At 36.9% G+C, this 57,671-nt stretch carries 40 protein-coding genes (1 of these 40 running past the window's edge); 20 read left to right on the top strand and 20 right to left on the bottom strand.

The genetic code is table 11. The annotated features are described in order from the left end of the window. The 9 genes from ACODST_RS13240 to ACODST_RS13200 all read left to right on the top strand — a co-directional run. On the top strand, window positions 1-489 hold the end of the coding sequence (locus tag ACODST_RS13240; RefSeq protein WP_488932588.1) for a sialate O-acetylesterase. 1,482 nt of this gene lie to the left of the window's left edge; the window shows 489 of its 1,971 coding nt (coding positions 1,483-1,971); the start codon falls outside the window, past its left edge; the stop codon is at window positions 487-489. Between the two features lie 19 nt (window positions 490-508). Then, window positions 509-2,710: an alpha-galactosidase gene (locus ACODST_RS13235; protein ID WP_488932587.1), complete on the top strand. Its 2,202-nt coding sequence runs from the start codon at window positions 509-511 to the stop codon at window positions 2,708-2,710. A 67-nt stretch (window positions 2,711-2,777) separates the two neighbouring features. Next, window positions 2,778-3,794, top strand: a complete 1,017-nt coding sequence (locus ACODST_RS13230) for a winged helix-turn-helix domain-containing protein (RefSeq protein ID WP_488932586.1) — start codon at window positions 2,778-2,780, stop codon at window positions 3,792-3,794. A gap of 3 nt (window positions 3,795-3,797) precedes the next feature. Then, window positions 3,798-5,390 carry a solute:sodium symporter family transporter gene (locus tag ACODST_RS13225; protein WP_488932585.1) on the top strand — a complete coding sequence of 531 codons (1,593 nt, stop codon included), beginning with the start codon at window positions 3,798-3,800 and terminating at the stop codon, window positions 5,388-5,390. Window positions 5,391-5,796: 406 nt separating this feature from the next. Continuing rightward, a complete protein-coding gene (locus ACODST_RS13220) occupies window positions 5,797-8,823 on the top strand; it encodes a SusC/RagA family TonB-linked outer membrane protein (RefSeq protein WP_488932584.1) in 3,027 nt (1,008 codons plus the stop codon). 26 nt (window positions 8,824-8,849) lie between these two features. Further along, window positions 8,850-10,382 carry a RagB/SusD family nutrient uptake outer membrane protein gene (locus ACODST_RS13215; protein ID WP_488932583.1) on the top strand — a complete coding sequence of 511 codons (1,533 nt, stop codon included), beginning with the start codon at window positions 8,850-8,852 and terminating at the stop codon, window positions 10,380-10,382. Between the two features lie 192 nt (window positions 10,383-10,574). After that, a complete protein-coding gene (locus ACODST_RS13210; RefSeq protein WP_488932582.1) occupies window positions 10,575-13,520 on the top strand; it encodes a discoidin domain-containing protein in 2,946 nt (981 codons plus the stop codon). Between the two features lie 427 nt (window positions 13,521-13,947). Further along, entirely contained in the window at window positions 13,948-16,287 is a 2,340-nt protein-coding gene (locus ACODST_RS13205; RefSeq protein WP_488932581.1) for a glycoside hydrolase family 95 protein, read from the top strand. 289 nt (window positions 16,288-16,576) lie between these two features. Continuing rightward, window positions 16,577-18,844, top strand: a complete 2,268-nt coding sequence (locus ACODST_RS13200) for a GH92 family glycosyl hydrolase (protein WP_488932580.1) — start codon at window positions 16,577-16,579, stop codon at window positions 18,842-18,844. A 374-nt stretch (window positions 18,845-19,218) separates the two neighbouring features. Here ACODST_RS13200 and ACODST_RS13195 read toward each other — a convergent pair whose 3' ends face one another. From ACODST_RS13195 to ACODST_RS13185, 3 genes are all read right to left on the bottom strand, one after another. Beyond that, window positions 19,219-22,530 carry a DUF5107 domain-containing protein gene (locus ACODST_RS13195; RefSeq protein WP_488932579.1) on the bottom strand — a complete coding sequence of 1,104 codons (3,312 nt, stop codon included), beginning with the start codon at window positions 22,528-22,530 and terminating at the stop codon, window positions 19,219-19,221. A gap of 18 nt (window positions 22,531-22,548) precedes the next feature. After that, window positions 22,549-23,958, bottom strand: coding sequence for a sugar porter family MFS transporter (locus ACODST_RS13190; protein WP_488932578.1), 1,410 nt, complete (start codon window positions 23,956-23,958; stop codon window positions 22,549-22,551). A gap of 127 nt (window positions 23,959-24,085) precedes the next feature. Next, a complete protein-coding gene (locus tag ACODST_RS13185) occupies window positions 24,086-24,994 on the bottom strand; it encodes an AraC family transcriptional regulator (protein WP_488932577.1) in 909 nt (302 codons plus the stop codon). Window positions 24,995-25,129: 135 nt separating this feature from the next. On the opposite strand from ACODST_RS13185, the gene ACODST_RS13180 reads away from it, so the two are divergent. Further along, entirely contained in the window at window positions 25,130-26,155 is a 1,026-nt protein-coding gene (locus tag ACODST_RS13180; protein ID WP_488932576.1) for an aldose epimerase family protein, read from the top strand. A 30-nt stretch (window positions 26,156-26,185) separates the two neighbouring features. Beyond that, entirely contained in the window at window positions 26,186-28,117 is a 1,932-nt protein-coding gene (locus tag ACODST_RS13175) for a glycoside hydrolase family 97 protein (RefSeq protein ID WP_488932575.1), read from the top strand. A 109-nt stretch (window positions 28,118-28,226) separates the two neighbouring features. Here the strand turns inward: ACODST_RS13175 and ACODST_RS13170 are convergent, their stop codons facing one another. Then, complete coding sequence (locus tag ACODST_RS13170; RefSeq protein WP_488932574.1) at window positions 28,227-28,847, bottom strand: hypothetical protein; 621 nt, start codon at window positions 28,845-28,847, stop codon at window positions 28,227-28,229. Between the two features lie 221 nt (window positions 28,848-29,068). Here ACODST_RS13170 and ACODST_RS13165 point away from each other — a divergent pair, with 221 nt between their 5' ends. Beyond that, window positions 29,069-29,569, top strand: a complete 501-nt coding sequence (locus tag ACODST_RS13165) for a hypothetical protein (protein WP_488932573.1) — start codon at window positions 29,069-29,071, stop codon at window positions 29,567-29,569. A gap of 95 nt (window positions 29,570-29,664) precedes the next feature. Here the strand turns inward: ACODST_RS13165 and ACODST_RS13160 are convergent, their stop codons facing one another. From ACODST_RS13160 to ACODST_RS13135, 6 genes are all read right to left on the bottom strand, one after another. Then, entirely contained in the window at window positions 29,665-31,008 is a 1,344-nt protein-coding gene (locus tag ACODST_RS13160) for a DUF3526 domain-containing protein (RefSeq protein WP_488932572.1), read from the bottom strand. A gap of 1 nt (window position 31,009) precedes the next feature. Next, entirely contained in the window at window positions 31,010-32,461 is a 1,452-nt protein-coding gene (locus ACODST_RS13155; protein WP_488932571.1) for an ABC transporter permease, read from the bottom strand. A gap of 5 nt (window positions 32,462-32,466) precedes the next feature. Next, window positions 32,467-34,767 carry a TonB-dependent siderophore receptor gene (locus ACODST_RS13150; protein ID WP_488932570.1) on the bottom strand — a complete coding sequence of 767 codons (2,301 nt, stop codon included), beginning with the start codon at window positions 34,765-34,767 and terminating at the stop codon, window positions 32,467-32,469. Between the two features lie 18 nt (window positions 34,768-34,785). Beyond that, complete coding sequence (locus ACODST_RS13145; RefSeq protein WP_488932569.1) at window positions 34,786-35,481, bottom strand: ABC transporter ATP-binding protein; 696 nt, start codon at window positions 35,479-35,481, stop codon at window positions 34,786-34,788. A 226-nt stretch (window positions 35,482-35,707) separates the two neighbouring features. After that, on the bottom strand, window positions 35,708-36,058 hold the full coding sequence (locus ACODST_RS13140) for a hypothetical protein (protein WP_488932568.1): 351 nt from the start codon (window positions 36,056-36,058) through the stop codon (window positions 35,708-35,710). A 154-nt stretch (window positions 36,059-36,212) separates the two neighbouring features. Further along, the gene (locus tag ACODST_RS13135; protein WP_488932567.1) at window positions 36,213-36,647 is read right to left on the bottom strand and encodes a DUF1810 domain-containing protein; all 435 of its coding nucleotides are present in this window, start codon (window positions 36,645-36,647) and stop codon (window positions 36,213-36,215) included. 405 nt (window positions 36,648-37,052) lie between these two features. Between ACODST_RS13135 and ACODST_RS13130 the strand changes: the two genes are divergently transcribed. Then, the gene (locus ACODST_RS13130) at window positions 37,053-37,802 is read left to right on the top strand and encodes a 4-hydroxy-tetrahydrodipicolinate reductase (protein WP_488932566.1); all 750 of its coding nucleotides are present in this window, start codon (window positions 37,053-37,055) and stop codon (window positions 37,800-37,802) included. A 304-nt stretch (window positions 37,803-38,106) separates the two neighbouring features. Here the strand turns inward: ACODST_RS13130 and ACODST_RS13125 are convergent, their stop codons facing one another. From ACODST_RS13125 to ACODST_RS13110, 4 genes are all read right to left on the bottom strand, one after another. Next, the gene (locus tag ACODST_RS13125; protein WP_488932565.1) at window positions 38,107-39,570 is read right to left on the bottom strand and encodes a sulfatase family protein; all 1,464 of its coding nucleotides are present in this window, start codon (window positions 39,568-39,570) and stop codon (window positions 38,107-38,109) included. 185 nt (window positions 39,571-39,755) lie between these two features. Next, window positions 39,756-40,502, bottom strand: a complete 747-nt coding sequence (locus ACODST_RS13120) for a succinate dehydrogenase/fumarate reductase iron-sulfur subunit (protein WP_488932564.1) — start codon at window positions 40,500-40,502, stop codon at window positions 39,756-39,758. A 66-nt stretch (window positions 40,503-40,568) separates the two neighbouring features. Then, window positions 40,569-42,479: a fumarate reductase/succinate dehydrogenase flavoprotein subunit gene (locus ACODST_RS13115; protein ID WP_488932563.1), complete on the bottom strand. Its 1,911-nt coding sequence runs from the start codon at window positions 42,477-42,479 to the stop codon at window positions 40,569-40,571. Between the two features lie 258 nt (window positions 42,480-42,737). Further along, a complete protein-coding gene (locus ACODST_RS13110) occupies window positions 42,738-43,109 on the bottom strand; it encodes a winged helix-turn-helix transcriptional regulator (RefSeq protein WP_488932562.1) in 372 nt (123 codons plus the stop codon). Between the two features lie 107 nt (window positions 43,110-43,216). Between ACODST_RS13110 and ACODST_RS13105 the strand changes: the two genes are divergently transcribed. Further along, window positions 43,217-43,828: an FMN-dependent NADH-azoreductase gene (locus tag ACODST_RS13105; protein WP_488932561.1), complete on the top strand. Its 612-nt coding sequence runs from the start codon at window positions 43,217-43,219 to the stop codon at window positions 43,826-43,828. Window positions 43,829-43,930: 102 nt separating this feature from the next. Here the strand turns inward: ACODST_RS13105 and ACODST_RS13100 are convergent, their stop codons facing one another. Both ACODST_RS13100 and ACODST_RS13095 read right to left on the bottom strand, forming a co-directional pair. Next, window positions 43,931-44,656 carry a hypothetical protein gene (locus ACODST_RS13100; protein ID WP_488932560.1) on the bottom strand — a complete coding sequence of 242 codons (726 nt, stop codon included), beginning with the start codon at window positions 44,654-44,656 and terminating at the stop codon, window positions 43,931-43,933. 96 nt (window positions 44,657-44,752) lie between these two features. Beyond that, complete coding sequence (locus ACODST_RS13095) at window positions 44,753-46,033, bottom strand: acetyl-CoA C-acetyltransferase (RefSeq protein WP_488932559.1); 1,281 nt, start codon at window positions 46,031-46,033, stop codon at window positions 44,753-44,755. Window positions 46,034-46,252: 219 nt separating this feature from the next. Between ACODST_RS13095 and ACODST_RS13090 the strand changes: the two genes are divergently transcribed. Continuing rightward, the gene (locus ACODST_RS13090) at window positions 46,253-48,655 is read left to right on the top strand and encodes a TonB-dependent siderophore receptor (protein ID WP_488932558.1); all 2,403 of its coding nucleotides are present in this window, start codon (window positions 46,253-46,255) and stop codon (window positions 48,653-48,655) included. 308 nt (window positions 48,656-48,963) lie between these two features. Here the strand turns inward: ACODST_RS13090 and ACODST_RS13085 are convergent, their stop codons facing one another. Continuing rightward, window positions 48,964-49,986, bottom strand: coding sequence for an LLM class flavin-dependent oxidoreductase (locus ACODST_RS13085; protein WP_488932706.1), 1,023 nt, complete (start codon window positions 49,984-49,986; stop codon window positions 48,964-48,966). Between the two features lie 131 nt (window positions 49,987-50,117). Between ACODST_RS13085 and ACODST_RS13080 the strand changes: the two genes are divergently transcribed. The 3 genes from ACODST_RS13080 (at window position 50,118) to ACODST_RS13070 (ending at window position 52,851) form a co-directional block, all read left to right on the top strand. After that, the gene (locus tag ACODST_RS13080; protein ID WP_488932557.1) at window positions 50,118-50,510 is read left to right on the top strand and encodes a hypothetical protein; all 393 of its coding nucleotides are present in this window, start codon (window positions 50,118-50,120) and stop codon (window positions 50,508-50,510) included. A gap of 60 nt (window positions 50,511-50,570) precedes the next feature. Beyond that, entirely contained in the window at window positions 50,571-51,986 is a 1,416-nt protein-coding gene (locus ACODST_RS13075) for an aminotransferase-like domain-containing protein (protein WP_488932556.1), read from the top strand. A 79-nt stretch (window positions 51,987-52,065) separates the two neighbouring features. Further along, window positions 52,066-52,851, top strand: coding sequence for a PhzF family phenazine biosynthesis protein (locus ACODST_RS13070; protein ID WP_488932555.1), 786 nt, complete (start codon window positions 52,066-52,068; stop codon window positions 52,849-52,851). Here ACODST_RS13070 and ACODST_RS13065 read toward each other — a convergent pair. Together ACODST_RS13065 and ACODST_RS13060 are read right to left on the bottom strand one after the other, a co-directional pair. Beyond that, a complete protein-coding gene (locus ACODST_RS13065) occupies window positions 52,848-53,255 on the bottom strand; it encodes a DUF1634 domain-containing protein (protein ID WP_488932554.1) in 408 nt (135 codons plus the stop codon). The genes ACODST_RS13070 and ACODST_RS13065 overlap by 4 nt on opposite strands. Beyond that, window positions 53,242-54,078, bottom strand: a complete 837-nt coding sequence (locus tag ACODST_RS13060; protein ID WP_488932553.1) for a sulfite exporter TauE/SafE family protein — start codon at window positions 54,076-54,078, stop codon at window positions 53,242-53,244. Before ACODST_RS13060 ends, ACODST_RS13065 begins: the two co-directional genes overlap by 14 nt. 211 nt (window positions 54,079-54,289) lie before the next feature. Between ACODST_RS13060 and ACODST_RS13055 the strand changes: the two genes are divergently transcribed. After that, window positions 54,290-56,215 (top strand): tetratricopeptide repeat protein, encoded by a 1,926-nt coding sequence (locus tag ACODST_RS13055; RefSeq protein ID WP_488932552.1) that lies wholly within the window; start codon window positions 54,290-54,292, stop codon window positions 56,213-56,215. An 88-nt stretch (window positions 56,216-56,303) separates the two neighbouring features. Next, a complete protein-coding gene (locus ACODST_RS13050) occupies window positions 56,304-56,696 on the top strand; it encodes a hypothetical protein (protein ID WP_488932551.1) in 393 nt (130 codons plus the stop codon). A gap of 94 nt (window positions 56,697-56,790) precedes the next feature. Here ACODST_RS13050 and ACODST_RS13045 read toward each other — a convergent pair whose 3' ends face one another. Beyond that, on the bottom strand, window positions 56,791-57,225 hold the full coding sequence (locus ACODST_RS13045; RefSeq protein WP_488932550.1) for a DoxX family membrane protein: 435 nt from the start codon (window positions 57,223-57,225) through the stop codon (window positions 56,791-56,793). Between the last annotated feature and the right edge of the window lie 446 nt (window positions 57,226-57,671).

The following is a 57,671-nucleotide window of genomic DNA, read 5'->3' as shown; positions in this document are numbered from 1 at the left end:
GCAGAATTAAGAGAAGCACAATTTAGGACTTTAAAAGTTCCTAATACCGGAATGGCGGTTACAACAGATATTGGGGACGGAAGTGATATTCACCCAAAAAACAAACAAGACGTTGGCGGACGTTTGGCAGATATCGCTTTAGCCAAAGTGTATAATGTGAAAACAGAATATTCGGGACCGCTTTATAAATCCTCTAAAACAGAGCAGAATAACATTATTCTGGATTTTGATTTTAATGCAGGAATTAAAGCCAAAGAAGGTTCGCTAAAAGGATTTTCAATTGCAGGATCAGACCAGAAGTTTTATTGGGCAGAAGCAAAAATTGTGGACGGAAAAGTCGTGGTTTATGCTCAAAATGTCCCAAATCCGGTTTCCGTTCGTTACAATTGGGCCGATAATCCAAACGGAAATTTAACCAATGCATCCGGACTTCCGGCATCATCATTCAGAACCGATAATTGGAAAGGTATTACACAAGAAAAAAAATAAAAAAATAACAACTATTACAATGAAAAAAGACAGTATCAATTTAAGGCAGTTTTTTGCGATAGCATTTTTTGTTCTCACGAGTTATTGTTCAATAACCGCACAGGAAATAATTACTATAAAAACAAAAAGTAACGCACTGGTTTTACAGGTTACTCCCGGAAAAGAAGTAAACACCATTTATTTAGGAGAAAAATTAGCAAACGATTCAGATTATGCAAAAATACAAGCTCAGTTTCGTCAGGGAACGGATTATTCCGGTATTTATAATGCGGCTTACACAGCTTCGGGATCTAAAAATTTGTTAGAACCTGCCATAACAGTAACACATGCTGACGGAAATACCTCGCTTGATTTGTTATATGTAAGTCATCAAACAAACAAAATTAGTACAGGAGTTTTTCAAACGGATATTACGCTAAAAGATCCGGTATATCCAGTTGAGGTTCATTTGTTTATTCAGTCTTATTTTGAAAATGATGTAATTGAGCAGTGGACAACCATTCAGCATAATGAAAAAGGAAGTATTACTTTAAATAAATATGCTTCGGCTAATTTATATTTGAAAGGATACCAAAACTTTTACCTAAATCAATATCACGGTGACTGGGCAAAAGAAATGCAGCCTGAAGAAACGAAAATTACTCACGGCATCAAAACATTAGATTCTAAATTAGGTTCTCGTACCAATTTATTTCAACCTTCTGTTTTTATGGTTTCTTTGGATAAACCAGCAACAGAAGATGAAGGAAAAGTTTTATTTGCAGGTTTAGAATGGTCAGGTAATTTTAGAACCGATTTAGAATTAGATCCGTTGAATAATCTTCGTGTTATCTCGGGAATTAATAATGCCGCGGCAGCTTATAAACTGGCTAAAAGCGAAGTGTTTACTACGCCTAAATTCTGGTACACTTTATCATCAAAAGGAAAAGGAACTGCAAGTCGTAATTTACACGACTGGTCAAGAAGTCATAAAATCCTTGATGGAAAAGCAGATCGTTTGACTTTATTAAACAACTGGGAAGCGACATATTTTAATTTTGATGAAGAGAAATTAAAAGTGCTTATTGCTGATAGTAAAAAACTGGGAGTAGATATGTTCTTGTTAGACGACGGATGGTTCGGAAATACGTATCCGCGTAACAACGACGATGCTGCTTTAGGAGATTGGGATGTTAACAAAAAGAAATTGCCAAACGGTATCGGAACTTTAGTAAAAACAGCTAAAGACAATCAGGTGAAATTCGGAATCTGGATTGAACCGGAAATGGTAAGTCCGGCAAGTGATTTATACAAAAAACATCCTGAATGGGTGATCAAACAACCGGGAAGAGCAGAACATTATTTCCGTAACCAATTGGTTTTAGATTTGTCTAACCCAAAAGTTCAGGATTTTGTTTATGGTGTAGTAGATAATCTTTTTACAGAAAATCCGGAATTAGCTTATATCAAATGGGATTGTAATGCTGTGATTTATAACGCCTATTCAAGCAGTTTGAAAGATAAACAGAATAATTTCTACACCGATTATGTAAACGGATTATATAAAGTACTAGAACGCATTCGTGTAAAATATCCAAAAGTGCCAATGATGCTTTGTTCTGGCGGCGGCGGAAGAGTAGATTACGGAGCCTTGAAATACTTTACAGAATTCTGGCCAAGTGATAATACAGATCCGTTAGAAAGAGTCTACATGCAATGGGAATACTCGTATTTCTATCCGGCTCTTACCATCGCAGCACACGTTACAGATTGGGGGAAACAGCCAATAAAATACCGTACAGATGTTGCCATGATGGGAAGATTAGGTTTTGATATCGTTGTTAAAGATTTGAATGATAAAGATTTAGCCTTTACTCAAAAAGCGATTAAAAACTATAATGCATTGAGCAGTACAATCTGGCAGGGAGATCAGTATCGTTTGCAGAATCCTTGGGGGAATGATGCAGCATCGGTTATGTTTGTGAACAAAAATGGTAACGAAGCCGTAGTTTTCAGTTATTCTGTTAATTCAAGATATGAGGCTGGAACACATCTTCCAATAAAATTAAAAGGATTGCAATCGGGTCAAAACTATAAAGTAGAAGAAATCAATGTCTATCCGGATAAAAAACCGGCGGTGGAAACTACTGTATATTCAGGCGATTTTTTAATGCAGATTGGGATTAATCCTAATGTAAGTACGTCAAATACAAGCGTTGTCTTAAAAATTACTAAGGCTTAAACTAAATATCAAACATTAGTATATATTTGTAAATATATTTTTAAATAAAAACCTGTTAAAACGTTTTATGAAGCAGATTATTCAACAGATAAAAAATCTTGAATCGATAAACTCCTTATCAAAACACGAGCAATTGGTTCAGGGAATAATTAATGCCATTGATGAAAAGGTCGTAACCAAAGGAGATCTGCTTCCATCAGTCAATACTTTTATAAGCGAATTAGGGTTTGCCAGGGAAACCATTGCTAAAGCATACAAAGAACTGGTGCACAGGGGAATTATAGAATCAAAAAACCGACTGGGGTATTTTGTAGCTACCAATGATGTAAAACAGGAACTCAAAGTAGCCCTGCTGATTTTTGCATTTGACATTTTTCAGGAAACGTTTTATGAGAATTTCAGAAAAGGTCTTGGAAAAAACATTCAGCTGGATATCTTTTTTCACCATAATAATTTTGATACATTCGAAAATATCATTCAGAATATAAAAGGAAAATACGGCATGTTTGTTATTGCCCCGATTCCGGATAAAAAGACAGCGGCTGTTTTAAAACAACTGCCAACAAACAGGGTATTACTGGTAGACCGCTATTTAGAAACCGATGAAGATTATAATTATGTGGCACAGGAATTTGGCGATTCGTCTTACAATGCTTTTGTGCAGCTGAAAGATAAGATTAAAAAATACGATGAACTGGTATTTTTCTTTAAACCATCTTCAGCAGAGCCTAATGAAATCCTGAATTCGTTTAAAAGATTTATGAACGATTATGATATTAAAGGGGTTATAAAAGAAGAATATGTCGCTGGTTCATTAGAAAAAGGAAAAGTATATTTTACGATTCACAATCTGGAGCTTTGGGAAATGCTGAAAGATTCCAAAATCAAAGGATTGAAGATTGGTAAAGACATTGGTTTTATTTCGCATAACGACGATATCGTAAAAGAGATTATTTTTGATGGTGTTACCACATTTTCTACAGATTTCTCTGAAATGGGAAAAAGAGCTGCCGATTTTGTTTTAAACCGAAAGAAAACACAAGAGATTATTCCGACCATTCTTATCGATAGAAATTCGTTGTAATTTATGAATGTCTTATCTATTGTTAGTTTTCTGCTAATTACAGGATTAGTGGCCTTTATTTCGGTATTAAAAACACGAAAAAAAAAGGTACAGACTACCAGCGGACTTTTCTTTGCAGATCACAACAATAATTTCTTTATAGTTGGAGGAGCTTTATTACTGAGTAATATCAGTGCCAATCAGTTTATTGGTGAAAACGAATCTATTTACACCAACAATATGAGCGTTATGGCATGGGGCGTGAGTTCTGTGCTGGCAATGCTTTTAGTTGCAGAGTTTTTTCTTCCAATTTACTTTCGCACAGGCGCTATGACAATTCCTGATTATTTGGGAAAACGTTATGATGAGTCGACCAAAAGACTCGTGTCTGTCATATTTTTATGCAGTTATATTGTGAATCTGCTTCCTGCTGTATTATATGGTGGAGCAGTGGCGCTGACAGGAATGTTTAATTTTCTGTATCCATTACAATTAACTTATTGGCAGAATATATGGGTTATGGTTTGGCTCATTGGGCTTACTGGCTGTGCATATTCGGTTTTGGGCGGTTTGCGTGCTATATCTATTAGTGATACAGTTTTAAGTGTTGGTTTGCTGACAATTGGTATTGCATTTCCATACTTTGGTTTTAAATTTTTAGGAAACGGAGATTTTTTTAAAGGACTTCATATTTTACTTTCAGAACATAAAGAGCATTTAAACTCTATTGGAGGGCCACATGACGAAATTCCGTTAAGCACCATTTTTACAGGAATGTTTATCATGAACCTGTATTATTGGGGAATGGAACAGTTTATTGTACAGCAAGCGCTTTCAGCAAAAAGTTTATCACACAGCCAGAAAGGAATGGGATTAGCCTGTTTAGGAAAGCTATTATGCCCTTTTATAATTAATATTCCAGGATTAGTTGGAGTTCATCTTTACCAAAATCTGGAAAATACCGCTGAGGTTTTTCCTTTGGTTATAAAAGATACTTTACCCGGAGTTATGATCGGTCTTACAGCAGCAGTTGTTTTGGGAGCGGCAATAAGTACTTTTAATGCGGGACTAAACAGCAGCAGTACTTTATTTGTTTTGAACCTTTACAAACCTTGGTTGGAGAAAAAAAAGAAAGAAGTTACCGAGAAACATTTGGTTTATACTGGACGTAAATTTGAAATTATTGTTTCGGCTTTAGCCATGTTTTCAGCACCGTTTATAATGTTTAGCAAAGCTGGTTTTTATACCTATCTGCAACAGTTGAGTGGTATGTTCTGTTTGCCTATTTTTACTATTATCCTAATCGGATTTGTATTTAAAAAAGTACCGCCACAGGCAGCAAAATTAGGAATGATCTTTTTTATTCTGAGTTACATTATTTTTAATTATGTGCTTGATATTAAATTACATTATCTGCATATGCTGGCACTTCTTTTTGTGTTAACTTCAATATGCATGTTGTTGGTTTCTAAACTTTATCCAGCTTATAATTATACTGAAATCAAGTTAGAAACCGTCGAATTGTCTCCTTGGAAAAATCGTTATTGGTACTTCGGCGCTTTGATAATCGGAATGATTGGTCTTTTTATCCTATTCTCGAAATGGGGAATAGCTTAGTTTTAAGATTTTGAGATTCTGGAATTTAATGTAGAGACGCACTGCTGTGCGTCTTTTTTTGTTGGTATTCAGAATATTTCGTAGCTATTATACCTGTGATTTTATACTTATTTTCTTCATTTTAAATTAAAGAATATTTTTGTTTTGTCTGATAATTCTTCTGTTTATCAAATCCTTTATTTTCTTTTTCCTTTTTTACACCCCGTATTTATAGAGAACCCGAAATAAATAGCAAGAAAAAATAGTAAATTCTTAAAACTTAATTTGGAGGTTTTAAAAATATTTGTATGTTTGTATTGTTGTAGTATAGTATAGTATAAGTCAATTCGTTTTCTCGTATATAAACTGCTCAATAAAACTAATAAACCAACTCAAATATTTTATTAACTAAAAAACCAAAATCATTATGAGAATTGCAATAAGATACTTATGCTTCTTAGTAGTTATGATGTGTGCCGGAACACTTTATTCCCAAAATATCTCCGGTAAAGTTACAGATAACGATAATTTACCCCTTCCGGGAGCTACTATTCTTGTAAAGGGCACTCAAAACTCTACTGTTACTGATATTGATGGCAGCTACAAACTAGTAAATGTAAAATCAGGATCCACACTGGAATTTACGTTTATAGGATTTACAATGCAGGCTGTAATTGCTAATAAGTCTGAAATTAATGTTTCTTTGAAACCGGCTCCTCAGGAATTAAATGAAATTGTAATAGTAGGAGCTGCAATGAAAAAGGGAGATCTTACGGGTGCCGTAAGCAGTGTTTCCGGGGATAAGCTTAGAGAAGTTCCTACGCCAAATGTCGTGCAGGCGTTACAAGGACGTGCTTCAGGTGTATATGTACAGCAAAGTGCCGTTCCAGGTCAGGCAGGTTCCATAAGAATTAGAGGGAATAACTCTTTAAACTTTGGCGGTAACCCGATATTTGTCATTGACGGATTAGTTACCGATGGTAATTTTGAAAACATTAATCCTGATGATATTGCAAGTATGGAAGTTCTTAAGGATGCTTCTGCCACGGCGCTGTATGGTTCAAGAGCTGCTAATGGAGTAATTGTAATTACAACCAAAAAAGGATCAAGATCCGGAGAGGCAAAAATACAATATGATACCTGGACAGGTGTGTCTGAGTTTGCAAAGACACTTCCGTTGATGAATGGCCAGCAGTTATTTGATCTTAGAGTGGATGCTTATGCCAATCGTTATATGGATGAGAATCCCGGAGCCGACCGTGCTGCTTATATTAACCAAATTAAGTCAGATGGTTCTACAGTATTTGCCCCTTACGAATTAGAGTCTTACCGAACAGGTAAAAGTTACAATTGGTTAGATCAGGTTACGCGTTCAGGTTTCCAGACTAATCATAACTTAAGCTTTAGCGGTGGGGGAGAAAAAGGAACCTACTTCGTAAGTTTTAATTATGTGAATCAGGAAGGACTTCTTAAAAACTCCGACTTTAAAAGATACAACGGAAAAATTAACCTTACGCAGGATTTAAAAACCTGGCTTCAGTTTGGTACCAATACTACTTTTTCAAGAAGCGAGAGCAATTATCAGGAAGGCAGTGCCTTTGGTGTGGCATTAGGAGCGAATCCATTATTACCGATAGATCCCAAGGCTACTTATCTTCGTTACGGTGAAGTATTTGACCAGAATCTTTACAATCCGATAATGAGTCTTGATATCATCAATTCAAGTATGCGTAACAGACTTACAAGTAGTAATTATTTAAGTTTGAAACCGTTAAAAGGACTAGATATCAGAACTACTTTTTCTGTAGACGTAGTAGATCAGGCCAATTTTGATTATATACCGAGTTACACAGGCCAGTCGCTTAGAAATTCTATGAACGGAGAAGCGCATCACTATAGATATTCTCAGTTTAATTATCAGTGGGATAATACAGTAAGTTATAGTAAAATCTTCGCAGCTAAACATGATGTAAGTGTGATGGGAGGGTATTCTGTAATGAGTAATTCCGGAAATAGTACCGATGTGAGAGCCCGCGGATTTGTTAGCGATGATTTGACTTATATGGCATTGTCCGGTGCTTATCAAAAAGACAATGCACAATTGGGGTCGAATTTTACAGATTATTCTAACCTGTCTTATTTTGCAAGAGCCAACTATGTTTTTGATGGTAAGTATAATATAACAGGTACAATCAGAAGAGACGGTTCTTCTAAGTTTGGGCCTAATAACAAATGGGGGACCTTTCCTTCAGTAGCGGGAAGCTGGGATATTGCCAGAGAAAATTTCCTTTCAGGATTTGAAAAATTAGATCAGCTTAAGTTTCGTATTGGTTATGGTATAGTAGGAAATCAAAATGTAGATGCTTACAGATATTTCGCACTATATAATGCACAGGTTAGCAATAATTCCGGAACTTATGTGTCTGATAATTATATTGATAATTTTGATTTAAGATGGGAAAGACAAAAACAGTTCAATGTTGGATTTGATACTGGTTTTTTCAAAAACAGACTGACCGCAAGTGCTAATTATTTTCATATCAATAATGATAATCTCTTAATGCTTCGCAATATGCCGGTTTCTTCCGGATATAAATATAAGCTCGATAATATTGGAGCTACAACCAATAAGGGGATAGAATTAGAACTTAGCGGAGACATTATTAAAAACAATAATTTTAAGTGGAATGTTGCTGCCAACATATCATCTGCTAAAAATAAAGTTACCAAACTTTATGGAGATGCTACAGAAATCTACAATTTAGGTGGTTACAGTAACAATGAAATTCAGCGTACCGGAAACTTTTTCTTAGGCGAGTCGGTAAATACAGTATATGTTTTTCAGTATGACGGTATAGCGCAACAGGGAGAAAACCTAAGCGGAATCAACTATGGAAGCCGAACTGTTCAGGCCGGAGATATTAAAATTAAAGACCGTAATGGTGATGGTGTTATAAACGATAAAGACCGATATGTGGTTGGCGATTTAAATCCGGATTATTATGGTGGTTTTTCTACAGATCTGAATTACAAAGGTTTTGCTTTAAATGCCGTATTTGCTTATTCAATTGGTGGTAAAAGACCAAGTGGTACCTACGAAAGTTATATGAATTCAGGAGGAATGAGTGCAGCACATACAGACCTTTTGGATCGTTGGACTCCAACCAATACCAATACAGATGTTCCCAGAGCGTATTATGGAGGAGGAAGATATACTTTAGGTGAAACAGATAAGGCAATACAAGACGCTTCATTCCTTAGATTAAATGCGCTTACATTATCGTATACCCTTCAGGATAAAGTGGCAGAAAGTATTTTTCTTAAACACCTAAGGTTTTATGTAACGGGATCTAATCTATTCGTAATAACGAAATATAAAGGATATGACCCTGAGGGAGGAGATTCTTACCCTATATCCAGAATGATATCGATGGGATTAAACTTATCTCTTTAATCAAATTAATTTTTAAAATTATTTTTATGAAAGCAAAAATTATAGCCTTTGTGGCCCTGACAATACTATCTGCCTCCTGTTCATCTGATTTTTTGGATGAAGAGCCTAAAAGTTCCCTTACTGCTGCTCAGGCTTATGGTAGTTTAGGAAAAATTGAGCCTGTGCTTTTAGGAGCTATAACCAATTGGAGAAACATGCAGAAAGACCGTGCCGGGCTTTATACTTCTCTTGGTACAGATGAAGCACAACAAGGAGCTTTACAGGTAACCGGAGATGCAAACCAGGCAGGACTTGATTTGTATAATGGCTTCTTGAGTCAGGAGAATCAGGCAATTGGACAATTGTGGAATGACAGATGGCCGGTAATTGAAGTAGCAGCACAATCTATCAGAGCATTAGGAATCAATACGGAAGAGGATAGTGCAAAACGTGACCTTTTAATGGGTGAAGCTAGTTTTTTAAGAGCAACATTAATGTTTGAGCTTACACAATACTGGGGAGAAATTCCAATTAATGATAAAGCAAAATCAGCAGAATTTGGTTTAAAACGCCAGCCTTTGGATTTAGTATATTCGTATATAGTTGCCGACTTAGAAAGAGCAATTGAAAAACTTCCTGTATCGCAAAGTAATCCTGCATTTCCCGCAAAAGGAGTGGCTCAGGCACTTTTAGGAAAAGTATATTTATATGCTCCGGAAGCATCTGGATACCGTGATTATGCTAAAGCAAAACAATGGTTTGGAGAAGTTATTAATTCCGGAAAATACAGTTTACTGTCTAATTACGCAGATGTTTTTAATCCGGATCGTGCTAATTCTTCAGAGTCGTTATACGAATGGCAGTATAATAATAACTGGCCGGATAACAACCAGATCCAATGGCAGACCGGTTCAAGAGTCTTGGCAAACATGGATCAATACGCCTATTTTGGAGGTTATGATTTGATACTTCCTACTCAATATTGTTATAAAGACAAAACTGATGGAGGAATATGGGAAGCTGGTGATACACGTAAAGCGGCCAGTATCCGTTATGATTTTACTTATAAAGGCGTAACACCAACATTGCCGGCCGGTTTCGGTGGAGATGAGCTGGATCCGCACATTAAAAAATATGAAGATATTCGTGTAGACGGAAGACAATCCTTCTGGAATTCAGGTAAAAATAAAGCCTATATCCGTTATGCCGATGTATTACTTTGTTACGCAGAATGCCTAAATGAATTAGGAAGTACAACAGAAGCCGAAGGGTATGTGAACCAGGTTCGTACCAGAGCTTTTGGAGGAACATTACCTGCCGCAATGAAATGGAGCGGACTTTCTCAAGCTCAGTTTAGAGATCAGATTCTGGATGAACGTATGCGTGAATTAGCTTTTGAAGGCTGGAGAAGAATGGACCTTATTCGTACAGGAAAATTGGTTGAGTTGGTAAGTGTCCGTAACAAGTGGGCCAAACAAAACGGTACAATTGCCGCATTTCATAACCGTTATCCTATTCCAATTGGAGAGATTAAGTTAAATGATGAAATTGGTCCGGAAGATCAGAATCCGGGTTATTAATAAGGATAAATAGTAATAAGTAGTTTTATCTTTTTGTTATGTGATTTGGTTAATATCACAGTTTTTGATTTGTAATGCCATTTTGGTTTAGGTAATAACAGTACTTAGTGTGTTTTCTGTTAGAAAAACTTATTCCGAAATGGCATACATTTTTTTTAATTATTTACAATTTGTAAATCCTAAAATAGTAGTATGAAGTTCGTAAATTTTCAGATTTATTTATGTTTATTTGTTTTCAACGCCTTATCATTCCATTTTTATGCTCAGAATAAAGTAAGTCTTAACTCTTCTGATATTGTGTGGAAACTCAAACCACAGGCAGAAATTGGAAAAGACAGTCTTAAAATGTTTAATCCAAATTATACCGATGCAGACTGGGTAAAAGCAGTAGTTCCGGGTACTATTTTTAATTCTTATGTAGAAAACGGTCTGGAAAAAGATCCCAACTTTGGCGACAACATCTATCAGGTCGATAAATCCAAATACGATCGCAGTTTTTGGTATCGTTCCGAATTTAGCATTCCAGATAATTTTACCAAAGAAATTATCTGGCTTAATTTTGAAGGCATCAACCGTGAAGGACAAATTTATCTTAATGGAAAAAAGTTAGCCGTTTTAAGCGGAATGATGCAGCGCGGTAAATTTGATATTACCAAACTCGTAAACCGTAAAGGAAAAAATGTTTTAAATATTTTAGTAAGCATTCCTAAACAGCCTTTAAACAATTACGGAAGCCCAACCTATATTTCGAGTGCAGGCTGGGACTGGATGCCGTATGTGCCGGGATTAAATTCAGGAATTACAGACGATGTCTTTTTAACCAATACAGATAAAATCACTATTGAAGACCCGTGGATTCATACCAATCTGTCAACAAACGCAAGAGCAGATTTGGAAATAAAAGTGGACTTAAAAAATGCATCAGGACAAAATCAGGAAGGAGTTCTTATGGGTGTTATCATGCCTGGAAATATTACTTTTTCGAAAAAAATCAATTTAGAAGCTGACGGAATTACGAATGTGAAATTGACTAAAGAGCAGTTTCCGGAACTTTCTATTCAAAACCCGAAACTTTGGTGGCCAAACGGTTACGGAGATCCTAATTTATATACTTGCCAGTTTACTTTTAAAGTTGGAAATGTAGTTTCAGATGCTCAAAAAATAACTTTTGGTATAAAAAAATATACTTACGATACAGATGGTGGTGTTTTGCATATTTCCATTAACGGGAAACGTGTTTTCTTAAAAGGAGGAAACTGGGGAATGAGCGAATACATGCTTCGCTGCAGAGGTGAAGAATACGATCTTAAAGTCAAACTTCATAAAGAAATGAATTATAATATCATCAGAAACTGGTTAGGCTCTACTACCGATGACGAGTTTTATCAGGCCTGTGACAAATACGGTATCATGGTTTGGGATGATTTTTGGCTGAATGCCAATCCGAATCTGCCATTGGATATTCATGTTTTCAACAGCAATGTAATCGAGAAAATAAAACGAGTTAGAAATCATGCCAGCATTGCTATCTGGTGTGGTAATAACGAAGGTTTGCCACAACCTCCGTTAAATGGCTGGATTGCCGAAAATATTAAAACCTTTGATAACAATGACAGATATTATCAGCCTTGTTCGAATACAGGAAACCTAAGCGGAAGCGGTCTTTGGGGCAATAAAGATCCAAGATTTTATTTTACAAAATATCCGGAACCTTACGCAGGAACAGGCGACGGTCCAAGTTGGGGTTTAAGATCTGAAATTGGTACAGCCGTTTTTCCAAATATCGAAAGTTTTAAAAAGTTTATTCCGGAAAAAGACTGGTGGCCGAGAAATGACATGTGGGACAAACATTTCTTTGGACAAAAAGCCTTTAATGCAACGCCGGACAATTATGATAAAAGCATCACAGAACGTTACGGTAAACCAAATAATTTGGAAGAATACACCCGAAAAGCGCAATTGCTAAACATAGAAACCAACAAAGCCATGTACGAAGGTTGGCTGGATCATATGTGGGAAGATGCTTCGGGAATTATGATCTGGATGAGCCAGTCTTCGTATCCAAGCATGGTTTGGCAGACTTACGATTACTACTATGATTTGACAGGAGCCTATTGGGGCGTAAAATCGGCATGTGAACCGATGCACATTCAATGGAGTCCTGTAGACAATTCTGTAAAAGTAATCAACACAACAGGAACCGATTTTAAAAGCCTAAAAGCAGAAGCTTCGGTATATAATTTAGACGGTAAAGAAATAGCAAAATTCAAACAAAATACAATTGTAGATTCTTACTCGAATACTGCGACAGAAAGCTTTGTGATTCCGTTTTACTCGAATCAGAAAGATTTGGCTTTTCAAAAAAATGTTACAGCCTCGTCAACAGATGGTGGAAATACCAGAGATATAACAGACGGAGATTCCAACACACGTTGGGCCAGTAATTCAACAGATAACGAATGGATTTATGTAGATCTTGAAAAAGAATATATTGTGAACCGAGTGGTTTTAAACTGGGAAAATGCCTTTGGAAAAGAATACAAAATCCAACTTAGTTCTGATGCTAAAAACTGGACAGATGTAAGTGTAATCAAAGACGGAAAACAAGGATTGCAAACTATTTCATTCGATGAAACCAAAGGACGTTATGTTCGAATGTTAGGAATCAAACGCGGTTCAGGCTGGGGATATTCCTTATATGATTTTAAAATTTTCGGAGCAGAAACCAATGTCGATACTTCCGATTTAAGTCCGGTTCATTTCATCCGATTAAAATTAAAAGATGCCAATAACAAATTAATCAGCGAGAACTTCTATTGGAGAGGAACCAATATGAAAGATTTCACAGATTTGAATAAACTGCCAAAAACTCAAGTAAATGTTTCCAGTAAAGTAGTAAAACAAAACGGAAAATATGTGATAAAAGCAAAAGTTTCAAGTCCGTCTGGAATTGCTTTCGGAATTCACGTACAGCCAGTAAATGACAAGTCAGGAACTCAGATTTTACCGGCTATTATCAGCGACAGTTATTTTACTTTATTGAAAGGTGAAAGCAAAGAAGTGACAATAGAATTTGAAGAATCGGCCTTAAAAAATGCAGAAAATCCAGTAGTAAAAGCCGTTCCATACAACAACTAAATAGAGAAGATTATCCTAACAGGTTTTTAAAACCTGTTAGGTATGTTTTAAAAATTTTCAAGAGAAAAAACATCTTGGGAGGAAAAGTTCTTTTGACAGCAGAGAATATTTATAGATAGATGTTTTATCTGAAGAGCCCCAGCGGGACAATATATTTATAGCATTTCAGTAAGACAAATGAAAAAAGCTCCAGAGGAGCGACATATAACATAGATTGTGAAAAAACATGTCACTCCTCCGGAGTTTTATATTGCAGACGTTTATTCTTATGCTATAAATATTTAGCTTCTCTGAAGCTTACTAAGAAAGAGAAGTTCTTTTGGAGGATAATTTAAATTATTACGTTCTAAATAAAATCAATAAAAATTTATCACAGAGTAAAAAATCATTTAAATCCGTGTAATCTGTGGCAAAAAAAATAAAAACCATGAATATCAAAAAAATCAAAGCCCTGTTTTTTATACTGATACCACTTTTGGGTTATTCGCAAAATAACTCATTGGAATTATGGTATAAAAAACCAGCATCTCAATGGGAAGAAACCCTGCCCTTAGGAAATGGCCGTTTAGGAATTATGCCAGATGGCGGAATTGAAACCGAAAAGTTAGTTCTAAATGACATTACACTTTGGAGTGGTTCTTCGCAGGATGCTAATAATTACAAGGCCTATACTTTTCTGCCTCAAATAAGAGAATTGTTATTGGCAAACAAAAACAGTGATGCCGAAAAATTGATTAATGACAATTTTGTCTGTACAGGTCCAGGTTCAGGAAGCGGAGACGGAGCAAACGTACAATTTGGATGTTATCAGGTTTTAGGAAATATGACCTTGAATTTTGATTATAAAACCAAATCAAAAGCGACCAATTATACACGAAATCTGGATTTAAAAAACGCTTTGGCATCAACGCAGTTCACGATTGACGGCGTAACGTATAAAAGAGAATATTTTGCCGGATTTGGAGACGATGTTCTGTTTGTTAAGTTGACTTCAAGCCAAAAAGAAAAACTCAATTTCACCGTTCACTTAGACAGACCCGAACATTTTAAAACAGCTAATGAAAGTGATAATTCCTTAGTAATGACAGGTCAGTTAAACAACGGAATTGACGGAAAAGGAATGAAATATAAAGCCAAAGTAAAAGCCAAAACAACTGACGGAACAGCTTTATATACTAATAATACAATCGAAATTAAAAACGCTACAGAAGTAGTACTTTACATTTCGGCTGGAACCAATTTCAAAGATCAAAATTTCGAATCTGCTTTAGATAAAACTTTGGATGCTGCTTTGCAGAAAAAATATCAGGATCAGAAGAAAAAGCATATCGAAAACTATCAGAAATTATTCAATCGTGTAGCATTGAATTTTGGGAAATCAACTAAGAATTCATTGCCAACAAACGAACGTTTGGATGTTTTTATGAAAGATCCTGATTCGGATACCGCGCTTCCGGTTTTATTTTATCAATATGGTCGTTATTTAAGCATCAGCAGTACAAGAGTGGGATTGCTTCCTCCAAATTTACAAGGTTTATGGGCGCATCAGGTACAAACACCTTGGAATGGAGATTATCATTTAGATGTAAATGTTCAGATGAATCATTGGGCATTGGAAACCGCAAATTTATCTGAGCTAAATCTGCCTTTAAAAGATTTAGTAAAAGGAATGGTGCCTTACGGCGAAAAAACAGCCAAAGCTTATTACAATGCTGATGGCTGGGTGGCTCACGTAATTACCAATGTCTGGGGATTTACAGAACCGGGCGAAAGTGCGTCTTGGGGAATCGCAAAAGCGGGTTCGGGCTGGTTGTGCAATAATTTATGGAATCATTATTTGTATACCAATGATCAAAATTATCTGGCAGAAATTTATCCAATTATAAAAGGAGCAGCACAGTTTTATAACAGCATGCTGGTAAAAGATCTGGAAACAGGCTGGCTGGTAACTTCGCCATCGGTGTCGCCTGAGAATTCATTTTTCATGGAAAACGGTCAGGATGCTCATGTATGCATGGGACCAACAATAGACAATCAGATTGTTCGTGAATTGTTCAATAATGTGATTAATGCATCCGCAAAATTAGGATTGGATAATGACTTAAGAACCGAGCTGGAAAAACGATTAAAATTATTACCTCCATCAGGAATAATTTCGCCTGACGGAAGAATTCAGGAATGGCTAAAACCCTATAAAGAACCAGATTCACAGCATCGTCACGTTTCCCATTTATACGGATTGTATCCAGCACCATTGATTACGCCAGAAAGTACTCCCAATCTTGCCGAAGCAGCCAAGAAAACACTGGAAGTAAGAGGAGATGATGGGCCAAGCTGGTCAATTGCCTATAAAATGCTTTTTTGGTCACGCTTGAAAGAGGGTAACCGAGCTTATAAATTATTAAAAACAATATTAAGACCAACGCTTGCAACCAATATAAATTATGGAGCAGGAGGTGGAGTATATCCAAACTTACTTTCAGCTGGCCCGCCATTTCAGATTGACGGTAATTTTGGAGCTGCAGCGGGAATTGGAGAAATGCTGATTCAAAGCCATGCAGGATTTATTGAATTATTGCCTGCCATGCCTGACGTTTGGCTAAAAGAAGGTGAAGTAAAAGGACTTAAAGCCGAAGGGGACTTTACCGTAAACATGAAATGGGAAAATGGAAAAGTAATCCAATACGAAATATTATCTCCTTTGCCAACAAAAGTAAAAGTGAAAGTAAACGGAGAATTGAAAGAAATCACTTCTTCGAAATTATAAGTTCAAATAGTAATCCTGCAAGGTTTCCAAAACCTTGTAGGTTTAATTTTTTATCTCATTTCTAAATAAAACACCTACAAGGTTTTGGAAACCTTGCAGGAGTCAAACAACACTATGAATTGCCTCCAGCTTTAGCTGGAGGTTTAAAAAGTCTATTATGAAAGGCTTTAGCCAAAATCCCTATGTTTTGGCTAAAGCCTTTATAGAAATAATCTCAAGAACCTACAGCTAAAGCTGTAGGCAGTTCAAAAAATAATGAAATCATATTTCATAAAATCTTTATCTTAAAATGAAATTCAAAAAAATAATATACTGTTGTGCAATTGTGAGCTCGCTAAATTTAGGAGCACAAACGGCAGAAAAAACAACTTCTCATGTAAATCCGTTTATTGGAACAGGAGCAGCACATGGTTCGCCACTTTCGGGGAATAATTATCCTGGAGCGACAGTACCATTCGGAATGGTGCAATTAAGTCCGGATACTAGGAACATACCCGATTGGAGTGTTGCCAGCGGTTACAATTATAACGATACCACCATTGCAGGTTTTAGTCATACGCACCTAAGCGGAACTGGTGTAGCCGAATTATTCGATGTAATGCTGATGCCTTTCAGCGGTTCTGTTGTAAAAGAAGAAACAGGACAGAATGCCTATCAGTCTAAATTTTCTCATGACAAGGAATTTGCAAAACCGGGTTATTATAGTGTAGAACTTTTGGATTACGGGATAAAAGCAGAATTGGCGGCAACAACACATGCCGGTTTTCATAAATACAGTTTTCCTAAAAACAAAGAAGCGCATATTGTAGTTGATTTAGATCATTCGATGAAAAAATCAGATTGGAATACACGTATTATTGCTTCTCAATTGTCTTTTCCGAATGATCATACCATTGAAGGTTATCGTATAATTACAGGCTGGGCACCAATGCGAAAAGTATATTTTCATGCCGAATTTTCACAGCCAATAGTTAGAAATCATATCACAGATGGAGGTAATGTGTATGAGAATGCCAAAATAGTAAACGGAAATGCTATTCGTGCTATTTTAGATTTTGACACTTCAAAACAGCAGGAAGTTCTAGTAAAAGTTGGAATCTCTGCCACAAGTATCGAAAATGCCCGTTTAAATCTACAGACTGAAATTTCTACTTGGGATTTTCAAGAAATTGTAAATAATGCAGATGCCGTTTGGGAAAAAGAACTAAGCAAGATAAAAATTGATGGAACAGAAGAGCAAAAGCAGATATTTTATACCGCTTTGTATCATACCTTTATTCAGCCAAATATTTTATCAGATGTTAACGGAGATTATCCCTCAGCAGATTTTACGGTTAGAAATTCATCCAAACCGTATTATTCTACTTTTTCCTTGTGGGATACGTATCGCGGCGCACATCCGTTGTATACGCTGTTACAGCCAGAACGTTCGGCTGATTTTGTAAACAGTATGCTGGCGTATTATAAAGTTTTTGGTTATTTACCCATCTGGCAATTATGGGGACAGGAAAATTATTGTATGATAGGCAATCATGCTATTCCAGTTATTGTAGATGCTGTTTTGAAAAAAATCCCCGGAATTGATGTAGAAATGGCATTCGAAGCGGTAAAGAATTCTTCTTTGAGAGAACATCCCGGATCGCCTTTTGGAATATGGGAAAAGTACGGATATATTCCTGAGAACCTGAAATCACAGTCGGTTTCGTTGACTTTAGAAATGGCTTATGACGATTGGTGTGTAGCCGAATTGGCGAAGAAATTAGTTAAAATTGATGACTACAATCAATTTACAAAACGTTCTCAGTTTTATAAAAATCTATACGATAAAGAAATAAGTTTTTTCAGGGCAAAAGACGATAAAGGAAATTGGATTGGACCTTTTGATCCGCTGAAATATGGCGCAAATGGTGGTTATCCTTTTACAGAAGGCAACGGTTGGCAATACTTTTGGTATGTTCCGCAAGATGTAAAAGGATTGGTAAATTTAGTTGGAGGAGACCATTTGTTTACCAAAAAACTGGATACTTTTTTCACTTTAGAAGAAAGACCAGAAGAAGTAAACGATAATGCTTCAGGTTTTATCGGACAATACGCTCACGGAAATGAACCAAGTCATCACATTGCTTATTTGTATAATTATGCAGGACAACCCTGGAAAACGCAAAAATATACTGCTGAGATTTTAAAGAAGATGTATAACACCACTTCATCAGGTTATTCAGGAAATGACGATTGCGGTGAACTTTCGGCTTGGTATATTTTTAGTGCAATGGGATTTTATCCTGTAAATCCTGCAAACGGTGTCTATGTGATAGGTTCACCACTATTGAAAGAAGCTTCTGTAGAATTGAAAAACGGAAAGATTTTTAAAGTTACAGCGAAAAACGTTTCAGATCAAAATATCTATATCCAAAGCGCCAAACTGAATGGAAAAAGTTATACCAAGACTTTTATAAAACATACAGATATCGAAGCTGGAGGTACTTTAGAATTTGTTATGGGACCAAAACCAAATAAAAACTGGGGAAGCAAATTAGAAGATAGACCTATTAATTAAATTATTTGTTTTTTTCTCTCCTGCAAGATTTTCAAAACCTTGTAGGTATAGAGTAGTACAATTGACCGCTAACTATACTCACTAAAGCACACTGATAAAACTGATTTACTTCGTAAAAACGCGGATTAAAAACGGATTTCTATTTTAAATTTTAAAAATCCGTGGTAATCTGCGTCTTCGCGTTAGCGAAGCCGTCTCATCTGTGTGCTATTTTTAAGATTAGTTAAAGTAACGGTTAGTCAAGTTGATTAGAAGTGAAAAAACTTATATCTACAAGGTTTAGAAAACTTTGCAGGAATGCAATCCGATTATAAAAGCAAGACCCGACAGGTTTTTAAAACCTGTCGGGTCTACTGTTAAAAATAGTTACTAACTTAAACAGAAATGGATTCCTCGTTTTTCAATAAAGATAAATGTATCGTAACTCCAGAATGGCTTTTCTCTTCAGAAAGCACAGTGGTAAAACTTTCCTCTGCCTGCATCTTTTTATCCAATCCCATAAAACCTAATCCCTGCATGTACAAACAATGAATTTTATTACGCTTGTCCAGATCATCTTCCCAGATCATTAAATCGGGTAAGGAAACAGCAAAATAATCAATGGTTACATGATCGTTTAGATGCTTTTGTCCGTAAGCAGCTAATTTTTCAAAACGTTTATTGGCTTCGGCAGGATTGTTTAATTTTAAATGAGCCAAACCTTGATAGAAAATTTTATCCGGCTGTTGGTCATTATAGAAAATTGCCGCTGTTGGTTCTTCTAATCCCTGAGTTGCTTTATGCCACCAGTTATTCGCTTCTTCTAAATTATTTTTCTTTTCAAAAGCTACTCCAAGCCAATAATGAATATCATTTTCTTGTGCGCCCGGCAGTTTTCCTTCTCCCAGATTTTCAGGATAAATTTGCGCCTGTTCTAGAAGTTCAATCGATTTATTATAATTGCCTTCAGAAATCTGTTGTTTTGCAATTTCAATTAAAGAAATAAGATATTGTCCGCTCACTTTTCCTTCACCGCCTTCCCACGGATGGAATTTTCTATTTTGCAATAAAGTCAGCGCTTTATCATGTTTGCCTAAAAGATTGTACAAAGCCACTCTTTCTAAATAAACATCATCTCTTTGGATAACCAATTCTAAATGTTTTTCTAAGAAAGCCAGTCTAAAAACCAAATCTCTGTTTAAACGTTTGTACAATTGATCCAATTCCATTAAAATTCTGGAATCTTCTACATCTAAAGAAAATGCTTTTTCTAAACTAGAAAGCGCTTTTTGCTCATCATTTAATTTATTATAGTAAGCCAATGACAAGTTTCTGTGAACAGTTGGAAATGAATCATCTATTGCCACCGATTTTTCCCAGCAAGAAATCGCATCATCATAAAATTTAGAAGCATACCAAAAGTTTCCTAAATAATACAAAGCTTTTGCATCATTCGTCTGTTTTTCAATCACTTCAGAAAGAACTAAAGCCGCTTCAATCTGATTTGGAAAACAATAATCCGGTTTTGCCTGAGAAGCCATTTGGAAACATTTTTCGGCTTGACCGAAATCATTTAACTTTTCATAAAATGAACCGGCAAAATACCAAGCCAGCGGATAGGTGTTTTCATCTTTCAGTCCTTCATTTAACAACGAAGCTGCTTCTGCATAAAAACCTGATGCATTGTAATCTAAAGCATATTCAATATAAGTATGAATGTTATTTCGAATAAGCGCATTTAGATAATCCAAATCCTTTTTATCATTGCTTAAAAGGTATTTTTCATATAATAAACCAAAATTGAAACCGTCATTTTTTAAATAACTGTTGATCAATTCAATTGCTTTTTCTTTTTGATTTAGTTTTCTAAGAAACGTCGCTTGTAGATGCACTGCTTTATGATCTTCGGTGTTTTTCGAAATGGCTTTTTTGATATGTTCCAATGCCAATTCATAATCACCTTTTAAAGCGTCAAGCTGTGCCACATAAAAATAACCTTGATTCTGCCAGGCTGCATTCCATGTTGATTTGTAAAAAGCATCGTAAGCCTGTTCATTTTTGTTTTGATATTTAAGACAAAGCCCTAAATTAAAATAAGCCTCACCATCATACGGATTCGGATTTCGTTGTATCAGCGTTTTTATAGCCGCTCTGAAATAAGGTTCGCTTTCTGCAAATTTTGCTCTTCGCATTAGCCATAATCCCATAGCGTTATTGCATCGGACATCACCAGAATCGCGTTTTAAAGCTTCTTCGTAATACGGAATCGGACTGTAAGTAGCGTGTCTGTATTGTTCTAAATGCTGTGCAGTCAGGAACAATTGTTCGTTGTTTTCAATGTCTTCCGGAGCAAGTGCAGGTTTAGCCGCTTCTGGGATTTCGTCTTCATTTTGCCCTTCATACATCCAGTCAACTAAAACTTTGTTAGCTGCATCGGTTACAGAAATCGATAAGCCTTCTAAAGAAACATTAGCAAAATCAATAGTTTCTTCAAATGAATTGTTTGGAGAAGCATCGTACTGTTTTTGTAATAAAACAACATCATTGTTTTTTAAAGTAACGGTTGTTTTAGGATAAACACCTGTTGTATAAGTTTTAATTACTAATTTATCATTTATGCTTTCCAGATTAACCATCGCATTTTTGGTAGCATTTTTAACGATACCCAAATCGCGGTACGGCATAAAATATTGTGTGAATTCCTTTTGTTCACCCGGCATAATCCAGGTAAAATCAGGCTGATTGTCTGTGTAAACACCACACATCAATTCGATGTACGGACCATCTTCATCAGTAAGGTTGCGATCCCACGCGCGTCCGAAATCGCCATGTCCCCAAGTCCATTGTTTTTTTCCTGGCGAAACATGATGATTGGCAACGTGAAGCAATCCGCCTTTCGAATCATTTTCGTAACCGCCCACAAAATTGTATTTGGATGCAATTGCCATATAAGAGGTAGGAACCGGAATATTTTTGTAACGAGAAATATCAGTTCCCGGAGAATAATCTACTTTGTAATAGGTTCCTTTTGCAATTGGGAAAGAGGAAACATCGCGTTTGCCATGATCAAAAACAGCATTTACATCTGGCGGAAAAACCGACTGATAATCGTCGTTTACTTTAACTGCAGGATTGGCCCACCATAAAAAAGTCTGTGGGAATGATGTTCTATTGTACAATTGTGCTTTGATTTCCAAGTAAGCTTTGTCAGGATATAATCTAAAACCAGCCATACCTTTTGTTCTAAACATACGCTCGACTTCACTGCACCAAACGGTTGCGCTTCCGTCTTCATGTTCTTCGATTTTAAAATCAACAGGATCAAAAGTGGTTGGTCTATGGTGCTGCGGCCAGTTAAACTCAATTCCGCCAGAAATCCAAGGGCCTGTAAGTCCAACAAGTGCAGGTTTTACCACCTGATTGTAATACACAAAATGACGTTTTTTGGTTTTGTCATACGCCATGTGCACACGTCCGCCCAATTCAGGCAGGATCATTATTTTAACAAATTCGTTTTCAAGGTAAACGGCTTGGTATTCTTTGTTGGTTTTTTCGTCAGCGATTTTTTCAATAACCGGATAAGGATATACAGATCCGTTACTTCCCTGATAAACTCTTTTCTCAATAAATACAGGATTTTTTTCAGGTTTGCCCACCTCATAAGTTGGCAGGATTATTTTTTCCTTCCAAACATTTACTTTTTGCATGATGTAATGAAATTTAAATTATTGAATATTCTTTGATTCCTTATCAGAAGCCATAAGTTTTTCAATCTCTTCGAGACTTTTGTTTTTGGTTTCAGGAAGTTTTCTAGATACAAACCAGAATCCTAATGCACAGATGATTCCGTAGATCCAGAAAGTTCCGGATGTGCCAAGGTATTCGTTGAAGATTGGAAATGTTTGTACTAAAAGTGCAGATGCAATCCAGAGTGCAAATGTGGCTACAGACATCGCAACACCTCTGATTCGGTTAGGGAAAATTTCAGATAAAATAACCCAGGTAATAGGAGCAAGGGACATTGCATAAATAGCAATCGCTAATAATACCAGTAATAACAATGGGAAACCCGTTACATTGGTATAGTAAAAATACCCCAATAAAGCATAAATAATGGCAAGCGAAGCAGAACCAAAAAGCATTAGTTTTTTACGTCCCAGTTTATCTACAGTTCCCATAGCAACCAAAGTAAAAACCAGATTGATGCTTCCAGTAATTACAATATTCATAAACAAATCATTGATGCTGTAACCTGCTGAAACAAAGATTTCCTGAGCATAGTTAAAGATAATGTTGATACCACACCATTGCTGAAAAGCAGCTAAAACAATTCCAATAACTAAAATTGGCAAAGCTTTTTTGTCAAACAGCATTTTAAAATCGGTACCTTCTTTTTCTTCAGTAAAAGTTTCCTTGATGGTTGCAATTGCTTCTTTGGCGTAGGACAATCCTCCGATTTTTGTTAAAGTGCTTTCAGCTTTTTCATGACTGCCTTTTTTTGCCAGATATCGAGGACTCTCAGGAATTAAAAACATTAAAATAAAGAAGAGTACTGCAGGGAAAAATCCTGCCCAAAACATCCATCTCCAGCCCGTTTGTCCGTTCCATGAAGCTAAAATCTGTGCAGGAGAATAATCAGGAGGAATCACTTCTGTAATGAGCATATTGGTAATTTGCGCAGCCAAAATTCCGATAACAACCGTTAATTGGTTAATGGAAACAAATAACCCACGGGTTTCCTGTGGGGCAATTTCTGCAATATATAAAGGCGAAATAGTAGAAGCAATCCCGATTCCGACACCGCCAATAATACGCCAGATGATAAATACAGTAAAAGTTTCTGAAGCTCCGGTTCCAAGAGCACATAAGGAGAATAATACTGCGGCAACGATCAGGATAGGACGTCTTCCGTAACTATCGGCCAATTTTCCCGCAACGGCTGCTCCTGCAACACAGCCTACAAGGGCACTGCTCATTGCCCAGCCTTGCAAAGCCGGAGAATTTGTAATGCCAAAATAAAGTTCGTAAAATGGTTTTGCACCACCTATTACAACCCAGTCGTAACCAAAGAGTAATCCACCCAATGCTGCGACAAGGCTGATTGATAGTAAAAAGGTATAATTATAGTTTTTCATAAAAAGGTTTTATAGCTTTTGTAAAATTAGCGGAATAGGAACCTTTGATTTATGGATATTTTTTTTGAATAGATGGATTATAATCTGATTTTTTGAACGTCTGCGTTAAAATACGAAAACAATTGCGCTACTGTTTATATTCTGTGCGATATTGTATAGGTGAAGTGCTCATTACTTTTTTAAACAAACGAGAGAAATATAACGGATCATTAAAGCCTAAATTAAAACTGATCTCTTTTATGCTCATAGTCGTAAAACTGAGATACTGACAGGCTTTCTGCATTTTTAAATAGTTGAAATAATGTATAGGAGAATAGCCGGTCTGCTTCTTGAATAAGGTGAAAAAATGAGAAGGCGAATAATTAAAATAAGCCGCCACATCGTTTATTTTTAAGGATATATCCAAATGTTTTTTCATGTAATCAATAGCCGATTCAATAGTATTATCCTCTGAAAATTTTCGGTTCTTTTGAATGAAATATTTCTCGTACAAAAAAGTATTCAGTAGCTGCCATAACGAAAGATTCGCAAATTGCAGATTGCTGGCGCTGTAACCGTCTTCCATAACATCTAATATGTTTTCAAACAGTTCGATACGTCTTTCTTCAAGAGATAGCTGAGGTGCAGAATCTGGAAATTCGGTTATGAATTTATCGTAAAAATGAGTTGCCTGAGATCCTGTAAAATGAATCCAGTAAATACTCCACGGATTTTGTTTTAAAGCATAATAATCATGTGCAACTTCGGGAGGTATAATATAAAAGGTGTTGGCTTTTAGTGTTATCGTTTTATTTTCTTTACTGATGATACCTTCACCTTTATAACAATAAATCAATATGTATTGTTTGCTGCCGTGTTTTCTTTTCATGGAATGATGGCTTGCATTTGGAAAAACACCAATGTCTGTAAAGTACAAACTTGCGATAAGCGGATTCTTTTTGATAATCGAAAGTATGTTTTTTGGAATTACAATCATTCGTTGTCCCAAAAAACCTTCTTTGACTTTTATCTTTTCTTTTTGTGCTGAATTTTTCATTGCCTTGATCGTGTTTTTCAAATATCGTAATTTAATCCATGCTTTCACAAAAAAAGTCCATTTTGAGAATAATAATCAAAACTAAATTTGAAAAACTATACTAACCTTAATCTTTCTAATCATTTTTAAAACCATATGAATTCCTTAAATAGTATTGTTTGTGAACCTTTTGGCCAATACGGCGGAAAGGAAATTTTCAAATTTAAAATTACAAATGTTCATAGTAATACTATTGAACTATTGAATTATGGAGCCATAGTAAAATCCATAATGATGCCTGATAATTTTGGAAATAGAGAAAATATAGTTTTAGGATTTCCCACTTTAGAAGGCTATGTTAAAGATCAGGCTTATATAGGAGCAACAGTTGGTCGTTTTGCCAACAGAATTAATAATGCGGCATTTTCTATCGAAAATAATACTTACTATCTCGATAAAAACGATGGTAAAAACAATAATCATAGTGGTTGGGCTGGATTTAATAACAAAGTGTTTGATTTTATTGTAGAAGAAGATGCCGTAATTTTTATGCTTGAAAGCCAAGACGGAGAAGGAGGTTTTCCGGGAAATTTGAAAACCAAAGTAACCTATCAATGGACTGATAAAAACGAATTGAAAATTGTTTTTTGGGCTGAAGCCGATGAAGCAACGCCTTTAAATTTTACGAACCATTCTTACTTTAATTTGTCAGGCTGTAAAGAAAAAATTCAGCAGCATAACCTAAAAATTCAGGCAGATAAAATACTGGAAAGTACAGAAGATTATATTCCGACAGGGGAAATTCTAGATGCTGGACAATATTCTTTTGAAGGTCAAAAATTAAGAGATGTTATGAAAGATGGTGGTCTGAATACCTATTACATTTTTGACAAAAATAAAACAGTCGAAAGTGCTGTTTGTGAATTGTCTGATGAAAAATCAGGAAGAATAATGCGGGTTTACACTTCGTATCCCGGCGTGCAGCTGTATACAGGGGATTATTTGAACAGCAATGTAATTGGCGAACATTCTAAACTTTATACTTCTTTTGACGGACTCTGCTTAGAATGCCAATATTTTCCTGACAGCCCGAATCATCCTCATTTTCCTAATACCATATTCAAATCAGGAGAAGTTTACAATGAAACAATTGTATACACTTTTGATATTCTAAAAAAATAAATTCTAACTATCACCTCTAATAACTATATAATGAAAAAAATGTTTCCTAACCGAATTTTAAGTTTGCTGTTGCCCGCAGTATTTTTTGTATTAACGAGCTGTGTCGCCCAAAATGAAGAGCTTTCATTAAAATCAAAAGATAATCTCAATAAAATCAGTTTGTCTTTGACCAAAGACGGAAAATTATCATACAAGGTTTTCCGTAAAGATAAAACCATAATCGAAGATTCACCGCTTGGACTTGTTTTTGAAAATCAGGATTTTTCGTCAGGATTGGCTGTTGAAAAAGTTTCGGCTACAGAAGAAAAGCGTGAAAAATATGAACTTAAAGTAGCCAACAATAAAGTGGCAGATCATGTTTTTAAAAGTAAAAGTATTGCATTCAAAAACAAACAAGGCACTATCATGACAATTGATTTAATTGCCGGCGAACAAGGAGTTGCTTTTAGATACCGATTTGTTGATAAAGAAAACGAAACCCGAATCCTTAAAAAGGAATTGACCGGATTTCATATCGATCAGAAAGCAAAAGGATGGTTACAGCCTTACAACAAAGCGGGAGATTATACTCCAGGTTATGAGGATTTTTATATTAATGTAAAACCTGGAGATCCAATAAACGGTGCCAGAGGAGAATCGGTTGGGTGGTGCATGCCGGCACTTTTTAATGTAAATAATGCTCAAAATTGGGTTTTAATTGCTGAATCAGGGACAGACGGATCATTTCCGGGCTGTCATTTAAATCCAGATTCTAAAGACGGAATGTACAGCATTGCTTTCGCCAAAAATGATGAAAAATTTACACTGCCTTTGCCAGATAAAGGAGTTGCTTACCCACAGTCAAACCTGCCTTGGACAATGCCTTGGAGAGTGATTATGATTGGTGATAAAGCAGGAGATATTTTATTATCAACCATGATTACTGATTTAGCTCCGGCTTCTAAAATTACAGATACTTCCTGGATTGAAACAGGAAAAGCGGCTTGGTCATGGTGGTCGCATCCTGAAGATTTTACGCCGGAAATGTATAAAAAGTTTACTGATGTTTCGGCTTCATTCGGGTTTAAATACACGCTTTTTGATGCCGGTTGGGAAAAAGCCAATAAAGAAGGAAAAATTATTGATCATGCTTTATCTAAAGGAGTTAAGCCTTTGGTTTGGGGATATTCAGCAGAATATTTTGATCCTGAAAAAAGAAAGAAAAGATTCAAAGAATTAGCTGATATGGGCGTAAAAGGCGTTAAAATCGATTTTTGGTGTTCAGACAGACAAGAAGTAATGGCAACGCTTCAATCGGTTTTTGAAGATGCGGCTAAAGAACATTTATTGGTAAACCTGCACGGAACAACTATGCCGAGAGGCTGGCACAGAACATGGCCAAATTTTGTAACAGCAGAAGCTATTTTAGGAACTGAAAGTTATTTTTACGAGCCAAGATTCCCGGAAAAAGCAGCAGAACAAAATACAGTATTGCCTTTTACGAGAAACGTAGCAGGACCAGCTGATTATACGCCATTTGCTTTGACTTTTAGAAAATATACTCGTTTAAATACAGCAGCTCACGAATTGGCTATGGCTATGATTTATACTTCGGGAATTATCCATTTTGCCGATTCAGAAGAGGTTTTTGCTTCGCTTTCAGACGATCTTAAAAATCTGTTTAAAGAAATGCCAGCTAGTTGGGATAAAACAGAATGTATTATTGGCGAGCCTGGGAAAGCAATAGTTTTGTCACGTCAAAAAGATAATTTAAATTATATAGTGGGAATAAATGGTACCAATACTTCACAACCTATAACAATTGATTTGAAGAAATATGCTAAAGGTTTTTCTAAATTCAAGATTATCTCTGAAGGCAAAGATCCGTTAATGGAATTTAAAGTGGAGTCTTTTCCTGTAACATCAAAATGGCAGTATAATTTAGCGCCTAAGGGTGGGTTTATTATACAGTTTATAAAGTAATATTTTAAATCAGTTCTAAAAAAAATGCCAGGCCTGCAAAGTTTTATAAAGCTTTGCAGGCCCGGCTTATAGTATTCCGGGTAATCCGGATTGTGATTCAACACGAAAACTAGTTGATAATTAAACTTACTTTCTGAGACAAGCTTTTGGCCAGCTGTGGTGTTTCTTCATTCGTGATTACCCACGGAATCAGTTTCTTTTTTTCTATAATTTTTTCTTTGGAATAAACCAGATTAAAATAGTCAGCTGGTTTATGAATATCTTTTTCCGTTTCCGGAAGTTCCTCGTAATAATAACGGGAGTTTTTTAAAGAAGGGTATTTGTTGAGCAAATAATCATTCAGCACATAAGGAGTGCCATGTTTGTGTAAATCTTCCCGGGAAATAGCAGTTATTGTGAGTTCTTTAATCGTTAGTTTTAAACTGCGGTAGGTATCTCTGGGAATCGAAAAGTCAGAAGGTTTTGGTTTTCCTTTTTCAGACAGCTGACGGATAACTGAAAGGCGTACATAATCGCCGTTGATTTCAGTAACCTTAAAAATGTAATACTTCTTTTCAGAATTCTCACTTCCGTTTGGATCGGTTTGTTTGCTAAAAAGAAGACTTCCCATCTGTAATCTGTGTTCAGGACTTTCCATTGCTTTTTTCCATTGGTATGGTTTGTACACAATTTCCCTAAAAGCATAAAAAGCTGCCAGAAACACAATGCTTACTATAAGTATCTTTTTCATTAAATTTTAAGTTGAGGCGTATATTTTACCTGTTTGAAATTTTTGCTAAAAATAGTAAAATACCAATGCGTTTCTTTAAAAAGGAGTACTATTTTTATGTTATTTAATTTTAGGAGAAATATAATCTGTAAAGCCTTATTATGGCGGATAATTAATCTATATCTGAATTAAAAATTAGGTATGTTTGACTACAGATAAAGAAATAAATAATACCAGAAATAATGTTTGAAGATAAAATAACAGAACATTTCGAATCCGTTTGGGTTAAAAGGAATATTGAACCTTCTATTGGTGAAATACTGACAAAAGAAGAAGTTTTGATCCTTTCTTCTGTGGGTTTACCCAATACTATTATGGATTTTCAATTTACGGATGAGATTGTTTGGGTATCTGATTCAGAAATTAAAATAGGAAGCCGTTCCGATTCAGATACTATCGTTTTAGATCTGAACTCGCGAAATATTCTGAAGGCCGGGAATAAAATGTTTATTGCTGCCTCTTTGTATCATTTTGTTCAGCAGCTGTATGTATATGATTATTTATGGCAGAAGGTTATTCCGGGTCAGGATTTGGGAAATTACAGAGAGAATTCCAATCATAAAAAATACGCCCGTTTTCTTGAAGATAAACTGCTGGAGATAGACGCAGACCTGCTGAAAAGAGATAACGGCTATTTTTGGGGTTCCTTTATAGAAGATATTGAATTCGGAATAACAGGCTGAAATTATACAAGCTGTAGAAAAATGAAGGGTTCGCAAAGCTTTATATAAAACTTTACGAACCCGTTGTTTTTACCCAATCAATGCTTAAAAAAAAGTTAAGAAAAACGACGATAATTACGCCATCCAAAACCTATCAGCAGTATAATAAAAAAGAACAGCGGCAGAAATGCTTTTGTAAAACGGACCGGAGTATTATCTTTAAAAGTTTCTACCTTAAAATTATCCCATTTTTGTTCGCCCACAGGGGAATTTTCAAAGATTTCAGGATAAAAATGCAGACGCAGCCTTTCATGGAAGCGCTGTGTTTCCTTTAAAAACAAAAGCTGGTTTCGCAAATCTGATTTCGCTATTTCATTGAGCTGAATCTGTGTGTGCAGTGTTGGAATAAACTGAGCGATTAGTTCGCTGGCACGGTTGCGCTGTTCCAGTTTTGCTTCGAGTTCTTTAGACTGAACAGCAGATTCATCGTCGCCCATTTGCTGCATGGCATAATACCAGAGCCAACTGAATTCGGTATCCGGCAGTGTATATTTTTTAAACTGCGGATAATGTTTACAGAATTTATCCATTGTTTCCTGCTTGTCCATATCCCATTTTTCATGGTAGGCATTTCGCTGGATAAGGGTTAATTCCAGAGCTTCGGGAACCTTATATTTATTGATGATATAGGTATTGATTCCCGCAGGAAGAATAATAATCAGAAACAGCCAGATAGTGAGCAGAATAACAGCATTAAAGTTAGAATTCTTCTGTAAAGAAACAATAAAAAAACAGACAGCAAACCAGAACAGTATATATAAAACCGAAAGTCCGTAAAACAAAACAAACGCTTTATCTATCGGAATCTGTAAAAATATAACAGCAGTCAGCAGCAGTATAGTCATTAGCCCGATAAGACTTAAAATACGTACATAAAACAGTTTCAGAATGTATAAAAACGTATTTCTGCTCTGTACCACTACAATTTTCCAGGTTCCTGATTCTTTTTCTTCGGAAATAAGATTATATGAAAAAGCAATAATCAGCAGCGGAAAGAGATAGAGAAGTACAAAACTAAAGTCAATATTTCCGGATAAGAGATTACTCGGATTATTGAGTTCCGAATCGTATTTCTGAGCTTCAAGTCCGCGGATGGTAACACTCTGAATCGACGGGTTTACATCACGCTGTCCAATAGCCAGACTATTTACAGGCAGCGTTGTATTGACCAGCGAAAATTTAATATAGTAGAGCAGAAGCCCGATTTCGTCTTTATGAAAAGCAGCATTTCGGGCAATATGTTCTTTTTGATATACGGCAGCCTCGTTAATACTGTTTTGCTGTTTTTCCTGAAACTGACGTCCGATTAAGAGGCTTATAAAACCAATGATCAATAAAAAAAGCAAACCAATTTTGGTACCTTTTGAACGTATAAAATTTTTAAATAAGAGTACTAACATATTAGATGGCTTTTAGGTTTTTAGCAGCAATCCTGATAAAAACAAACAGGAGGATTACCCATAAAAGAATAGAAATAACAGAGACCATTTCGGTTTTTAGAACTTTGCCTATGGTTTTGGGTTCATAATGAAACTCCTCAACGTCTGCCCAGTGTTCTTTGCCAATTGTAAGCGGTTTGTCATTAGGTCCGGGTTTTTTATTACTGATGTATTGAATCTGCAGTGCGTTCATTTTCTGAGCCATATGATAACGATAGGTTTCGGCCTGTTTCTGAAAATCGATATACGAATCATAATCAGTATTGGACAATCCCATTGAAAGGTTTTTTATGGCGATATACGGATTTAAGAAAGAAACGACTTTAGAAAAACGGTTCTGTCTGTCGTAAATTTTTAGAAGATTTTCTAAATGGGTATTGTAGATTTTCGAACTGATTTTCTCACCCTCGGTCATAATAAAACCTGAATAATTAAAAGGAAGTTTTTGTACGGAATCGACTTTGTAAACCCGCAGTAAAGAATCTTTTATCGCTTTATAATGCAAATCATTTGGGTTGTGGCTGTCTCCTTGTTTTAAAATGTCTTTCTCAATATCGCTGTTAAACTTAATCTTTGAAGGAGCTTCATACAAATAGGCCCCGACAGCCTGAGTTGTTCGCGGCAGAATAATGGTTAGGATAAGCCAGGTCCCGATTAAAGAAATCAATGCTTTTTTGGATGTTTTGCTGAAGGCCGAAACCAGAACCGCTATGACTGCGAAAAACAGCAGGTACAAAAAATGAAATACTATAAATAACAGCATTTTGTAAGTCTCATCGGCTGTAATACTAAAGTTTTGAAGCCCTGACCAAATCACAGTTAAAACTATAAGGGTGGGAACAAAAAGCAGCAGAATGACTGCGGCAATTCCCAGGATTTTACCCCATAAAAGCTGTTTCCAGCTGATGCCCTGAGTTAAAAGGATTTTTAAAGTTCCGTTTTCCCTTTCGTAAGCCACAGAGTTAAACCCAATGAAAAAGATCAGCAGAGGCATTAAAACCTGCAATACCATAGCGATACTGATTTCGCCGAAACGCAGCATACTGCTGGAGAATCCGGCTTCTGAGAAATTCGCGGTGTTTTGTTTGTGTGCTTCCAGAAAAACAGCATTCCCGAAAAAAGGTTCCATTCCAAATTCAAAAACACTTAAGGAAGTACTTTTCCGGAAAGCAAAATTCCCGTAATGTGCCATTCGGTGCGGATTTTTATCCGGATTTTTAAGCCAGTCTTCACGGGACTGATGCTGGTATTTTTCGCTCGTTTCGTTTTGGGTTTTGTAATTGTCCCAGCCCGAATAAGCTGCAAATAAAAGCAGCAGGCCAATCAATGACATCATAATATAAAGAGCCGGATTTTTAAAAACAGCATTTTTAAAATGCCGGGCAATAAGGAGTTCAGATTGTAATATTTTCATATAAATTAAAATTTATAAGTTACAGTAAGGCTTGCATTTCTGGGGCTTCCCGGAAACAAACGCAGATAATTCTGCGCCCCAAGCCAATACGTTTTGTTTAGTAAATTACCTGCATTTACAGCAGCCTGCACGTTACTGCCGCTTGGTTTGTAAAATAAGGCCGCGTCAAAAATGGTAAAATCTGGCAGTGTAAAATCTCTGGTAAACCAGGGTATTTTACTGCTTTGGTACTGCATTCCGATTCCAATTCCAAGGTCTTTTAAAGCCGAGTCCGCTTTAAAGTTGTATCGCGTCCACAAATTGGCGCTGTTTTTTGGCGTATTTTGTTTTCGGGCTCCAATTAAGTCCGGATTACTGTCCTGCCTGATTTCGGCATCGATATAACTGTAAGAAGCATTAATCTGCCAGTCGGGTGTAATGTAACCTGCCAGATCACATTCAAAACCACGGCTTCTTTCAGCTCCTCTGGTTACAAGTAAATCTGGGTTTACCGGATCATTGGCATTCATGAGGATATTTCTCTGGTTAATTTCATAAACCGCAGCATTAAAACTCATCGAATTATTGAAAAAAGTAGTTTTGATGCCGGCTTCTTTTAAATCACTTTCAAGCGGATCAAATAAGCTTCCGGCCGGAAGTGAACCTGTCTGCGGCATTAAAGTTACGGTATTCGACTGCGGCTGATAACCTTCGAGATAAGTAGTGTAAACATTAACGGCACTGTTTACATCATAGGTAATTCCAATTCTGGGCAGTAAAGCCGATTTTTTGACTTTAAGTTCGTTATTGGTTTCGTAATTCGTAATGTCTTCAAACCATTCGTTTCGCAGCCCCAGTAAAAAGGTAAATTTTTCCCATTGAATCTGATCCTGAATATACAGGGCATTAGTAGTTGTAAGTGCTGATGGCAGCGCAGTTCTGATATTTAAAGTATAATCTTCCGGACTTGTAAGACGATAAAGAGGATCGTTCAGGTTAAAGTATTCAACATTAGGCTTTGGAAGCACAACGCCATCAATCGTAATGGTCTGATAACTGGAAGCATTGGCAGGAACGAAGGAACCTGCGACTGTTCCGTCTTTCAGCTGATAACCTCTGGCAGCATTTTGTCCACCGCCTTTATTTTTATTCCAGCTGCTTAAATCATAACCTGTTAGTAATTTATGTTTAAGTTTTCCGGTTTGTAAATCAAAATTAAAATAAGCACTCAGATTGTCAATATCCCAGTTTTGCTGACGCTGTACAAACTGCATCATGGCGAGGCTCGTTACAGGCTGATTGTTCATGTCGACGGCAAAAGCATTCGTGGTTCTGTGTTCCTGCAGGTCTTCAGTCCAGGTTTGTTTCATGTACGACACATTAAAAGCGGTTTTGGAGCTGAATTTATGGGCGAAGTTCGTCATCAGGATCATTTCTTTAGATGCAAAGAAATCACCGGGAGCTCCCAGATTCAGGCTGATTGGGCTTTTATTTAAGCTGGTCTTTCCCGCAACGGCACCAAAAATAGGCTGTCCTCTGTCCAGAACTCCATTCATATCGCTCAGGATTAATTCTGTGTTAATAGCTGTTTTTTCGTTCGGGATATAACTGAAAGAAGGGGAGAAGAGGAATGATTTATTGTTTACCAGGTCACGAAACGATTTGGCCTGCTGATAAGCGCCGTTTACGCGATATAAAAGCGTTTTAGATTCATTTAATGGTCCTGTAAAATCTAAGGTTCCGCGTAAAGTACTGAAACTGCCGGCACTTAAACTGACTTCTTTTCGGTCAGCAGCCAGAGGTTTTTTGGTCACCATGTTAATACTTCCGCCCGGATCAACAGAAGAGAAGGTGGCACTGGACGGGCCTTTGATTACTTCCACACGCTCGATATTGCTTGTTAAAGGCTGTAAAAAATAGTACTGGCGGGTTCGCATTCCGTTAATAATCTGACCTTCTTCATTCTGGCTGATACCACGAATCGTGTACTGGTTGTAATAACTGGCCGGAATAACACCACTGGACATTTTTACGGCATCGGCCAGATAAAAAGCTCCTTTATCAGCAATTAATTCTTTGGTAATGGTCGATATCGACTGTGGAATGTCTTTATTTAAAGCAGCAGTTTTGGTTGCGGCAAAGGAATAATCGCTGTTGTACTTTCTGGTCGAACGGCCTATGATTTCTACCGTCTGCAATTCATTGTTCTGCATAGGTGTCTTAACAGAGTCCTGAACAAGACTGTCTTTGGGTCTGCTGTTTACTACCTGTGATTTGGCCTGATACAATCCGGCTGTTGTAAATAAAAGGAGAAATACTTTTTTCATTTGAAATTGCTTTTCCTTTTAAACCGTTTGTAAATAGAGATCTTCCAGTTCGCTGGCCGAGATTTTATCGGCTTCGATTACGGTTACCAGATTGCCTTGTTTCATGATCCCGATATGCGAAGCCACTTCCCGGGCACGGAAAATATCATGTGTGGCCATTAAAATAGCCGTTCCGTCTGCCGAAAGCTCTTTAAGGATCTGCGAAAATTCATTAGAAGCTTTCGGATCCAGACCGCTTGTAGGTTCGTCCAGCAGCAGTACTTTGGCTTTTTTAGCAATCGCAATAGCAATGCCTACCTTTTGGCGCATTCCTTTTGAATAACCGCCTAAATACTGATCGTGTGCGGAAGCCTGCAGCCCGGCTTTGTTTAAAAAATAGGTCAGTTCTCCCAAAGAATATTTAAATCCCGCCAGTGACGAAAAGAATTTCAGGTTTTCAAGTCCGGTAAGGTTGGGATATAACATTACTGTTTCCGGAATATAGGCGATTAGTTTTTGGGTTTCCTGATGATGGGCTGTAACCGAAATAGTATTGATTTCCAGTTCTCCCGAAGTTGGCGTAATAAAACCAAGGAATAAATTGATGGTAGTAGTTTTTCCGGCTCCGTTCTGCCCCAAAAGAGCAAAGATTTCGCCTTCGTTAATGGTTAAGTTCAGGGCATTCAAAGCCGTGTAATCGACATATTTTTTGGTCAGATTTTTTGCTGTAAGCATCGTTTTTTAAGTATTTGGATAAGTGATTTTTTGAAACAGAAATAAAAACGTTCAGCCTTTTATAAAGATTATAAAGGCCTTAATAGTGTTTTAATTTAAAAAAGGGAGTTTTACCACAGGAATGACTGAAGCTGACCGGACGGTATCAGATCAAAAACAGACATAAATCCGTATTTTCTTTTATGCAGAAGCAATAAAAGAAACTGAAATAAGGAAATGCGGTAAATTACAGGAATGCCGGAGGGGCACGAAGGGCAAACAAACTGCCCTTGAAAAATATGGAGGAAACCTCAGGATAAAAGAAAACAGGTGAGGTTTCGACCCTGCTTTTTTGAAATATTACAGTTTCAAAAGAAAGAGGAATAAAAGTACTAAAAGTAAAATGACAGATATGACAATTAGCATCAACAGAATGACTATGTGTGATCTCTTTCTGTCCCTGAGTATAATGATGATGACAGTGTTCTTCTGAAGCCTGTCTGAAAATATGCTCGTAAGAATGGACCGTTTGGAACAGCATGGCGAACAATACTGCAAACGACATTAAAAAGTTTACAACAACAATTTTCTTTTTCATCAGGTGGCATTTCTGCTGCGTTTTATTTAAGCGGCTGATCCTGACTTAAATAAACGCAACAGCGTTGCAAATATAGATATCTTAATTTAAAAAGCCGTAAAATCAGGTTTATTTTTTTAAACTAAACTGCTCAGTAAAGCAGTATTTACGGGATTTATAAATTATTGTACAATAACTGCAGGGTATGAAAATCAGAAGATCCGTCAAAGTATTTATACAATACATCCTGAAAAACAGGTTCTGTATTCTGGATACTGGCAAACAGTGTCATACAGGATTTTAGTTTTTCAATATCGGTGGTGCCAAAAATATCAGAAACAGTTTTTTCTTCATTTTTGATAAGTTCGGCGGTAATTTCTATGAGATGTTTTCCTAAAATAGGATGTTCCAGAAAAGCAATCGCCTCATCGGCATTTTTGATTTCGTAGAATTTAGAATTATCACTGGAACCCATTCCTTTGATCTGCGGAAATATAAACCACATCCACGGAGATTCCTTTTTACCTTTTTTAATTTCCTCAAGTGCCGTTAGATACAATTTGTTTTGCGCATCTAAAAAGCGTAGTAGTCCATTCGTATTATAAGCCATTGTTTACTGATATTAATTTGGGGGTATCAGGTCATAAAACTACTGAAAATATGTTTAGTTGTACATTATGAAATCTTTTTTTTACTGCTATTTTTTTTAGATATTGGGGACAAAAACAGTTTCAAAACCGGCCGTAAATATTTAGCTGCAATTTCTGTAAAAATAAAGCGGAAAGAGAAGAACGTTTTTTTATCTGAAAAATTTAATTAGCAAATAAAATCCTGTTAACAAGACTTTGATTTGTTATATAACGAAGTTTTTTGTAGTTCGACTGTTATATTTTTTCTATTTTTATACTATTAGGGTATTTGTTAAGCCATTTTTTTAGCAATTTCTTCAATTGTATCTGCTTTTAACAATACCAATTCTGCTAACGGGTTTTTTACCCAAATAAAACAATATTATATGAAAATAGGATTAATCGGATTTGGAAAGACTGGAAAATCAGTAGCCTCAATACTACTGGAAAATCAAAAATTCTCACTCGAATGGGTTTTAAGACAAAGCAAGGTTTTAGAACACAGATCGGTTCCTGAGTTTTTTGGCGTGGAGTCAGAAGAACCCGGATTAATTTATTCAAGTGCCAATACTTCTGTAGAGGAATTACTCGAAAAACATCCTGTTGATGCTATTATCGATTTTTCTTCGAGTGAAGGAATCTATACCTATGGTGAAACGGCAGCCGAGAAGAAAGTAAAAATCATCTCTGCGATTTCCCACTATAAAGAAAAAGAACTGAAACTGCTGCAAAAACTGGCGCATAAAACAACAGTTTTCTGGTCACCTAACATCACTCTTGGAGTGAATTATTTACTGTTTGCGGCTAAGTTTTTAAAGAAAATTGCACCCTGGGTAGATATAGAAGTTAACGAGGAACATTTTAAGAAAAAGGAAGGAACCTCAGGAACTGCGATTAAAATTGCCGAAGCGCTGGACATTGAAAAAGAAAATATCAATTCAGTGAGAGCCGGCGGAATTGTGGGGAAACACGAAGTAATCTTTGGTTTTCCATATCAGACCGTTCGTTTGATTCACGAATCTATTTCAAGAGAAGCTTTTGGAAACGGAGTTATTTTTGTGGCTGAAAACCTGAAAGACAAACAAAAGGGATTATACAATTTTGAAGATATTCTGACGCCTTATTTTGCGGTTTAGTTTTTTTGTAAAGGTGCAAAGTTACAAAGGTGTAAAGGTGCAAAGGTTTTTAATATTGATTGAATATAGTATTTGTCATTTCAATAAACGAGGCCTGTTCGAAGCAAATAAACGAAGTAAATTTTCGTGAGTTACCCTGCAGCGAGACTCTGATTTTATCTGTTTTTTTTAGAAATTTATTCAGCCAGTTAACGAGTGCCGGGGTTTCTTTTATAGAAATAATATAAAACAAAAAAAAAAAGCAAAGCCCGATTCTTATCTGAATCGGGCTTTGTATTTTCAAAGCTGGTAATTCATAAAAAAATCATTTTACGATAGCAGGATTTCTGACATTCTTTCCTGTTCTGTTCGTAAGATCATCTCCTAAATCTTCTCTTGCGGTTTCGGCTATTTTTTGAATCTGCTGTACTATTTCAGGATACAATTCCTGTACATCACGCATTTCGCCCGGATCATGTGCCAGGTCGTATAAGGCCATAGGAACTTCGGCAGCTGCACCTTTTCCTCTGTAACCGTCTTTTCCCGGCAGGTTTTTATTGTAAGTAGTGCCTTTGTGAGGAAAAACCAGTTTCCAGTGTTTATACCGAATTGCCTCAAGGTTACTGGTTCCCGGACCAAAATAATAATAAAAGGTATCTCTTGGGCCTTTGTTGGTTTCTCCTTTGAGCAGCGGCAGAAAGTTTAGACCGTCTATTTTATTTTCAGGTAATGAACCTCCGGTTATCGCCATAATAGTGGGCAGCAGGTCCATATTCGTTAAAAGTGAACCATTTACGGTACCTCCGTCTATTTTACCCGGCCATCGGATTAAAAACGGAACTCTCGTACCGCCTTCCCAGCTGGTTGATTTCCCTTCTCTGAAACCACCCGAAGAACCGGCATTATCACCAAATACCAGCCAGGGTCCGTTGTCGCTTGTAATGATTAAAACGGTGTTTTTGGCAAGATTTTCACTGTCCAGTGTTTTTATTATTTCGCCAATTGACCAGTCCAGTTCGGTAATCACATCACCAAAAAGACCAAGTTCACTTTTTCCCTTAAATTGATCCGAAACTGCCAGAGGTGCGTGAGGCAGGGGATGGGTAAGGTATAAAAAGAATGGTTCTTTTTTATTTTTTTTGATAAAACCAATTGCTTTTTCAGTAAAAAGAGTGGTGAGTTTCGAAGCTTCTTTAATGTTTCGGATGGTATCAATAATAGTGGTATTGCTGATTAACGGAAGAGGAGGGAAGCCAGAACGCATATCTTTTGGATCCGTAACCAGTGAATAGCCATCATAATCCACCGGCCATACATCATGCGAATACGGAATCCCGAAAAATTCATCAAAACCATAGTTAGTCGGCCAGTACGGCATTTCATTTCCTAAATGCCATTTACCGTAATTGGCGGTTTTATAACCTGACTTCTTTAAAAGAGAAGCGATAGTAGCTTCCTTTGGGTTTAAAGCGTGTTTGGCACCCGGAAGCAGTACTCCTGACATTCCGATTCGGTTAGGATAACAGCCTGTAAGCAAAGCTGCCCTCGACGCAGTACAGATAGCCTGACCTGCATTAAAATTAGTCAGACGCATTCCTTCCTGCGCTACCTGATTAAAATGCGGTGTCGGGATTCCGGTCATACCATAAGGTTCAGTATCACCGTAACCCATATCATCCATATTGATAATGACAATATTAGGTTTAGTGTTTTGTTTTTTAGTCTGGGAAATGAGGGTACTGCCTGCTAATGGCAGCCATAAGAGCAGGAGCGTTAGACTTTTTCTCATGATAAATGTGGTACTTTATTTAGATAGTTACCTGCAAATATAATTCGCAGAAACCAAAAGTATTTCTCATTAGAAAACTCTTTTGTTATAAATTAAGTAAAAACGAAGAATAATAAATTTCGCTGCAGCTTTAGGATTAATTTTTGTTCTGAACAGGTATTCTGTTCGTAGTTCTAAAGAAAAGCTTATTTCCTTAAAAGTACCGCTTTGGTATATTCGTAATTCATTTTGGCAATAGAAAGTACCGAAATTCCCTGAGGGCATTCTATCTCACAGGCACGGGTATCAGAGCAGTTCCCAAAACCTTCGGCATCCATTTGTTTTACCATAGAAAGGGCTCTTTTAGAAGCTTCTATTTTTCCCTGAGGCAGCAGTGCCAAATGGGTTATTTTGGCTCCGGTAAACAAAGCGGCGCTGGCATTTTTACAGCTGGCCACACAGGCACCACAGCCAATACAGGCCGCAGCATCAAAAGAAGCTTCGGCAGTTTCATACGAAATAGGAATACTGTTGGCCTCCGGGGCCTGTCCGGTTGAAGCGCCTATAAAACCTCCCGAAGCGATGATGGCATCAAAAGCTTTCCGGTCTATTTTTAAATCTCTTAGTACCGGAAAAGCTTTTGCCCTGAAAGGTTCAATATAGATCGTTTCTCCGTCTTTAAAACTTCGCATATGCAGCTGGCAGGTAGTAGTATTTTTTAAAGGTCCGTGTGCCCTGCCGTTAATCATGACACCACATTGTCCGCAGATTCCTTCACGGCAGTCGTGGTCAAATTCGATAACACGTTCTTTTTTCTGAAGTAATGATTCATTCAAAAGATCCAGCATTTCCAGAAACGACATCTGTTCAGAAACACCGTCTATTTCATAATCTACCATTTCTCCTTTAGAAGAAGTATCCAACTGACGCCATATTTTTAGAAAGAGTTTCATACGTTTTAGGTTTATGGTTTATGATGCGGGAGATTTAGTTTTAAGTTTCATTTTGCAATTCACATTTTACTTATAACTTCTCACGGTAAGTTCAACCGATTCGAAAACCAGCGGTTCTTTGTGCAATTGCGGCGGCTGGTCTTTTCCTTTCCATTCCCAGGCTGAAACATAGCAGAATTCATCGTCGTTACGAACAGCTTCACCATCGGCCGTCTGGTATTCTTCCCTGAAATGGGCGCCGCAGGATTCTTCGCGCTGCAGGGCATCATGGCACATTAATTCGGCCAGTTCCAGATAATCGGCAACCCGGCCCGCTTTTTCGAGTTCGCTGTTTAATGCGGCATCACCTGTAATTAACAGCTCATTTTCAAAGGAATCTTTTAGATTTTTGATGCCTTCTATGGCTTCTTCGAGACTTTTTTTACTTCTGGAAAGACCGCATTTCTCATATAGCAGCCTGCCAATGGTTTTATGAAAATAATCGGCACTTAATGTTCCTTTACTATTTAGGAATTTGTCCAGCTGTGATCTGACGGCTTTTTCGGCTTCTTCAAATGCAGGATGGCTGATGCTGGCTTTGGGATTGTTTAATTCGCCTGCGAGATAATTCGGAATAGTGTAAGGCGCTATGAAATAACCGTCAACACAAGCCTGAAGCAGCGAATTAGCTCCAAGACGATTGGCTCCGTGATCTGAAAAATTAGCCTCTCCCAAAGCAAATAACCCCGGAATGGTCGTCATTAATTCGTAATCGACCCAGAGTCCGCCCATAGTAAAATGAGCCGATGGTGAAATAAGCATAGGTTCCTTATAAGCATTGATTCCGGTAATCTTTTCATACATGGCAAAAAGGTTACTGTATTTGGCTTCAATTTTATCTTTTCCTTGGGCTTTTATAGCATCGGAGAAATCCAGATAAATGGCATTTTTCATGGGACCGACACCATGTCCGGCATCGATTCGTTCTTTGGCAGCCCGTGAAGAAATATCTCTGGGAGCCAGGTTTCCAAAAGAAGGATAACGACGCTCTAAGTAATAATCACGTTCTTCTTCGGGGATTGAATTGGGACCGCGTTTATCATCAGCTGATTTGGGAACCCAGATTCGGCCGTCGTTCCGTAATGATTCTGACATTAAAGTAAGTTTAGATTGATTGGCACCGTGCTGCGGCAGCGAAGTAGGGTGGAACTGAATCCAGCTGACTCCGGCCATAAAAGCTCCTTTTTTATGTGCCCGCCAGATGGCTGAACTGTTGCAGCCCATAGCGAGTGTAGAAAGATAATACACTTTTCCGTAACCTCCGGTGGCCAGTACAACGGCATCGGCGGCATAACGTTCAATAGCTCCGGTTTCAAGGTTTCGGGCTATAATTCCTTTTGCTTTACCATCGATAACAACAAGTTCCAGCATTTCGTGTCGGGTATAAAGCTGTATTTTTCCCAGTGAAACCTGTCTCATTAAGGCCTGATAAGCTCCAAGCAAAAGCTGCTGTCCTGTTTGTCCGCGTGCGTAAAATGTTCTGGAAACCTGAACACCGCCAAAAGACCTGTTATTTAAATAACCCGCATATTCCCTGGCAAAAGGAACGCCCTGGGCTACAGCATGATCAATAAGGGCGGCAGAACATTCGGCCAGTCGGTAAACATTGGCTTCACGGGACCTGAAATCACCGCCTTTTATGGTATCATAAAACATTCTGTAAACACTGTCGCCGTCATTTTTATAATTTTTGGCAGCATTGACTCCGCCCTGAGCAGCAACGGAATGAGCTCTTCTGGCAGAATCCTGAAAACAGAATGACTGAATAGTATATCCTTGTTCGGCCAGGGAAGCCGCACAGGAAGCTCCTGCAAGTCCCGTACCCACTACTATAATGTTAAGTTTTTTGCGGTTAGCCGGATTTACCAGTTTTGCTTTTGCTTTATAGGTATGCCATTTTTCCTCAAGAGGTCCTTTGGGTATTTTTGATTCCATCATTTTTAGGTTTTAAAATGAATTCATGCAAAAGTTCGATAAGAAACCTAAATTTAATATAAAATATTGATATTGAGCTTTTTTTACAGATATATTTGAAGGAAAATATATATAAACTGTATTGTGCAGTACTTAAAATTTTGATAAGTCTGATGCTTCTTTCTGATGGAAATAATGGGAATTAAAAATTGCTAAGCCAGCAGTTTCAGCAGGCTTGTGCTAAAGAAAAGGAATAGTTTAGGTCTTAACGCAGTTAAAAACTTACTTACCAATGATTTCTTTACGATGTAAAGTGCCCCATTCATTTAATGCGCTAATGACATTGTATAAGGTATGACTATGTTCTGTTCTGGCATATTCAACAGTTGGCGGGAAGGTATCATAAACCGTTCTGGTAACTAATTTGTTTATTTCCAGATCTTTCAACTCTTTAGAAAGCATTTTATCGGTAATTCCGTTTATATCTTTAGAAATTTCCTTAAATCGTTTTGGCCTGTTAGATAAAGCGATTAAAATTGGGAGTTTCCATCTGCCGTTTAAAACTTCCAAAGCATCTCTTACCGGTAATAATGCAGCGAGACATTCCTCTGGCTGACAGTCCATTTCTTTTGTTAGTTCATTTTTTGTTTTCATGCCTGTAACGTTACTATCCTCAAGTATAGCGCTATCCTTGAGGATAGTACTATAAAATGTATAGCAAATGTAAATAAGTTTGTGTCGTAAAACAAATAATAGAAATTATGAGCCAGAAAATTTTAAAGATAATTACCAGTACCAACGGAGAGAATTCTTTCAGCAATCAGTTATCCAGTGCGGTTATAGATAAATTAGTGAAAGCAGATCCGGATACGCAGGTACAGACTCTTGATCTTACTAAAACACCTCTGCCGTATTTAACGGGTTCGCATATTGGTGCGGTTTACACGCCTATAGAAGCCCATACAGCAGAACAGACTGAAGTTTTAAAATATTCAGACGAAGCTATAAAAACGTTATTGGAATCAGATGTCATTGTTATTGGTGTTCCGTTATACAATTTTGGGATCCCGGCGGTTTTAAAAGGATGGATCGATCAGGTAGCAAGAGCGGGAAAAACATTTAGTTATGCCGACGGAAGTCCCAAAGGGCTGGTAACGGATAAAAAGGTATATCTGTCGATAGCGTCAGGTGCTATATTCTCTGAAGGGCCCTACAAAAGCTATGATTTTTCAGAATCTTATTTAAGAGCTGTTTTAGGATTTTTAGGAATGACAGATGTTACGACCTTTCGCGTTGAAGGAACCGCCATTCCGGATTTTGCAGCAAACGCATTGCCAAAAGCTTTGTCTTCTGTTGAAGAATTTGCTTTTTAAGAGGGTATTTACGCATTTTTATTAGTTAAACCCGACAGGTTTTAGAAACCTGTCGGGTTTACTTTTGAGATTGATAATGGAACAGTCTATGTAAGAATATAGTTAAAAAACAGCTCTTTGATCAATATGTTCTTCTCTATTAAATTGCTTTTTAGAGATTTGATCTAAAATTTCTGTAAAAGTCACTTCCATTTTTAAAACCATAGGTTCAGCATCATGAAATAATGAATATACGGCTAAATTTTTATCGACAGCTAAATAATTTTCATACTCAAAATCGTAAAAAGTATAAAAAGTTTCTCCGAAATAATTAATCTCCTCTACTTGATTGTAATCAAGTTTTTGTTTGATATCAATGGGTAAATTATCATAAAAATTATCAATTTCTGCAGGAGGAAATTCAAAAGTAACTGCAATGACATTTGTTCCTTTAATAGTAGATAAGTCAAACTCTTGTAGTTTATAATTAGAATGACTGATTTTTATTGCCCAGATTAAATTGTCCCAAAGCAGGATTTCAATTTCTTCAAATCGTTTATTTACTTTAGAAAATATTCTAAGTCCTGAAATCTTAATATTCCTGCCTCTCTTTTTATACTTAAAGTAATTTTCTCCCGGGTAAAGAATTTCTATATACTTAAAATCCGGATGCAGATCCCAGTTTTTAAATCCGCAGAAATTATTGTCTTCAGCCTGTATTTTTACATCCGAAAAATCGTTTGGAAGTTTTTTTATTATAGCAGAAAAAAGTTTTTGCTGTTCTTTTAAAATAAAGGCTGGTTTACGATGTGGGAAAATAAAGGATATCGTTTTTGCTATGAAATTCATCTCTTATTAGGGTTGGATTATAGGAGGACATTTTATTTTTTTGTCTAACCCGACAGGTTTCTAAAACCTGTCGGGTTTAATTTTAAAGCTGATAAATTATTTTTCAATTATCATAGTAACTCCTTGTCCGCCAGCAGCGCAAATTGAAATAAATCCTCTTCCGGAACCTTTTTCGTTTAATAATTTTGCCATCACCCCAATTATTCTTCCGCCTGTTGCGGCAAAAGGATGTGCTGCAGCCAGACTGCTTCCTTTTACATTTAATTTTTCTCGATCAATTGCGCCAAGGGCTTTTTTCAGGCCTAATTCGGCACTCAGTTCCGGGCTCTCCCAAATTTTCAGAGTCGCCAGAACCTGAGCAGCAAACGCCTCGTGAATTTCATAATAATCAAAATCCTGAAGATTTAAACCTGCTTTTTCAAGCATTCTGCTGGCGGCAAATAAAGGAGCCAGTAAGAGGTTCTGCTGGTTTTTGACATATTCTATAGCGGCTATTTCGGCAAACGTGATATAAGCCAGAATGGGAAGTCCCCGTTCTTTTGCCCATTCTTCGCTTGCCAGAAGTATGCAGGAGGCACCATCGGTAAGGGGAGTAGAGTTTCCGGCCGTTAATGTTCCGTTTACTTTATCAAAAGCCGGATTGAGTTTAGCCAGTTTTTCGATAGTACTGTCTTTTCTTAAATTATTATCCTTATCCAGTCCGTTAAAAGGTGTGATCATATCTTCAAAGAAACCTTCGTCATAGGCTTTGGCCATTTTTAAATGACTTGTAAGGGCCAGATTGTCCTGATCTTCTCTTGCTATTTTATAATATTTGGCCGTTATCTCAGTATGGCCGCCCATCGAAAGTCCTGTTTGTGTTTCTTCGTTTCTGGGAACCAGGGGAGAAAGATCTTTGGGACGCAGTTTCAAAAACAATTTTATTTTTTCTCCTAATGATTTTGCTTTACGGGCTTTCAGTAAAGTCTTTCTCAGTTTTTCACTAACGGCAATCGGCATGTCACTGATCGAATCGACACCTCCGGCAATTCCGGATTCAATTTGTCCCAAAGCAATTTTATTAGCAATATAAATGGCACTTTCTATTCCGGTATCGCAGGCCTGCTGCAGATCACAGGCAGGTGTAGCGGGATCGAGTGCCGTTTTCATAACACACTCCCTGATCATATTCATATCATAAGAATGTTTGATCACAGCACCTCCGGCCACTTCACCTAATAGTTCCCCCTGCAGTTTGTTTTTCTCTATTAGTCCGTTAAGGGCTGCGGTCATCATTTCCTGATTGCTTACATCGGCGTAAGCGGTATTGGCCCGGGCAAAAGGAATTCGGTTATAACCTACAATAGCTACTTTTCTTGTGGTATTAGAAGTGTTCATAATTCGATTTGTTTTTGGATGAAAGTTTGTTTTTAAGGATTAAAGATAAGCAGACTTGTTCAATTAGCTGCATTTTTGTAAGAGTATATACAGGTTTAAGTGTAAATATATCACTAATTAGTGTTATTTATTTATATTTATTTAGAATGATTTAAAATAATTTGGAAAACAAATTATTAGCCATTACTTTTGCCAAACAAAACTTAAAATTTTATTAAAATGAGCATAAATATCATTAAGAAAGTTTGTTTTTTGATGTTCCTTTTGACTTCTTTGAATGCAATGAGTCAGGAATTGGGGAGAATAAACGGAAAAGTTACTTTAAGCGGTAATCAGCCGGCAGAAGGAGTATCTGTGGCACTTAAAGGAACAAGATATTCTGCTGTTACGAATGAAAACGGACAGTACGAAATTAGAAATGTTAAGCCAGGCACTTACACTATTAGCGTTCATTCAGTTGGGATCCAGCCGGTTGAAAACACTGTAGTAGTAACTGCAAGGCAGACTGCCCTGAAAAACTTTTCACTTTCTGAAAGCCAGGAAGATCTTGATGAAGTTGTTATTACAAAAAATAAATACAAACAGGACAAACCTTCGTTGTCATTACGTCTTCAGACTCCTGTACTTGAAATTCCGCAAAACGTTCAGATCATAAGCGGTCAGACTTTAAAAGATCAGCAGATTACAAGTATGAGCGACGGAGTTATTCGTAATGTGAGTGGAGCTGTACGTTTGGAACACTGGGGAGACCTGTATACCAATATTACAATGAGAGGTTCTCAGGTTCAGGCATTCCGTAACGGTTTCAACGTAGTGTCTTCTTACTGGGGACCATTAACAGAAGATATGAGTTTTGTAGATCATATCGAGTTTGTAAAAGGACCGGCAGGATTTATGCTTTCCAGCGGTGACCCAAGCGGATTGTACAATGTGGTGACTAAAAAACCAACCGGAGTTACAAAAGGAGAAGTAAGTGCTTTGGTAGGAAGCTACGATTTCTACAGAGTAAGTTTAGATCTTGACGGGAAGTTAGATAAAAAAGGAAAGTTATTATACCGTTTTAACGGAGCTGCCCAAAAGAAAGGTTCATTCCGTCCGTATGAACACAATGACCGCTATGTAATTGCGCCGGTGATTTCATACCAGTTTGATGACAAAACAAAAATGACATTTGAATACAACTTTCAATATGCAAATATGACAGAGGTTGGTTCTTATTATGTGTTTGGACCAAAAGCAGGCGGGTATGCTACTATGCCGCGTGATTTTACTATGACAGCGCCAGGCTTGCCAGATACAAATATCCAGGATCACAGCGGTTATTTACAATTTGAACACAAATTTGATGACAACTGGAAATTAACAGCACAAACCTCTTATTTTAAATATATTCAGCAAGGTTACAGTTCATGGCCATCGGCTGTAGGACCATCACCGACTGCAAATGGAGATATTGCAAACGGAGAAATTATCAGAAATGTGGGCATCTGGGATGCAGATAGTAATATGTTTCTGGGACAGATTTTCGTAAATGGTAAATTTAATACCGGAGCGGTGAGCCATAAAGTTTTAGGAGGAATAGATTTGGGGGATAAAGATTATGCCGCAGACTGGGGACAATCTCATGATCTTGATACTGCTGATAATCCTTTTAATATTTATAATCCAAATTATGGAACACCATCAAACGGTTTCCCGCAATTTGATCACGAGACTCCGCTGAGCCAAAGAGCAGGAGGACTTTATGGTACACAATATGCAGCAGGTTACATCCAGGATGAACTTGGGTTTTTTAATAACAGATTAAGATTAACTCTTGCAGCAAGATATACATGGATTAGTCAGACTAGCAGCTATCTGACAGAACCAAATGAGGATAGCCATGTAACGCCGCGTGTAGGATTAAGTTATTCTGTTACTGACGATTTTGCGGTTTACGGATTATACGATCAGGCTTTTACACCTCAATCAGGAGTTGTTACAAATGGTAAGTTGAGACCGTTAACTGGTAACAATTTAGAGTTTGGTGTCAAAAAAGACTGGTTTGATGGTTCATGGAATACCAGTTTATCAGCTTATAGAATTGTAAAGCAAAATGAATTAACATCAGATCCAAATAGTACTCCTCAAAAACCATTATCTATGATTTTGGGAGAAAAAAGAGCCCAGGGTATCGAATTTGACGTAAGAGGAAAAATAGTTGACGGACTTAATCTTATAGCAAATTATGCCTTTACTGAATCTGTTGTAACCGAATCTAATGTAAGTGGTATTAATGTAGGTGATATTGTTCCGGGATATGCCAAACATACAGCAAATGCATGGTTAAATTATACGGTTCAATCTGGTAAAGTAAAAGGATTAGGCGCTTCTATAGGAGGAACTTTCCTTGACGGACGTCAGACGGATACTTGGGGAGAAGGTCTTGAGAGACTGCCTACTTACTTTAAGCTGGATGGAGGTTTATCTTATGAAATAGGAAAGGTAAAAGTTACGGCAAATGTATTTAATATCTTAGATAAATACCTATACAGTGGTTCTTACTACGAGTGGCTGCAGGCTTATTACTGGCAGGCCGAAGCAGGAAGAAACTTTAGAGTGGGTGTGACTTACAAGTTCTAAGGGCTTGGTTTAGCTGAAAAATTACAAATTACACAAAAAAGCATCTGACGATTATGTTGGATGCTTTTTTTTTAAGGTGCTAAGGTTCTGAGATGCTGAGGTTCTACGGTTTTAGGTTCAAAGGTTTTTTGAATTGCCTCCAGTTTTAACTGGAGGTTATGAATTAAGATTAAAAAAAAGGCTTTAGTCAAACATCTGTAGTTTGGCTAAAGCCTTTTTTGACTTTTGCTATATTTTTCATCCAGCTAAAGCTGGACGCTATTCATAAAAAAAAAATCTTTTAATCTGTGCAATCTGTGGCAAAAGAACTATCCTTTTCTAATCAGCGGAATCAGTTTTGTTCCAATTAATTCTATAGCACTCATTAGTTGTTTGTGTGTCAGCCCGGCATTATCCATTTGAAATGTAAATCGGTCAATACCTCCAAGTGCTTCACTGTGGCGAAGGATTTTCTCTGCAGCTCTTTCAGGGCTTCCAACAATTAGAACTCCTAAATCATCAATTAATCCGTCAAATTTGCCTTTTGTAACCGGAGGCCAGCCGCGTTCATAACCTAATTTGGTCCATAATTCGGCATAACCCGGATAATATTCTTCGATTGCTTTTTCGGTAGTATCAGAAACGTAACCCGGGGAGTGTAGTCCCACTTTTAATTCGTGCGGTTTAAAACCTGCCGCTTCACCTGCCTGACGATACAAATCGATTAAAGGTCTGAAACGATGAGTTTGTCCGCCAATCACAGCCACCATTAACGGTAAACCAAGAGAACCGGCTCTAATAAAAGATTCCGGTGTTCCGCCGACTCCCAGCCAGACTGGCATTTTTTCCTGTAAAGCTCTCGGATAAACTGGAAGATCATTTAGTTCCGGGCGAAATTTCCCTTTCCAGGTTACAAATTCATTATCCCTGATTTGCAAAAGCAATTGTAATTTTTCTTTAAAAAGAGCATCATAATCTTTCAGATCATAACCAAAAAGCGGATAAGCTTCAATGGCAGAACCGCGGCCCACTACCATTTCAGCTCTTCCTTTCGAAATCAGATCCAGAGTAGCAAAACTTTGATAGACCCTTACCGGATCGGCAGCACTCAAAACCGTTACGGCACTTGCGAGTCTTATATTTTTGGTTCTGGCTGCGGCTGCACTCAGAATAACGGCTGTAGCCGAATCTAAAAACTCTTTTTTATGGTGTTCTCCGATTCCGAAAACATTCAGACCTGCCTGATCTGCAGACTCAATTCTCTGCAGGAGCTGTTCCATGGCATCAACACTGCTTAAGGTGTTGTTATCGCCGTACATTGCCGAAGCAAAACTGTCAATTCCTATTTCTATCATAATAGTAAAGATATTAAATTTTACTAAAAGGCAATTTGAAAAACTGTATCCTGTATTTGTTTCATTTTTGTATCTGTACCTGTTTTGTTTTCCGTTTTAAATTTGTTGATAATTAAATACTTTTAGCAATGGATACCACAAAAACAACAGACCTGCAATTTGATTCCGTTAGTTTATCTTCTCTAAAATCAGTTGTCAATATATATCAGAATAAGATAAAGAAACGCACCAGTCCAACTGCTGTACCAATGTCATTTATGAATGATTTTGGTCTTCCTTTAAGTGTTGCTTTATTTGAAAACAAAGTCGTTGGTTATGCTTTTATTATCACAAACAGTGAGGGAAAACCCGAAATTAATTCATACTGGGAAAAGGATTTTTTTACGGTAGAAGCGGAAGAGAATTTGAAAAAACATGCACAAAACAGCTGTGATTCTTTGTTTCCGGATTTGGTTACACGTTCTGCTCAAATTAAAAAATCTGCTCAAAAAATAAGTAACTGGCTATTAATGTGTAATTAAAAGAAGGGGTTACAGATTAAATAATTGTAAATTTACCGGATACAGATAAAAATCAGGGATATGGCTAAGGAAATTTTATACCAGAAAATTGCAGCTATCATTGAAGAACAGATATTTTCTGAAACTTTAAAAATAGGAGACAAACTGCCTTCTATCAGGGCTTTGCAAAAACTGCACAATGTAAGTCTGAACACCGTCAAACAATCTTTTCTGGAACTGGAAAGCAAATCCTTAATAGAATCCCGGCCAAAATCCGGTTTTTATGTCAGTAAAACTTCCAACAGGAAGCTTTCTATTCCTTCGATGAATATTTTAAAAATATCAGAGAAACAGGCAGCGCCCGAAGATTTGATTACTAAAGTATTTGAGAGTCTCGATGATAAAAGTATTACCCGCTTTTCATTGGGAGTTCCGGATAAAAGCCTGCTGCCTGTTGCCAAACTCAACAAAGGAATTATAAAGGCAGTGCATCATTTAGAAGAAACGGCTTCGGGTTATGGTCCGGTTCAGGGAAATGCAAACCTGAGGCGTAACATTGCCAAATGGTCGATTATTTTAGAAGGAAAGCTCTCTGAAGATGATTTTGTGATTACTTCGGGCGCTATGAATGCTATTTACAATTGTTTGATGGCGGTAACCAAAAGAGGGGATACGATTGCCATTGAAAGCCCTGTATATTTTGGTATCATTCAGGTTGCCCAGACTCTGGGGCTTTCGATTATAGAACTGCCTACTCATCCTGTCACCGGTGTCGATTTAGACGCTTTAAAAAAAGTCATCCATAAAATTGATGTTTGTTGTTTTATGAGCAATTTCAGTAATCCGCTCGGAAGTTTGATGCCGGATGAAAATAAAATGGAGCTGGTAAAACTGCTTACTTATCATAATATTCCTTTAATAGAAGATGATTTGTACGGTAATTTGTTCTTTGGAACAGCCAGACCCAAGCCCTGTAAGTATTTTGATGAAGCCGGTATTGTAATGTGGTGCGGTTCTGTTTCCAAAACACTGGCTCCCGGATATCGGGTAGGCTGGGTGGCTCCGGGAAAATTCAAAAATAAAATTATCCGGCAGAAAATGGTGGAGACGATCTCTACACCTTTGTTATTTCAGGAAGTAATTGCCGATTTTCTGGAACACGGAAGATACGATCATCATTTAAGAAATTTTCGAAGCACGCTGTACACGAATGCTCTTCATTTTCAGCGTACGATTGAAGATTTTTTTCCGGAAAATACTAAAATTTCTCAGCCCCAGGGAGGAACCTTTCTCTGGCTGGAACTGGACAAGAGAATTGATACCGCAGTTTTATACGATACGGCCATAAAACAGCGAATAGGTTTTGCGCCCGGAAGAATGTTCACGCATCATAACCAGTACAACAATTGCCTGCGCCTGAATTTTGCTTTGGAATGGAAACCAAAAGTTGAAGCTGATTTAAAACGGTTAGGGCTGCTGATTAAAAATGCTGTTTAAACTGTATCCGTTAAAAAGTAAATTATTGTATCTGTGATCTAATAGTATTCCGATCTAAATTTGTAAAAAAATTAGAATTATGACACTTTCGATATATCAGGTTGATGCTTTTGCAGAAGAAGTTTTTAAAGGAAATCCGGCAGCCGTCTGTCCGCTGAAGGAGTGGATTCCGGACGCACTTTTACAAAAAATTGCTTCGGAGAATAATTTATCAGAAACCGCTTTTTATGTACCAAAAGGCGATCAGTTTGAAATAAGATGGTTTACTCCGGCTGCAGAAGTAGATTTGTGCGGACACGCCACTCTGGCGGCAGCTTTTGTTTTGTTTACACAAGAAGGATTTACCAAAAACAGAATTGAATTTTATTCTCCAAGGAGCGGTAATTTATCGGTTGCAGCTGAGGGAGATCATTTTGTTTTAGATTTTCCGGCGGATCATTATGAGGAAATACAATTAACAGAATCATTTTTATCTTTAACCAACAGAACACCAATTGCGGTTTACAAAGGTAAAACGGATTATATGCTTGTTTTTGATAAAGAAGAAGAGGTACGGGATCTGAAACCCAATTTATTATTGATAAACCAAATGGAAGCAAGGGGTATCATCGTTACGGCAAAAGGAAACGATTACGATTTTGTTTCCCGTTTTTTTGCGCCGGCAGTGGGAGTAAATGAAGATCCGGTATGCGGATCAGCACATACCACTCTTACACCTTTCTGGTCGGCACAATTGAATAAAAGTACGCTGAAGGCTTTTCAGCTTTCAGAAAGAACCGGAAGTTTACACTGTACTTTATGGAATGACAGGGTGAAACTATCCGGTAAAGCGGTTTTATACTTAAAGGGTGAAATTTTTATTTAATGTGAAAACCCAAATGAAATACTCGTTATGATAATCAGAATAACGATTAAGGTAATCACAACATACAGGTAATCTTTTTCCAGAAGAAAAGAAAACAGGGAAAGCAAAACCCTGAATACCGGGGTCAGGAACAATAAAATGATGCCTGAGAAAATTAAATACTGCCCGTTTCCGGAAGCGGTGCCTTTTAAAACGGTTGAAATAACTTCGAATATATTCCGGTCGTTTTCTTTAAAAACAGAATAGTCTTCGATTTCGTTTCCATGATGCATTAAATATACGATACCGCCAATAAAAGCAACCGACAATGAAATCCAGACTCCGTATCGCAATAAATTACCAATGATTGTCTGAAAATCTTTTTCACTAAATTTTTCGTGCTGCATAACTTTAGATTTTTCCATTAATTCCGTTATAAATCATATTAAGTGCCAGTACAAAAATCAGGCAGGCAAAAAAGATTCTCAATTTTTTAGGATTGGTTCTCACCAGAACTTTGGCTCCCGCCATTGCACCAAATAAAACACCAATAACAACCGGCATACAAATTCCCGGTTCGATATAGCCTTTCTGAATATAAATTACAGAACTCGCCATGGCTGTAACGCCCATCATAAAATTGCTGGTTGTGGTAGAAACCTTAAACGGAATTCTCATAATATTGTCCATCGCAATTACTTTAAAAGCACCTGAACCAATCCCCAGTAAACCTGACATCATTCCGGCAATTCCCATCATACTGAAACCGCCAATTACATTTTTGGTCCCGTAACTTACAACCTGTCCGTCATGTGTTGGGTAAGTACCTTCCAGTTTTAATTTTTTAGCCAGCGGACTTGATTCCAGAACAATATGTTCTTCCTTTTTTCGAAGTGAGTTAACAGCCGAGAAAATTAAGGTAAGCCCGAATAGAACCGCAATAAATGAAGTAGGAGCGATGGTTGAAAGCAAAGCACCGCAAACGGCCCCGATGGTGGTGGCAATTTCAAGAAAAATCCCAAGGCGCATATTGGTAATCCCTTCTTTTACATAAGCCGCAGCCGAGCCCGAAGAAGTAGCAATAACCGAAACCAGAGCAGCACCAATAGCATAATGAATGTCGACACCAAGAATAATAGTTAGAAGCGGGATAATAATAATACCTCCGCCAAGACCCGATAATGAACCAATAAAACCGGCTAAACAAGCCCCAAGAAGCATTATAAGGGTAAAAGTAAGTACTGTCATTAAGATAAATTTTGTTCGATGCTAATTTACGAATACATATTTGTTCGAAACAGGATTACGACCTTAAATATACCTTAAAAATTTTTTATGATCAGTTTGGAGTGCTTTGCGATTAAATTTCAAAAATTAGTACAAGAAAATCACTATTTATAATGACATCCCGCCTTTGTCGAACTTCTACATTTGGCTTTTCAATTTAACAGAAAAACAAATGATGAAAAATTATCGTTCGTATCAAAAAGCAGAACCTGTTTATTTTAGCGGTGAAATCTTTTTTCCTGTGGGATTAGTGTTCGCTGCTTCTGTTATTACTTACGGACTGCTTTATGTTTTTGGCTGGGGCACTGCTTTATTATTTAATATTGTGACAGCCTGGTGCGGGTATTTTTACATCTATTATTACGGGAAATCAAGTTCAAAAATTACGTTCGAATTTGTACTGGGAGTTATCTTAATTCTCATTCTGTTGTTATTTACCGATTATGGAGTGTATGCCTTGGTAACGTATCAGAAAACGGGAATATTCAAAGGATTGTATTTTGGGATCTGGCTGCTGCTTTTATTGGGAACTCCCATTGTCTATTATGTGCATTATTTCGGATCTCATTATTATACAAAAGTCCGTCTGGCCGATACGTATTTCAAAACGTCCTTAAGTATATATCACGACAGGGAACTTTTAACCTGTATAGATTCTGTTAGTTTTATTAATTCCTCTAAATATTTAGTTTCCGATATAAAAATAGAAAACGACAGCTGTTTTTATTCAGATAAGGAATTGGCAGAAATGGACGTTTCTTCTAAATATTATCATTTACAGAAGTCCGTTTTTTCGGGTCTGGTTCATATTCCTTTTGGTGCAGATCGTTTTATAATGTCCTGGTATTCTATAGTGGAAGACCAATATTTTAGTGTGGATACCGCTTTTCCTTTTGAAAAATTAGAACTGGAAGAAGAGAAATATCCATTGAATGAATCCAAAAAAGTAAGGGGAAAGAAATCAAAACGCATGTACCTCCATATTTACCAGAACGGAGGCTTTGTATTATATAATGATGACTCAGTTTTACTGGACTTCCCAACGTCTGATATAGTTGAAATCAGTCAGGCGGATAAAGAAGAAAAAATAATAACAAACAGGTTTAATCATAAATATTATAATAACACAGAACGTTTTTCAGAACTTTTAGAACGTATTAGAAAATCGAATGGCATACAGGAACGTTTTCTTCTTAAAGAGAAACAGGCTGTCTGGAATTTAAATTTTTCAGGACTGGATCAGCGTCATTATCTGGAAGTAACCGATGCCTGTTTTAAAAGCTGCAAAATAGAAAAAGAAGCTATTGCTGAACCTGTGCTGCGTCATCTGCCTAAAAGTATCACTTTTGTTTTCAGGGGATCTTATTTGTTTTCGTGGATGACACTGCATATCGATATACAGCAGTTAAACCGTTGTATGGAAGAACTTTTAAATGAGAATCCGGAAAATCAGATTACTTTTTCACTGGATTTTAAAAATCCGGATACTAAAGATTTGGTTTTTACAATTGCAGCCGGAAACAGAAAAGAAATATTTAGCGGCTGGGAAATCGCCTTCAATGAGAACCGTAAAAAAGAAATGAAGGAAGAACAGCACGAAAAACAAGAAGATGATACCAAACGAAGACTTTTAAGCGAAGCCTGGGATTTTGTTTTTAGTAAGGATTACGAATCGGCACAAAAGAAATGCAATGAAATTCTGAACCTTGATCCCAGGTACGGATTTGCGTATTTTTTAGAAGCCAGAATTTTATGGTACACTCAGGGTTTTGAAGCCTGTTACAGTAAAAGAAATTATTTTTTTGCCAAAACCGAACATGAGCCCGCCACGCTGGCACATATTTACAATAGTTTTGGCTGTATACTGGATCTTGAACTGCGATACGAAGAATCGCTGTCCTATTTTGAAAAAGCGATCGAAATAAATCCTAAAGAACCTATTTATATCTGTAATCTGGGAGAAATGTTTTATAAGTTAAAAGAACCTGCCAAAGCATTAAAAGAAGCCAGAAAAGCAAAACTTATGGGATATGAATCGGATATGCTCACAGAAATTATAACTAACAAAGGCAGAATTGATCTTATAAATCATTCCTGAAATAAAATGAAAATCACTATTTATAGTGATGTCCGGTAACGGGAGCAGAAATACATTTGCCTGTGTAATTAATAATTTAAAATTAGATATGGGACTAGCAGAAAAACGTTTAGCAGAATCAATTAAAACAGAAAAAATTCCTGCTTTTGAAGCAAAACTAAAAGAAAAAGCAGGTTACGATATTAAAGTAGATATAGACTGGAATACTTTTACAGCTTATGACCAGTATCCTTTGTCGAGACTGGATATTGTTTTTGACGATGTAGAGTCATTTGTGAAAAAGATTTGTTCTGATGATATGGGAAAAGAAGCCCTTCAGGAAAAAATGAGTACCATTCACTTAACGAATTCAGAACATAATGATGAGGTTAAAATGGAATTAAAAGACGACACTTTGTTTTTAACCGTCCAATTAGTGCAGTCGTCTTTTAGTTCCCAAACAGATTCACAAATAGCGAATTACGTAGAAGCGCTTCTATAAAACTAGGGTGTTTTAAATATTTTGGGGAAGAAGGACAGAGCAATCTGTCCTTTTTGTTTTTAGCTGAGTAAAATAGATACTGCTTTCTTAGATTTTAGATTCTGTTATCAACAGCAAAAGCCGATTTGCCAATATTAGCTAATAAAAGTGCCGCTGCAACGCTCGTCCAAACCGAATAATCAAAAGGTGCTTTTATCGAAACCGAAACGGCCATTGCAAATCCGAAAAAGAACAATAAAAAAGCAGTTCCTAAAGCGGCAATTCTGGTTTTAAATCCAAACAATAACAACAGACTAAGTACAACTTCTAAAACTGTTGCGGCTGCTCCTAAAATTTCGGCAGTAGCCTTGTTTGCATAAGGATTTAAGGTATTAGTATAAATTACAAAGTTTTCCCAATTTCCCCACGCCACGCCATTTGAGCCCGGCGCTCCCCAGATTCCAAATCGATCAGCTACAGCTGAAAGCATGGTGATGGCTAAAACTATTCTTAAAATTAAACCTGCTTCTAATAGGGTTATGTTTTTCATTCTGATTCTTAATTTTTATTTCAATTTCTTTCAGCAAATTTTATCTTAGTAAAGATAAAAATCGTCGAACTGTTTTTTAATAACGACAGAATCATCGCCAAATTGTTTAAAATAAACGGCAAAATGCATAAAAAAGGAATGTCTCAAAAAATGGCTCTTTCGAATAGATGGAATATTCATAAAGATTATTTTATCAACAAAAGCCTTGGCGGGGCAAAATATTTATAGAATATCAATGTAACAAATGACAAAAGCTCCGTAGGAGCGACCTATTTCTATAATATATGCCGCTCCTCCGGAGCTTTATTTTGTAACCGTTTATTTTCTTCTATAAATATGTTGCTTCTCTGAAGCTTTAAAAAAAAACAGCTCTTCGGATTTATATGGAAACTTATAAAGATTATTTTATCAGCAAAAGCCTTGGCGGGGCAGAATATTTATAGAAT

The sequence above is a fragment of the Flavobacterium sp. FG19 genome, assembly GCF_057809475.1.
The sequence above is the reverse complement of the archived record's forward strand: the minus strand, read 5'-3'. Positions and strand labels throughout refer to the sequence as shown.

What these genes read in the sequence shown, in the direction of transcription:
- ACODST_RS13045 (WP_488932550.1), bottom strand. Translation starts at nt 57,225, where the DNA reads ATGAAAAACATAACCCTATTAGAAGCAGGTTTAATTTTAAGAATAGTT.
- ACODST_RS13140 (WP_488932568.1), bottom strand. Translation starts at nt 36,058, where the DNA reads ATGAAAAAGAAAATTGTTGTTGTAAACTTTTTAATGTCGTTTGCAGTA.
- ACODST_RS13090 (WP_488932558.1), top strand. Translation starts at nt 46,253, where the DNA reads ATGAGCATAAATATCATTAAGAAAGTTTGTTTTTTGATGTTCCTTTTG.
- ACODST_RS13120 (WP_488932564.1), bottom strand. Translation starts at nt 40,502, where the DNA reads ATGAAACTCTTTCTAAAAATATGGCGTCAGTTGGATACTTCTTCTAAA.
- ACODST_RS13210 (WP_488932582.1), top strand. Translation starts at nt 10,575, where the DNA reads ATGAAGTTCGTAAATTTTCAGATTTATTTATGTTTATTTGTTTTCAAC.
- ACODST_RS13075 (WP_488932556.1), top strand. Translation starts at nt 50,571, where the DNA reads ATGGCTAAGGAAATTTTATACCAGAAAATTGCAGCTATCATTGAAGAA.
- ACODST_RS13225 (WP_488932585.1), top strand. Translation starts at nt 3,798, where the DNA reads ATGAATGTCTTATCTATTGTTAGTTTTCTGCTAATTACAGGATTAGTG.
- ACODST_RS13150 (WP_488932570.1), bottom strand. Translation starts at nt 34,767, where the DNA reads ATGAAAAAAGTATTTCTCCTTTTATTTACAACAGCCGGATTGTATCAG.
- ACODST_RS13130 (WP_488932566.1), top strand. Translation starts at nt 37,053, where the DNA reads ATGAAAATAGGATTAATCGGATTTGGAAAGACTGGAAAATCAGTAGCC.
- ACODST_RS13170 (WP_488932574.1), bottom strand. Translation starts at nt 28,847, where the DNA reads ATGAAAAAGATACTTATAGTAAGCATTGTGTTTCTGGCAGCTTTTTAT.
- ACODST_RS13200 (WP_488932580.1), top strand. Translation starts at nt 16,577, where the DNA reads ATGAAATTCAAAAAAATAATATACTGTTGTGCAATTGTGAGCTCGCTA.
- ACODST_RS13230 (WP_488932586.1), top strand. Translation starts at nt 2,778, where the DNA reads ATGAAGCAGATTATTCAACAGATAAAAAATCTTGAATCGATAAACTCC.
- ACODST_RS13235 (WP_488932587.1), top strand. Translation starts at nt 509, where the DNA reads ATGAAAAAAGACAGTATCAATTTAAGGCAGTTTTTTGCGATAGCATTT.
- ACODST_RS13100 (WP_488932560.1), bottom strand. Translation starts at nt 44,656, where the DNA reads ATGAATTTCATAGCAAAAACGATATCCTTTATTTTCCCACATCGTAAA.
- ACODST_RS13065 (WP_488932554.1), bottom strand. Translation starts at nt 53,255, where the DNA reads ATGGAAAAATCTAAAGTTATGCAGCACGAAAAATTTAGTGAAAAAGAT.
- ACODST_RS13190 (WP_488932578.1), bottom strand. Translation starts at nt 23,958, where the DNA reads ATGAAAAACTATAATTATACCTTTTTACTATCAATCAGCCTTGTCGCA.
- ACODST_RS13205 (WP_488932581.1), top strand. Translation starts at nt 13,948, where the DNA reads ATGAATATCAAAAAAATCAAAGCCCTGTTTTTTATACTGATACCACTT.
- ACODST_RS13175 (WP_488932575.1), top strand. Translation starts at nt 26,186, where the DNA reads ATGAAAAAAATGTTTCCTAACCGAATTTTAAGTTTGCTGTTGCCCGCA.
- ACODST_RS13055 (WP_488932552.1), top strand. Translation starts at nt 54,290, where the DNA reads ATGATGAAAAATTATCGTTCGTATCAAAAAGCAGAACCTGTTTATTTT.
- ACODST_RS13145 (WP_488932569.1), bottom strand. Translation starts at nt 35,481, where the DNA reads ATGCTTACAGCAAAAAATCTGACCAAAAAATATGTCGATTACACGGCT.
- ACODST_RS13110 (WP_488932562.1), bottom strand. Translation starts at nt 43,109, where the DNA reads ATGAAAACAAAAAATGAACTAACAAAAGAAATGGACTGTCAGCCAGAG.
- ACODST_RS13070 (WP_488932555.1), top strand. Translation starts at nt 52,066, where the DNA reads ATGACACTTTCGATATATCAGGTTGATGCTTTTGCAGAAGAAGTTTTT.
- ACODST_RS13220 (WP_488932584.1), top strand. Translation starts at nt 5,797, where the DNA reads ATGAGAATTGCAATAAGATACTTATGCTTCTTAGTAGTTATGATGTGT.
- ACODST_RS13125 (WP_488932565.1), bottom strand. Translation starts at nt 39,570, where the DNA reads ATGAGAAAAAGTCTAACGCTCCTGCTCTTATGGCTGCCATTAGCAGGC.
- ACODST_RS13180 (WP_488932576.1), top strand. Translation starts at nt 25,130, where the DNA reads ATGAATTCCTTAAATAGTATTGTTTGTGAACCTTTTGGCCAATACGGC.
- ACODST_RS13195 (WP_488932579.1), bottom strand. Translation starts at nt 22,530, where the DNA reads ATGCAAAAAGTAAATGTTTGGAAGGAAAAAATAATCCTGCCAACTTAT.
- ACODST_RS13105 (WP_488932561.1), top strand. Translation starts at nt 43,217, where the DNA reads ATGAGCCAGAAAATTTTAAAGATAATTACCAGTACCAACGGAGAGAAT.
- ACODST_RS13185 (WP_488932577.1), bottom strand. Translation starts at nt 24,994, where the DNA reads ATGAAAAATTCAGCACAAAAAGAAAAGATAAAAGTCAAAGAAGGTTTT.
- ACODST_RS13080 (WP_488932557.1), top strand. Translation starts at nt 50,118, where the DNA reads ATGGATACCACAAAAACAACAGACCTGCAATTTGATTCCGTTAGTTTA.
- ACODST_RS13135 (WP_488932567.1), bottom strand. Translation starts at nt 36,647, where the DNA reads ATGGCTTATAATACGAATGGACTACTACGCTTTTTAGATGCGCAAAAC.
- ACODST_RS13115 (WP_488932563.1), bottom strand. Translation starts at nt 42,479, where the DNA reads ATGATGGAATCAAAAATACCCAAAGGACCTCTTGAGGAAAAATGGCAT.
- ACODST_RS13060 (WP_488932553.1), bottom strand. Translation starts at nt 54,078, where the DNA reads ATGACAGTACTTACTTTTACCCTTATAATGCTTCTTGGGGCTTGTTTA.
- ACODST_RS13050 (WP_488932551.1), top strand. Translation starts at nt 56,304, where the DNA reads ATGGGACTAGCAGAAAAACGTTTAGCAGAATCAATTAAAACAGAAAAA.
- ACODST_RS13215 (WP_488932583.1), top strand. Translation starts at nt 8,850, where the DNA reads ATGAAAGCAAAAATTATAGCCTTTGTGGCCCTGACAATACTATCTGCC.
- ACODST_RS13095 (WP_488932559.1), bottom strand. Translation starts at nt 46,033, where the DNA reads ATGAACACTTCTAATACCACAAGAAAAGTAGCTATTGTAGGTTATAAC.
- ACODST_RS13155 (WP_488932571.1), bottom strand. Translation starts at nt 32,461, where the DNA reads ATGAAAATATTACAATCTGAACTCCTTATTGCCCGGCATTTTAAAAAT.
- ACODST_RS13165 (WP_488932573.1), top strand. Translation starts at nt 29,069, where the DNA reads ATGTTTGAAGATAAAATAACAGAACATTTCGAATCCGTTTGGGTTAAA.
- ACODST_RS13160 (WP_488932572.1), bottom strand. Translation starts at nt 31,008, where the DNA reads ATGTTAGTACTCTTATTTAAAAATTTTATACGTTCAAAAGGTACCAAA.